Origin of the sequence: Candidatus Methanarcanum hacksteinii, assembly GCF_964305265.1 — an archaeon.
Taxonomy (GTDB): Archaea; Thermoplasmatota; Thermoplasmata; order Methanomassiliicoccales; family Methanomethylophilaceae; genus Methanarcanum; species Methanarcanum hacksteinii.
In genome coordinates this window covers 173015-229050 of sequence record NZ_CAYATA010000003.1, presented here as the reverse complement: position 1 = coordinate 229050, position 56036 = coordinate 173015, and the positions used below count along the sequence as shown (strand labels likewise).

Sequence of the window (56036 nt, the reverse complement as noted above, 5' to 3'; positions counted from 1 at the left end):
AACTTGGGGGACAGGCAGTGAGCATGGCCCGTCTCACCGAGGCTGTGGCCGAATCCGATCTAATCCTCGTGGCGACCGGTGCCCCGCACTATGTGCTGAAATACGAACATGTGTCCAATGCAATGGCGATGCGCCCGGATCGTAAACTTTTGATCATAGATGTATCCGTTCCCAGGAACACGGATCCGAGTGTTACGGATATCCCTAATGTGGAGTTCGATAGCATGGATTCCCTGCGTACGATCGCCATGAGGAATGTCGAACGTAGGAAGAATGAGATCTCCAGAGCTGAGAAGATCATAGCAGAGGAGCTAGCCTGTCTTGCGAACGAGCAGAAGGAGCAGTATGCTAACGATTTGATCCGCAGGCTCAGCATAAAGCTTACTGAGATAAGGGAACATGAACTGGAGACAGCAATGGCCCGTTCCAAGAAGGATTGTAAGGCCGAAGTCCTGGATGATCTTTCCAGGGCACTTTTGAACAAATTCACCGCCGAACTCTACAAGAATATGAGGGAGGCATCCCGCGACGGTCGTACCGATATCTGCGAGGCCGCAGCGGAACTCTTCGGATTGAGGGATGAACAATGATGATATACCCAGATGTACGCCTGAGAAGGCTCAGACAGAGTGAGAGAATGAGGAACCTCGTCGCTGAGACGAGGCTTCATCCGGACCAGTTCGTGCTTCCGATGTTCTTTGACGCGAACATATCCGAGACTAAGACAACGGCATCCATGCCTGGTGTCCCTACGCATCCGTTGAAAGGATATGATGCGATCGCATCAGGCATACAGGACAGTGGAGTGAATTCCGTCCTGGTGTTCGGTATCCCCACCCACAAGGATGCTGTCGGTTCTGGTGCATATGAGAAGGAGGGTGTCGTCCAGAAGGCTATCGAGGGTCTGAAGGAGAATTCGGACCTCATGGTGATCGCTGACCTATGTCTTTGCGAGTACACGGATCACGGCCACTGTGGCGTCCTGGATGCAGATGGATGCGTCGTCAATGATGATACGATCGAACTCTACGGCAAGACTGCTGTCTCCCAGGCGGAGGCAGGTGCCGACATAATCGCTCCCAGCGGCATGATGGATGGGCAGATCGCTGCCATCAGGATGGCGTTAGACGATGCAGGATTCAAGAATGTCCCTATAATGGCATACAGTGCGAAGTTCTACAGTGCATATTATGGTCCGTTCAGAGATGTGGCCGAATCCGCACCAGGAAAGGGTAACCGTGCTGGATATCAGATGCAGTGCGGGAACAGGCTCGAGGCTATGCGTGAGATCGAGATGGATGTCGCCGAAGGCGCAGACATGATCATGGTCAAACCAGCAGGCCCGTACTTGGATATAATTCGTGAGGCAAGGGATAGGTTCGACCTTCCCTTGGCAGCCTATCAGGTGTCTGGAGAATATGCGATGATAAAATCAGCTGCGGCGAACGGATGGATAGATGGAGAGAGGGTCATGATGGAATCCCTCCTCGGAATAAAGCGTGCAGGAGCGGATATGATCATCACATATTTCGCAGAGGAAGCCGCAAGGATGTTGTGATAACATGGATCGCTCACAAGAACTCTACAAAGAATCATCAAAACTATCCCCAGGGGGTGTTTCCAGTCCGGTCAGGGCTTTCAAGCCATACCCCCTGTTCATAAAGGAGGCCAATGGCCCTCGCATAACAGATGCCGATGGTAAGACCTACATCGACCTGTGCATGGCATACGGGCCGCTCATCGCAGGACATGCGAATCCAATTGTGATCAAAGCAGCATCCGAGCAACTCTCAAGGGGAACCGTCTTCGGAGCACCTTCCGAACAGGAGTTAGCGTTGATCGAGAGGATACACTCCGAGGTCCCTTCAGCGGAGATGGTCAGATTGGCCTGCTCCGGGACAGAGGCCACAATGCATGCAATACGCACCGCAAGGGGTTTCACTGGAAAGGATGGGATCGTGAAGATGAACGGAGGTTTCCACGGAGCCCATGATTCCGTCCTCGTGAAGGCGGGAAGCGGATCTGCGGATGGAGTCCCTTCATCCAAAGGTGTCCCTGCTGATATCGCTAAGCATACGCACGTCGTCGAGTACAACGATGCACAGGCTATGTCGGACCTTTTGGAGAAGAGGGACGACATAGCATGCGTCATAATGGAACCTGTTCTCGGTAACGTAGGCCTCGTAATCCCTTCCAAAGGTTATCTTGATGAAGTGAGGAAGATCACATCCGAGAATGATGTCGTATTGATCTTCGATGAGGTCATCATGGGATTCAGGGCATCATCTGGAGGGGCTCAGAAGCTCTACGGTGTAACGCCGGATATGACCACCATGGCCAAGATCATCGGCGGAGGATTCGCCGGTGGTGCGTTCATGGGTAAGGAGGAGATAATGTCCAATGTCGCTCCTCAAGGTCCAGTGTATGCCGCAGGTACTTTCGCAGGTAACCCCGTATCCGCAGCAGCAGGTCTCGCTCAGATAGATCTGATGTGCTCTGATGATAATTATGCTAAGATCCAAAGGAGGACAGAGACACTCGTCTCATCGATAAGGGAATCCATGGAGGATTCCGGCATCTCGGGATGCGTCAATACGCTAGCATCCATGTTCGCAGTGTATTTCGGCCCGGAACAGGTGACTAACGGTACTCAAGCGGAGTCTGCCGATCGCATGATGTTCGACAGGATGTTCAGATACATGCTAGAACATGGCGTATATCTTCCGCCGTCCGCGTTGGAGGTGGATTTCATGTCGTTAGCACATGATGATGAAACCGTATCGAAGTTGTCGGAGGCGTTCAAAGGATTCTTCTCCGAGGTGAAGCGTGGATGAGAATAGGTACGCGCGAGAGTAAGCTCGCTATGCGTCAGACCGAGATTTTCTGCGAAAGGATGGCCGAGGTCGAACCAGGTACCGAATGTGAGATCGTCGGTATGAAGTCATTGGGGGATATCGATCTCAAGTCGCCACTCAATCAGATGTCGGCTACAGGGGCCTTCGTTCGTGAGCTCGATGATGCGATATTGAGAGGAGACATAGATTGTTCCGTCAATTCGCTCAAGGATATACCGATCGATGTCGATAAGGATCTGAGGATAGTGGCCATGTTCCCGAGGGACGCTCCCGAGGATGTCATCCTCCCATGTCCATTGGAGGATCTTCCCAAGGGTGCAAGGGTCGGTACGTCGTCCGTAAGGAGAGTGGAGATGCTCAAGGAGATCCGTCCTGATTTGGAGATCCTATCGCTCAGAGGTAACATCCATACGCGTTTGGATAGATTGGATAAAGGGGATTTCGACGCCATCATCTTGGCCAAGGCAGGTCTCGATCGCATGGGCATAGAGAGGCCGATGGCGATCCTCGACAAGGATAGATTCATTCCAGCGCCCGCACAGGGTGTCATCGCTGTTGAATGCAGGGCTGACGATGATGTCACAACAGCATCTGTGCGTAAATTGGACGATCGCACCACACGTATCGCAGTGAGTGCGGAAAGAGGGATAATGAAATTGATGGGAGCGGGTTGCTCCTCGCCTGTGGGGATACATGCGGAGGTGATCAGATCAGAGGTCCGTATCGTCGCCGTGTCCTATGGGTACTCGGAGACACCTAGGAGAGTGGAGAAAATGCTCCCGATCGATCATACGGTCGATGATCTTCTCGATATCGCGGAATATCTTACAGGAAAGAGGGATACGATATGACAGGAAAGGTTTACCTCGTTGGTGCCGGCCCAGGAGATCCGGGGTTGTTCACGATCAAAGGGCTTGAACTCCTAAGGTCAGCGGATGTGGTGATGTATGATGCATTGGCGAATCCGGAATTGCTCAAAGAATGCAGGCCGGATGCTGAGCTCATAGACGCAGGGAAGAGGGCCAGGGACCATCATCTCAGTCAATGGCAGACTAATCAGATGCTTGTGGAGAAGGCTGCCGAGGGAAAGATCGTCGTGCGTCTGAAAGGAGGGGATCCATTCCTGTTCGGTCGCGGTGCTGAGGAAGCTGAGGAGCTCAGGAAGGCAGGGGCAGAGGTACATGTGGTCCCCGGAGTGTCATCATCCATATCAGTGCCAGAACTCGCAGGAATACCTGTGACACACAGGGATTATGCATCGCTCGTCACATTCATAACAGGTCATGAGAAGGCCGATCGTGAGACTAATAGGATCGATTGGAGGTCATTGGTCTCCGGTCACGGGACATTGGTCATCATGATGGGATTGGGCAATGCTAAACACATATCCGAGGAACTCATCGCAGGCGGCATGTCCGCTGATATGCCTGCAGCAGTCATATCCAAAGGATCCATGCCTGATCAGAAGGTAGTCGTCACAAAGGTCTCCGAGTTAGCTTTATCCATAGCGGATAACTCCATCGAACCTCCCGGAATAATCGTCGTAGGCGAGGTTGCCAAAATGCGCGATATACTGGGGGACATGGCATGACCGTGATAGGGTTTACGAGACCGAAGGACAGGATCAAGGATTCGGTCAAAGAGGCCGAAGATATGGGGTTCACTGTCATGGTGGCTCCGTCATTGGAGATCTTCACAGGGGATGATGAGGAGTTCGATAAGCTCACTTCCTCACTTATCCCCGGATGTATCGTGATCTTCGGTTCGGCGACCGCTGTGGAGCAATGTCAGAAGCGTTACGGGGATTCCTTAAAAGGTATGTTCGATGGCATGCGCATGGTCTCGATCGGCCCTGCTACCACCAAGAAGTTGGAATCGGTAGGACTCAAAGTGGATTCCATTCCTGATGATTACTCTTCATACGGTCTTGTTGACCTGTTGAAGGGTGATGTATTGGGTAAGAGGGTCGTCGTCATCCGCTCGGATAGTGGTTCCGATGTACTTTCGGATGGTCTCATCGAAGCAGGTGCGGACCTTGTCTCCGTTGCTGTTTACAAATTGAAGGAGGTCGGCATGTGTCCGGATATCCTCAACATGTATGTCTCGATAAAGGAGGCTCGTATCGATGCGATGGCATTCACATCGCCAAAATCCGCCAGTTCGTTCATCGGAGGGCTGGAGGAACACTTCGGCAAGGAACAGGGAGATAAGTATCTCAAGCAAGTTCGTATCGCTGCGATCGGCAGACCGACAGCAGAGATGTTGGAATCGCTTGGATTCAAACCCGATATAGTCCCTGCCGAGACCACATTCCATGATATGCTCCAGGCGATAAAGGATGCTTTCTAAACATCTCAGGTCCCCTCGGGGACCATTTTGTTTAAATTGATTTATAAAAAGTGTATTCTAATTACATTTTTTATTAATAAAAAGTGTATTAGGATGACATTAAATATCATTAAAGACGTCATCTCTTCATGCAGAGGAAGATAAGCGCCCTGATGAAGGAATGGAAGGATTCTGATGACAGAAAACCATTGATGATCATGGGCCCTAGACAGGTCGGTAAGACATACTCTGCCATACAGTTCGCTAGAGAGAACTACAGTCATTACGTCCTGTTCAATTTCCAGGAGTCAATCAAGCTCCACAGGATATTCGAAGGGGATCTTGACCCTTATGTGCTTTTGAAGGAACTTTCAGCCTATTCGCAGGAGACGATAAATGAAGATACGCTCATCATTTTCGATGAGATACAGGAATGCAATCGTGCTGTAACATCCTTGAAGTATTTCAGAGAGGATATGCCGGAACAGCCAATAATCACGACTGGAAGTCTTTTAGGGTTGATAACAGGAGATTCTGAACAGAGTGATGGGACCATCGCCAAACGTTCATTCCCTGTCGGGATGGTGAAACAGATCCAAATGCATCCGATGGATCTTGAGGAATATGCATGGGCCACAGGCAGGAAGACACTCTCCGATTCTATCCGTGAGCATTTCAATGATATGTCTGAGATGCCATTGCACGATTCTGCAATGGAGATGTATCGCGAATATCTCGCTGTCGGAGGAATGCCTGAGGTCGTGTCATCATTTGTGGATACGAAGGACCCCAACACGGTCATGATCATGCAAAAGGGACTCAACGACAGCATGATCGGTGATATCTTGAAGCATGCAGGTTCCACAGATGCCGTTGTAAGAACACTCCGTACATGGAATAGCATGACGTCTCAGCTGATGAAGGACAATCTGAAATTCCAATACAACAAGATAATCAAAGGAGGGCGTTCTTCCCAATACTCTACTTCCGTGGATTGGTTGGTGGCTGCCAGAATGGTCAACCGCATAGATATGGTGACCGAACCCACAATCCCATTGTCTGGATTCGTTGATGTTTCTTCATTCAGACTATTCATGGCAGATGTAGGGATGCTCTGTTCCAAGGCCGAGATACCTTTTAAGAGTGTGGTCTCAGGCACGGCAGAGGATAGATTTAGAGGGGTCATGGCAGAGAACTATATTGCGCAATCCCTCGTAGCCAACGATCTGAAAGCATATTATTGGAATCCCGATCAGAATACCGAAGTCGATTTCATCATACAGGACGCTGATGGAGAAGCGGTTCCGATAGAGGTGAAATCAGGGGATCGTACAGATTCTAAGAGTTTGAATAAGTTACGTAAAAGATATTCCCCTAGATCATCCATCAGGATCTCATCCAAGAACTACGGATACGAGGACGGTCTTTACAGCCTGCCATTGTATGCAGCATTCTGTATAGATGGAGGGTGGGCTACAAAGGTCAGAGAAGACGATGATCAGATCACATGTGATTTATGATAGCTCCAGATGAATCATCCATGCATTGTAGCAGTGAATTTATGTCTGTCTTCATCGGCTCAATGTTCTTCCAGATAATTCATGATGTTTCTGAATAGGATACAATATGCGATTGGATCTTCGATCTCACTATTTCCAGGAAAGAGACATTATCCTTCATCATCGTCATGTATACTTTGAATTCAGTGGGATCATCACAATCAAATTCAAATGAAATAGGGGGCGTTATTTACTAAATAAAATGCTGGATGAACAGTGATTCAAATGCCATCGATCCATCATTGGTGCGTTATGCCCATGATCCTATCCAAGACTTCAGGGTCTTCAGTGGTACCTTGAACATTCTTGGGGATGTACGGGCCGTATTTCTCATAATGCTCGATAGCTTTAGCTAGATTAGCGCCCGCTTCGGGCATATCGATCACCATGGTCTCGTAGAATGATTCTAAAGGCATTACAACACCACTGATATGGAGATATGCATTCAATTATATCGACTCGTCGCTATATCAAAAAAATGTGTGAGATAGGGGGCCCGAAGGCCACCATCTCGATCGAGAATCATTTCAACCTGATCTGGATGCCTCCGGCCTTCGGATCGTATTGTGAGACCATCTCCCCTTCCTCAACGAAATCCGAGATGAATGACAATCCTGCCAATTCGATCGTATTGTCAACACAGATGACATTCCCCTTATCAGACGGACGGATGACCATGATCCTTTGATCCGGACTCAAATGTACGAAATATCTCGGCTTTGTGAAGAGGTCCGATTGTATGGAATCTGCACCGACTCTCATGACCGTATACTTCGGAGGAGCATACTCCATGAAGCCCGTCACCTTATCCGACTTATTGGCCTCTTTCTTCTTATTCCGTGTGCTTTCGTCCTTCAATTCCTCGTTCTCAGCCTTCAACGTATTGATTTGAGTCTGCATGGATTCGATGATCCTCTCATTCTCGGCTAATTCCATGCTTTGTTGTGCATTCTTCTCCTCGAGGTCATCGATCATCCGTTTATCCTCTTTGGTGATCTTCTCCTCTGCGGCCTTCACACGCTCATCGATGACAGCCTTGAACTTCTCCTCGAGCATCGGCATCATCTCTTCCTTATGATCGGACCACATGGAGTCTATGATCACATCCCTCTGTTCCTCCATAAGCGAGAATACGAATGATGCATCCACTCTTTCCAACGGTTTGGCAAAGAAATTGGATTTGAGATTAGGGTTGGGTTTCAGTGAGCAGATCCACGTGTCACCAGGGAGAATAGTTCTCTCGAAACTCTTGTCACGGTAGACGGTTATGCCTTTGTATTCACCAGAGACATTCCCTTTGCTGTCATAATCGAATCTTATCACTGCACATTTCCTGTTGGTGAATGGCCCCCAATCATCGTCATCCATGTCGTATTTCTTGTTGTTCTCCATGATGAAATCATAGAAGCTCATCTTCTGATTCGGGTTCATTCTGAAGCCTCCTCTTCGTCGGTGATGATGATCCTAGTGACATCTTCTACCTTGTTGAACATGGTCAGTATCGGTAACGACTCCAATTCGATGTATTTATCTGCGGTGCGTCTCAATTCCTCTGAGGCTGATGTCCTGAATGCAGCTACTTCGACGATCTTACCAGCGGATTGTACATGCTGTATCGCAGGTACGAAATCCCTGTCCCCGCTTATCACAATGGCCACATCATAGTTGTCCTTCAGTGCGTGGACGACCATCTCGCATGCCATGGCGACATCCACTTCTTTCTGTTCCCTTCCTTCGACGGAATTCCTTTCCACCACACGGAATCCGTTGTATCTGAGGTAATCATGGAATTTCCTTGTACGTGCGGCGGAATCCTCATCATCCCCCATCGTACCATCGAATACGTATGCCGCCAGGACGTTACGCTGACCGGCTAGGAGTCTTGCCAAGGAATAGAAATCGGTCTTGAATGGGAATGACTGCGTCATGGCCACAGAGGACACGATGTTCCTGAGGTCGATGAATATCATGACCCTGCTCTCTCTGTTATTGGTTATTATGCTCACGATATCATCTCTTGAATTGACTTATCTTCGAGCGATAATCCTCATCGATGATCCTGTTCCCGTCATCATCGATCATAACCCTATTCACAGAATAGTAGAGATAAGGACTGTAGATAATATCACTGATGATGAAGAAATTCTTGCCTTTCACCGCATCGTATGTGCCTATGGTCTTGTATTCTTCACCGAATTTGGCCATCAATGAAAGTACGTGGTCCTCTCCACAGGATTCAGGATCATCATAGGCTATCATGAACGTTCCATCCTCGCGGAAGCATTTGGTCTTGATACATGCGGACAAATCCTCTGCATGATCCAATTTATGCATAGCTTCCTGATTCTGGTTCATCTCTGCGTAGAGGTCCTCTTTCTTTTTGAGTAATTTCTCCATCGCGGTCTTGTTGCTTTTGATTGCCGAATCGATATCACGTATCGCCTCATTAAACTTAGAAACAACATCTTGGTCGATGTCTTCATTCGATGAAAGTTTCTTCATCATCATATTACGTTCACTCAGCAATGCATCGAGTTTTTCGCGACGATGTAATAATTCACAATCTGTCTTTTCTGCCTCACATTTGGTCATACGCATCAGTTCGAAACGTTTAGTCTCATCTGAAGCGATATCATTGAAATAATTCAGGACATCAGGTGGAATCTGATCCGTTGTACCTTTGTCGTATAATTGCATATATTTGTAAAGGGATGGGCGCGATATCCCTAACGATTCAGCTACGTCTGAAAGTTTTCCTCTTACTCTAAGCATGTGTGCTATGTTCATTTTAACACCGATATCAATATCGAGTGATGTGATATTTAACATTTGTTTTATTTTTACTTTTACAAAACAAATGTGTAAAACACAAAATAAGAAACTCGGAAAAAATCATTGAATTTCAGGCACAAATCAAAGATAAATGAGAGATATCGGGTAAAAATGATTTGAAATTTTGTAAAAATCAGCTTTTACAAATGATGTAAATGTAAAAGCATCACACCTCCCAGATCAATATTCCCATCCTCATCTCGCGGGATAGGTCGATATTGCCATCCTTCGCATGTGAAGCGATGACATCCCTTATCGTATGTTCCATGTCGCCATTCATTCCACGATATTTGGAAACTAGTCTGAGGTATCTGTTCACGCATTCCTCTATCGGGATGATCGATTGATTGCGCTGTGTGAAGAACCTCAATCTCGCATCCTTTCCTATGGATCTCAGATATTCAAATGGATATGTGGTGTCGTATCCCGAATAGGAGTAATCGCAACCTAGTGCCTTCCATACTTCTCCTTCGATCCCGTTGCCTATATTGGCAGATGAGACGTAGATGCAATATCTCTTCGAATGGGCTTCCATCGAGAGAAGGGATTCCGGGTCGTTCATAGGCGGGCACAGCGATGAGAATGCTACATCACATACGACATCTGAAGGTATCGAAAGACAATCCGAAAGCAATGGTTCAATGTTGTTCACGTTTCTTTCAGATGCATTGTCCATCAATCTCTCCAACATCTTCGGACTGCTGTCAGAACCGATCACCTTTGAGACATGCGGTGAGAAACGCAATGCGAAAGAACCTGTCCCGCATCCGATATCCAATATCGTGGAATCCTTGTTCACGATCCCTTCTGACAATAATGCGGATACGATGTCGTCGGAGATTGCGGAGTATTGGGAATCGCTGTATGTGGTTGCGGATTCATTCCACATCCTTTGCATATCTTCATAATCCTTCCCTTCTCCGAAGGAAGGGTGTTTGGCGCGTTCCCTTATCCATTCTGAACAGATGATGTCCTCATTTCCCATTGTGCGGTCATATACATAAGGAATAAAAAATATGTTGTAATTAATAACACGAATAGCAAAATATTATTAATATCATTAGAAACATTTTTTGTACGATGAAATCCAGATCATTATTGGCAATACTGATCGTCGCGATGTTCGTCTCGACCGCTACGGTGGCTGTCGTGACGTTCACTGACGACGATTCTGTTGCGGCATCAAACATCACAAAGGTGAATGTCGATGCAGCGGGCAATGATATAACAAATGTAGTAAAAGAAGGAGGCACAATCACTGTCGGTTCAGGTGCACTAAGGTGGGTGTCCTATGTCGGTATGATGTATGATGTCAAATGTATCGACTACGGAGACATCAATGCCGCATCACAGAACGGGAAAGGCTACAGAGCATTGTTCGACCTTGATAATGTGAACAAAGTCAATTCTGCCGAGATCGTAAAGAAATACGGGAGCGAACCCAACAACCCGCCTTTGGAAAGCGACCTAAAGGATTTTGGAATGGCCATTCACAGTCACAATAATTTCACAACAGCAGATCTTGAGGAATTGGGCAAATGGTCCAATGTGCCGAAGACGATGGTCGTCATAAAGCCGATATATGATAAATTCACGCCTGAGTTGAAATTAGGAATAACTAATCTCGGGATCAAATTCGTTGTTATCAGAGATTGTCTCAATTTCGTGAATGATGATCTTACATTGCATGATGATTTCTTGATGAACCTCGCTATCATGGGAACCACATTCGACAAGATTGCCACTATAAACGAACTCGTTGATCAGATCAATATGCATGTGGGTGCGATAAAGGGAATGATCAAAGGGAAGACTCCTAAGTTCGATTCCGCATACATCGGAGCAGCATCCAATGCTGGTGGCAAATCTCTCACATGGACCGTCGGGGATTATCTCCCATTCAAATTGGCAGGCGTGAAGAATGCATATGCGAAGGGAACAACGGTCTCAGAGGATGCAGGATCAGAGGTCATGTCCAAGACCACTCCTGGAGTCATCTTCATGGATCTTTCCAGTACGACGAAGTTCGTCGGCAGTGACCCTGGGAGCAATGCAGTACTGAAATACGCTGAACTCAAGAACGTTCCCATCTACACCATCCTTCCTTACTTCTGGTTCGGATACAATTTCGACAATGCGATCGCCAATGCGTACTATTTGGTGTATGTGTGCTATGACGGTATCCTTTCATTCGATGATGTCGTGAAGAAGGTCGGTTCCGTATACGGCGCATTCTATCCAGAACTCAAGAAGGAAAAGATGGACATCGGAGGAAAGACCTACAGCGACGGAGATATCATCATGCCATATATGATGACGAAATTCTATTCCGCGAAAGGTACCAAGCTGACCTTGGACGGTAACTGTCTGAAGGTGACCGTAGGGGAAGAAAAGAACACATTCGAGATCACTGAGAGGCCGAAAGGAAATGTCAACTCCAGTGGCAGTGGTGATGACAACTCCATGATCATAATCTCTGTCGCTGTCGTCGCCACCATAGCTATCGGATTGCTTGGTTATGCGTTGTTCAAGAGAAGATGAATGACGATTGACTCACAAAACCACTTATAAACCATTTCAATACGGAACAGTGTCAATGATGAATGAAGGTATAGATGAATACAAGCGTACCAACCATTTTAGATGGGGATTGATACTGTTCCTTATCGTTTCTACATTCATCATCTTCATAATCTCTTTGTACATCGGGCCTACCGATGTCACAATTGGGAAGATCTTCAAGAACATCTTCTCAGCCGATGGTTCGTGGGAAGGTTATGTCATACATGATATCAGACTCAAAAGGTCAATAGCTGCGATATTGGCAGGCATAGGTCTCGGAGTATCGGGCGCTGTCATGCAGTGTGTATTGAAGAATCCCTTGGGTTCCCCATACACACTAGGTATATCGAATTCGGCAGCCTTCGGTGCCGCTCTAGGCATAATGGTGCTTGGAGGTGGGATCGTCACGGGACAATCCGTATCGAGCTACATCATTGAGAATCCATACATAGTGACGATATCGGCATTCATGTTCTCATTGTTGGCGACAGGTGCGATCATCCTCTCCATGAGAATATTCAATGCTAGTCCCGAGACAATGCTGCTCACAGGTATGGCCCTAAGTGCGATATTCTCTGCAGGGATAGCATTCCTACAATATCAGGCGAATGAATTGGCATTGAGCGCGATAGTATTCTGGCAGTTCGGCGATCTCGAGAAGATATCATGGGACAACATGTGGTTCGTTGCAACCATTGTAATGATAGCATTCGCATATCTTTATCTCAAACGTTGGGATCTGAATGCGATGGATCTCGGGGATGACATCGCTCACGGCCTGGGCATCAATGTCTCTCGCGTACGCATACTCGTTCTGTTATTATCTGCAGTTATGACATCCATCATCGTATCCTTTGTCGGGATCATAGGATTCATAGGTCTTCTTGCACCGCATCTGTCAAGGAAATTGGTCAGTAATGACAAATGTCTTCTCATCCCCACATCCGCAATAATCGGAGCGTTGGTGCTGTTGATAGCATTGATGTTATCTGAGAACGCATTCGGCTTCACAGTCCCCATCGGTATCGTGACATCATTCATCGGCGGTCCGTTGTTCCTTTGGATACTCTATGGAAGATATTCGAAGAAAGGAGGTATCGCATGAGCGGGAAACTGCTTACTGTGGAGAACATCAGATGTTCCTACGGCGAGAAGGAGGTATTGAAGGGCGTCACATTCGATGCCGAAGAGAATTCTGTTGTATCGATACTCGGACCTAACGGTGTAGGGAAGACCACATTGCTGAAATGCATATGCAACATAATCAAACCTTCATCAGGAAATGTCACGATCAGCGGATATAATGTCAAGGAACTTCGTATGAGGGAGCTGGCGAAGCATATCGCATATGTTCCCCAATATGTGGAGAGGAGCAACATAAGGGTGTTCGATTCCGTACTTATCGGAAGACGTCCTTACATAGAATGGAGCACGACGAAGAATGATCTCGAACTCACATGGTCAGCACTCGAATCATTGAAGATAGGCGATCTCGCATCAAGATTCGTGGATGAGATCAGCGGGGGCGAATATCAGAAGGTACAGATCGCAAGAGCAATCGTTCAGGAACCTGAATTGTTGATCCTTGATGAGCCCACTAACAACTTGGACATCTCGAATCAGCACATAACCATGCATACGATCATAAATGCTGTGCGTTCAAGAGGGATGTGCACTCTCATGACGATGCATGACATCAATCTCGCGGTGCATTATTCGGACAAGTTCATCTTCGTTAAGGATGGGGCGGTGATATCGCAGGGCGGCCCCGAGATAATAACTGAAGAATTGATCGAAGAGGTCTACGGCGTGAGATCGGATGTTATCATCCATAAGGGAAAACCGTTCGTCATACCTCATCCGTTGCCTGTGGATATGATGCATATCCACCATCAGCACGGTGGAGAGATGCACAGCCATGATGTGAGCGATGAATGAATTCAATTGCTCAATTCAGACAATCTTATCCTGATCCTTTCAACAGCATCGATTGCCGTTGATGAATGTCTTACAGCATCTTCCATCGGGCACATGCCTGTACCTTGACGGTTTATGATGATCTCCACTTCTTCGTCATGATACACCTTGATACCGCTTTTGGACAGGACATCGATCGCGCCTGTGGTCATCACAGGAGCATACACCTCATCCACATCCAATAGTGTGTATATCATAGCGGACGCTTTACCAACGACCTTGTCCGCGGCGGAATATCCTTTGAAGGATTCTTTGGTATCCAACAACGAGAGCAGAGGCTTCACTCCTCTCTCGGTGAATGTCATCACATGATCACCATTGCATATGACGCATGTGTATCCTCCTTCGATGAGGATGGATCTCGCTTTCTCGGTGTTGTCGTTCATGGTATCTCTATCAGATTCATCTCATGGAGTTCATCTCATCTATGGCATCCTTCATCCCGGGTACTCCAAGGTTTATCGCTCTCATGAGATGTTTCTCAGCTCTTTCGATCTCTCCAGATTCCATCATCGATGAGGCCAATGATTGATGGAGCTTGATCAGCAATTCAGGATCGCTCAGTCTGTTCCTGTTGTTGAGTTCTTCCAGTATCACAAGGGCACTCTCATGGTCGTTCCACATCTTCTCCAATTCATGTTTCGCTTCCATGATGTCTCCTCTGTATACGTACGCGAACACGAGTTGTATGGGATCTTCGATGCGGGATGCATCACAGAGTTGTTCTCCCATCAAGATGGATTCCGAATAGGCATCGATCGCATTATCATCCAATCCCATGCCTGTATCGGCTTGACCTATGAGGTTCTGTATCTCCATCTTCCTGTTCATGGACCAGATGTCGGAAGCATCCTTCATGAGCTCCAACGCCTTCTGTGTGAAGGGGACGGACATCTCGAAACGATCGCAGTCGATGAGATCCTCAGCACATCCTTGACACATCATGATGAGACCTTTCCAATCATAGTGACGTATCTCTCCATGTATCTCATCCAATCTGGAGATTATCATAGAATAATCGGACACCATCATCTCCTCATTATCATCAAAGATCATCTGTCCGCGATTTTCATACATCTTGACGAATGTCCCGATGTCCACATCCTTCATCCCTTTGGAGAGTTCTATGGCCTCCTCTGCATCCGTCATCGATGCGGTGTACGAACCGAGGAGCATCAGGATGGTACTTCTGTTCACGAGTGCTTCCAGTAATTCATCATCCGTACCGTTGACCTCCAATGCGGAGATCTTGTCATTGTATTCCTTCAATGCCTGTTCCAAATGTTCGTCGGAAGCTCTCATCACCAACCGAACTGATCGAGATATGATAATCTTTCCGACACTATCTGTCCAAAAAGATAGGATGCGGATATCCCTCGTTCGTTCGAACTTGTCAGGATATGATACTCGGATGATGTGATGTGAGAACTATAAACCCATGTTTAGATGGAAATCCAATAGACATTATATAGATTGGACAAATCCAACGATATCGATGACAAGACAAAACCGTGTTTTGGCGATACATGACATTTCATGTTTTGGCAAATGTTCATTGACCGTTGCATTACCGATAATCTCAGCCACTGGTGCTGAGTGTGCTGTAATCCCTACAGCGGTGCTGTCAACACACACAGGCGGATTTACAGGGTTCACATACCGTGACCTCACTGAGGACATCACATCAATAGTCGATCACTGGAAGACGTTCGATCTAGGTTTTGATGCCATATACACTGGTTTCTTGGGTTCATTCGAGCAGATAGATATCATCTCGGAGACATTCGATAGATTGGAAGGTCTTAGGATAGTCGACCCTGTGATGGCGGATGAGGGGGTGCTGTATCCCGTATTCGATTCTAACTTCCCCAAGGGTATGCGTAAGCTCTGTGAGAAGGCGGACATCATCCTGCCCAACATAACCGAAGCATGCTTGATGCTTGAGGAAGAATATGTCGAGGGACCGTACACACCTGAATACATCGAGGGACTGATGGAAAGGCTGTCTGGAATCGGTGCGAAGAAGGTCGTCCTCACAGGAGTCTACTTCGATGAGAATAAACTCGGAGCGGCGACATACGATGCAGAGACAGGAGAGAGGTCATACTACTTCTCCGACAGGGTCCCCGGATACTTCCACGGTACGGGAGATGTATTCGGTTCCGCTTTCGTCGGCTCATATATGAACGGATGTCCTTTGGCGGATTCCGTGAGGATCGCTGTAGATTTCACTGTTGGAAGCATAAAGAGGACATACGCCGCAAAGACGGATGTCAGATACGGTGTCAACTTCGAACAGGGACTCCTTCAGCTGATAAAGGACATCTCCGAGAAGAACGAATCGATATCTGATTCCGAATGAGTCCAAAATATCGCCCCTTCCATGAGAATACCATGATCGCGTACTCTGGACACAGTGCATATGTCGGAAATGATTATTTCATGAACGACCATATCATGGAAGGGGGAATCTGATGTTCATACCGGCAACTCCGAAGGAGATGAAGGAACTCGGTTGGGATTCGTTGGACATAATCATCGTATCCGGCGATACCTATATCGATTCATCTTACAACGGAGCCGCTATCATCGGACATTGGTTGATGAAACACGGATTCAAAGTGGGGATGATCGCACAACCCCGTATCGATTCCGATGAAGACATAGGGAGATTGGGCGAACCGGATCTTTTCTGGTCGGTCACGGCCGGTTGCGTGGATTCGATGGTCGCCAATTATACACCTACGAATAAATTCCGTAAAGATGACGATTTCACTCCTGGTGGAGTGAACGATAGGCGCCCCGATAGGGCATGCATCGCTTACACTAATCTCATCAAGAAATATCATAAGGGTAAGCCGATAGTCCTTGGCGGTGTGGAAGCGAGCCTCAGGCGTTTCGTACACTATGATTTCTGGTCCGATAAGCTCAGGAGATCGATATTACTCGATTCCAAGGCGGACATCATAACATATGGCATGGCGGAATTGTCGAATCTACGCCTAGCACAGCATATGAGGAACGGTCTTGATTGGAGGGACATCCGCGGCATCTGCTACATGTCCAACGAGATCCCCGATGGATTCTTCGAAGCACCGTCATATGAGGATTGCATCGCATCGAACGATTCATTCATCAGGGCATTCAAACTCTTCTATCGCAACAACGATCCCATCACAGCGAAGGGTGTAGCGCAGGGACACGGCAATCGTTTCCTCATACAGAATCCTCCCTCGGAGACATTATCCTCCGAACAGTTGGATGAGATATACGAGATGGATTTCGAAAATGCCGTACATCCATTCTATCTTAAGGATGGGCAGGTCAAGGCCATGGAGACCATCAGGAATTCTGTCACGATCCTAAGGGGTTGCTACGGTGAATGTAATTTCTGTGCCATCGCATTGATGCAAGGCAGGACAGTGACATCGAGAAGCGAGGATTCCATCATCAGAGAGGTCAAGAGGATCTCATCGAAGAAAGGTTTCAATGGATACATCAATGATGTCGGCGGACCGACAGCCAATATGTATGGGATAGAATGTCCTAAGAAGCTGAGATCAGGAGCATGTCAGAATAAGAGGTGTCTCTATCCTTCTCCATGCAAGGAACTTCCCATAGATCATTCGAGATATGAGGTGTTGCTCGATAAGATAAGGAAGATGCCCGGTATCAAGAAGGTATCGATCGCATCAGGGATACGCTACGACATGATTGTAGCGGATAAGGTCCATGGCGATGATTTCTTAAGACATCTGTGCGAACACCACATCTCAGGTCAGATGAAGATCGCACCAGAGCACGTGTGCGATGACGTCCTCAGATATATGGGAAAACCCGGAAGGAATATACTCCTCGAATTCAAAAGAAGATTCGATAGGATAAATGATGAATTGGGAAAAGATCAATTCCTCACATACTACCTTATCGCAGCCCATCCTGGATGTCACGAGAGGCATATGGAGGAATTGTCATCATTCTGCAGGAATTATCTAAAAACAAACCCTGAACAGGTTCAGATATTCACACCCACTCCTTCCACCATATCTACGCTCATGTATCATACGAGGAGGAATTGGGAGAATACGAACAATATAAAAGCTGAGCATTCCATGCAGATGAAGCAGAAACAGAAGGACATAGTCCTCAATTCTCCGCATCAAAGAAGATGAATCCATGGTCAACAAGGACATAGAAGACATGAAATCAAGGGCCAAGGAGGGAGATATCGCGGCACAGGTCGAACTCGGTATTTCCTATCTTTACGGTTATGGCGTGGATATCGATTACGTTGAAGCGTTCATCTACCTGCAGGATGCAGCGATAAAGAACGATGGAGAGGCCCAATTGCATCTCGGTAAGATGTATGAGAACGGATGGGGGATAAAGGAGGACCTTTGGACCGCATACAGCCTCTACAGGCGTTCATACAAGGTCCATACCGAGGGTTCAAGGAAAGCTATCTCAAATGTGATCGACAAATTGGCCGATGCGATCCCTATCACGGGGCATCTCTCGATAGCGAACGATTTCACGATTACGGCTTGTTGTGAGAGACTTCGTGAATACATAAGGATGGGCAAGATCATCCCCTTCGAGGATGATGACGAGTCCAATCTCTATCTTTCCAACACGAACAGGACCATACTTCTGAAGGAATGTCCGTTCTGTGGCGAATGTGTCGAACATACGCATTGAACCAGTTACACTTCTATAAGGCCCATCCACAGACTTCATATCAGCGGATGCTGGCTCTTTGATAATCCATAGTCTTCATTAAAAATTGGGGAAGGAATCCCCCATTAGAATGTATCCTTGTTTATGGAAGGAGCCTCTGCATATCCCTGGGGAACAGGATGCCTTCCCTTACGTTCGGCAGGTCCAACATCTTCGTCAGGAGCCTGTCGATACCGATACCCCAACCGCCGTGCGGGGGCATACCGTATTTGAACGCATCGGTGTAGAAGGTGAAATCATCGGGGTTGAGGCCGAGCTTCTCGATCCTTGCAACGAGCCTGTCGAATCTGTGTTCCCTCTGTCCACCGGATGAGATCTCCTGTCCTTTGTAGTCGAGATCGAATGAATATGAATAGGGTGTACCATCCTTCTCCATGATGTAGAATGGTTTCTCAGCTTCAGGATATTCTGCGATGAAGTAGAGATCCTTGCCTTTCTCGGCCATGTACTCTCCGATGATCTTCTCTCCCTCAGTACCGAGGTCATCACCATCTTTGAGATCAAGTCCCGCATCGTTGACGATCTTGAGACATTCTTCGTATTTGAGTATCGGATATGGGGTGGGTTGGATATTGATCTCCTTTCCAAGGATCTCCAACTGTTTGGCGCCCCTCTCTTTGAGTCCTTTGAGAACGTAATCGATGACCGTCTCGATCATGTGCATGACATCCTCTTGATCATTGATCCATGTGAATTCACCATCGAATGAGATGAATTCTGTCACATGACGGTTGGTATTGGATTTCTCCGCACGGAATGCTGGGCCGAGTTCGAACACTCTGTCCAATCCTGTGGACATCAGCATCTGTTTGTAGAGCTGAGGGGATTGGGCGAGGTATGCCTTCTTTCCGAAATACTCTATCTGGAAGAGTGTAGCTCCTCCCTCTGCACCCGATCCAACGATCTTTGGTGTGTAGACCTGTGTGAAACCATTCTCTTCCATGGCTTCCACGATCAGCCTGACCATCAGGGATTTGAGCTCAAATATGGCCCTTATCTCAGGTTTTCTGAGATCCATGAACCTGTTGTTGAGACGTGTATCCATCTCTACGTTCACTTTGTCTATGACTCCCATGGGGAGTGGCGTGGATGCTTCCGAATAGACCTCCACTGCGGACGGTATGATCTCCAACCCGAGTTCGGTCTGATTGCTCTCTTTGACCTCTCCGGTGACCGCTACGACGGATTCCCTCGAGATTGTCGTGAGTGTCTTGAACAATTCCGGTTCGATCTTCTTCTTCGGGAGCGTGAGTTGGATGACCCCATATCTATCCCTGAGTGCTATGAATGATATGCCTCCGAGATTCCTGGTGTCCTGAATCCAACCTCTGACGGTGACCTCTCCGTCACCGACCTTCACTGTGCTTGAGTCCCTTATAAGAGCTGCCATATTATCTGTACGCGCGATTGATGGACAGGGTATTAATATTATCGTAGCGAAAGACACGATGGATCGATTGCCATATTTTCCATCATGTGTACAAAAATGGATGTGTCAGATGATTCTATGGTAATCTACATCATTCATTCGACATCCAACATCTTCAGAATACCGTCCATGACCATGAACCGTACATTGTGTCCTGCGAACGACATCCCGTACTCTTTCCCATCATCCTGATAAGATGGCCTAGGGTCCTGTTGCAGACAACCTATCAATTCATCCCTTTGTGCATCGGTGAATATGGATAACATCTCATCATCGTATTCCACTTTCAGTGAATGTTCTAGAACATTGTCTGAAAAACCGGATACGGCATCCTCATGACAATCCGAGAATCTGATGTAGGGTTTGATGTCATAGATCGGTGTTCCGTCCATCATATCTACGCCTTCGACGACCAAGATGTCGCCGAACTCATCATCATGTTCTATGGACAATAGTTTCACTGATGACAGCCCTAACGAATTCGGTCTGAACGGAGATCTGGAAGCGAATACGCCGACCCTTACGTTCCCACCCAATCTTGGGGGACGTACAGTCGGCGACCAACCTTCTCTATGATTCTCGGAGAAATCGAAGATCAACCAAAGATGGGAGAATCCTTCTATCCCTCTCAAGGCCTCAGGATCCCTGTATCTCTTTTCGAACACTATCTTCCCGACACTATCCACAAGATTACTTTGACGCGGTATCCCGAACTTCTCATCGAAATTCGTCCTGATGTGGGCGATCGGTTCGATCTCCATGATATCATCTCTCGAAGTACATCAGGAATAATTCATCCGCTGTCAATATGCGGATCGTACCATCGATCATCAGATTGGCGGATTCCAATCTTTTGGAATCTATATTACCATCCCAGATGAAAAAGTTGGATTCGGATACTTTGCGTGTCAACTTCCCGCCATGATGGTTGATGAAATCCGCGATGCGGAAACCGATCTCTATCCTTTGATCCTCGAAGGATTCGGCCATGGAGAATACCTTCCCTTCAAGTTCCTTGCTTCCAGACGGCATCTTCCCATCGTAATACTTCTGAAGACGTTCCTGTTTGAATTTCAGTAACGTGGAATGGTATACTACCTCCGAATCTACAACGGCACCCTTCCCGCACATCTCTAACAACCCCTCGATCGAGAGATTCTCTTCCTTGCAGATGTATTGCAGGATGCGGATGCATGTCTTTGCATCCACGTTGGATTCCTTGCTGTCATACGGTATGCCGAACAGTTTCGCGATGTTTGACAGGCCATATGATGGAATATCTGCATAGTTCCTCACTATCGAATGGATGTCGAATACCTTGCATGGTATGGGCTCCAGATTGTTCCTGCGATCCATGCAGCATAGGTATCTGAATGTCACCTCGGGGGAATGCGCGACGTAGATCGTGTCCTCCTTCTGAAGGGCGCTCTCGATCTGTGATCTGACGACCTTGTATCTTGGAGCATTTTTGAATTTGGAATAATCCGTGCGACAGAATTTCTTCGATCTCCCCGTCGGTTTAGAAGCGTTGATGAATATCTGCTTCGATAATTCTATGTTGAACGATTCATTTGCAACGGCATAGCCGAATGTGCACATCTCGCAGTATAATCCGATATCACGTGAGCATTCTGAATCGAAGGCAACGATCTTCATCTCTGTCGCTATCTGTAACATCCGTTAAATAGACTTTCATTAAATATTCGCCAGTCGGTATCAGGATATATGGTGGATTGCAGGATAACGGCGGTGAGAAAGACCGAATATCGTGATCTCATGGAGTTGTATGAGAATCCAATCGAACATGCATGTGACGTATGTGTCGGCGATGTTTGGACGACCAATGGCTGCGAAAGACCGGATGGGTTCTGCGAGAGCGCATGGGAATCGATATTCCCATTCGTCAAGGTGTTATCTGAAGGCGGAGGTAATTTCTTCGATGGATGGATGAAGGATGAGCATTCCGCGATGATCTCATGCAATGATGGATTCAGGCCCGTATCATTCTATATAGAGGCGATCAATGGATCTGAGGAATGATCTGAGAGATATTAGCAATCAAGAATACGAATAGAAAAGGTAAAGGGATCGAAGGGGAACGCCCTTCGATCGTTCTGATATCAAGCGATCTTCGTACCTGCGCTGGGTCCGGCACTCTCGTCCCAGACCTCTTTCACATCAAAGGTCCATGCTGCGAAACACGGGAGTTTCATCTCTGCCAATTTCGCTTTCAATCCCTCGAATACGGGTCCGCTGTCCTCGCGTTTTGCATTCTCAAGGATGAGTTCGAATGATTTCGGACCTGCGGTGATGAGGATCGATGCTTTACCGTTGGCTGCGAGATTCTCCTTAGTCCTCTTCATGAGGACTTCGCCTACGGCGACCTTGGATTCGCCGATGATTCCGATGCTGCCGCACACGATCGCATGGGGTTGTCCGGATACTGAGACGGATTCTATGATCTTGACAGCTTCCGGCACGATATCGATTACACATTTTGGAATTGCTACCATTCATTCCACCTTAGTCATCGTATCTGATTGTAGGATATTTAACCGATAAGGAACAAGTTTGTAACCATATCATGCGAGCAGGAGATGCATCTTCAGAATCGGTTATCTACTGCGCCATACATCACGGCCCATGGACGAGAGAGTGAAGATTATCGACCGTATGGGTGGAGAGCACATAGTCCCCTCCAATGAGAGGTTCTTGGATCCGTTGGATGGTTGCTGCCATATCACTGGTAGGCCTTGTGACTACAAGAACTGCAACAAATGCAAACACGCGAAGAGAAGCGATAATTCATTGGATAAGATCCTAAGATCCTGTCAGTGAAGCATCTTCTCTACGATCTCGATGACATCGATACAATACTTGGGGCAATCCTTGTAGATGCCCGTGGGCCTTGTCAACATCAGATCCTCCAACGTATGTACCTTCTGACCTAGGAGTTCGGGACAGTTCACGTCAGCATTCCTTATTTTGAATTCCTTCACGAGCTCATCCCTCATTTTGAATAATGCATCCTTCTTGGAGAGGTCTCCTGGAGCATCATTCCCGAATGCGAGTCCTAGGGCCATCATGCCACCGGAAACGGCGCCGCATACGCCATCCTGCGCCATGCCGATCCCGAAGCAACCTGCGATGCGATATGCATCCTCTTTCTTCAACCCGAATCTCTCAGCGAATTCGCCGAAGACTATCTGTGAACAATCGAACCCCATATCGAATAATCTATCCACATCCTTCTCACTCAGCATTCGGTATCACCCTCTCCTTCTTTCCTTCATTCAACCACCGTGTCATGGTGGACTTAGCATTATCATAGTTGAGGTCTGCAAGGTCATTCGTCGCCCATCCGTCCTCCAATCTAGTACATTCGAGGTTGTACTTATCGGTGAATCTCTTGATGTTCTCATCGAAATGTTCCTGGTCACCGTTACCAGTCTGTACGCGCATGACAGTCGTGTATCCTGCTAAATCCAGTATTATCTTCATGATGTCATCATTCTTCACATCCAACCCATTGAACAATTCCATCGACATCAGGAAACCCTCGAAATTGCTTGCCATCGCGGGTGTGAAGTAGAATCTTCCGGGATATTTGCGGAGAAGCTTGAGGTATCTCTCAGTACCGCCTACGGGGATGCATATGCAGTCGTCACAGATCGTCCCATCCTTGTTCCTGAAGATGCACACAGGCGTGGGAACCATCTCATATGCCCAATCGCAGATCGTATCCAATCCTCTCCCGCATCTTCCATAGTAGAGTAATATGGTATCTACAGCAGAGTGTATCTTCACGATCTGGTTCATCACTTCCATTCTGAGCATGTCGATATCCTCATGAAGGCCCATGAACATGGTCCATATGATCACTGTGTACCCGTCATGGTCATAATCCCCATTCAGTACTGTATGCTCATCGATCATCGTGTATGGTACGTTATGTTGCTTCAGCTTGGGGATTATCGTGGTGTTGTATGCACCCTTGACGAGATAGATCCTCTTATCTTCGTGATCATTCTTGAGATTGTATATCGCCTCATCCTCCAACATCGGACATACGACCATCCCAAGCCTACCTTCAGTCATGGATGTGTAATCACAACCAGTGATTATTAATCGAGCAGTATCACTGACGATACTGAGTGTACTGGTTTTATATCGTCATCCTTCGGTTATGGTCCTATGATGGACAGGGAAAGTATCTGTGAGGTAATCGACGCATATCTCACATCATTCGGGAACAGTTGGAATCTTCAGATACTCTATGAATTGTATAACGGACCGAAGAGGTTCAATGAATTGAAGAGGTCATTGACGCCTATCACGCAGACGGTCCTTTCCAGACACCTCAAGTCATTGGAGGATTCCAAGTTGATTACGAGGGAGAATGTGGATGATATCGCATATTATGCGATATCGAAGGAAGGATATCTTGTCGTGCCTTCGATGATCTCCACATACCAATGGTTGATCGATTATCATCCCGACCTTAGGGATTGATCCATTCTGATCATCAAACCTCACCTAATGTTTATTGATCTGGTGATTTAGGATTAGCCTTGATAAGGAAAAGAATCATCAAGGATGAAATCGTATTTAGGAGAACAAATGTCGGAGTGACGAGACTGATGAGATACGATCATGTGACCACAGGAATATTCATCGAAAGACCGAACAGATTCATCGCCATGGTCGAGATCAACGGCATCATAACTAAATGTCACGTGAAGAACACCGGGCGTTGCAAAGAACTATTGGTGAAAGGTTCGACCGTTGTACTTCAAGAATCCAACGATCCCGATCGTAAGACGAGATATGACGTCATCGCTGTGTACAAAGGCGAACTTCTGATCAACATGGACAGTCAGATACCGAATGCTGTTGTGGAGGAATCCATTTCCAAACTTGGTCTGATAGAAGGTCTGAGAACAATAAGGAGAGAGGTCACCCATGGGGATTCACGTTTCGATATCTATGCGGAAGGGGAGAGGGAATGTTTCATCGAGGTCAAAGGTGTGACCTTGGAGAACGACGGTATAGCGATGTTCCCTGATGCACCCACAGAAAGGGGATTGAAACACGTCGAAGGTCTCATCAGATGTGTTGAGGAAGGATATGATGCATACATCATATTCGTCATACAGATGAAGGGTGTGAAGTACTTCACACCCAATTATGAGACACATCCCGAATTCGGATATGCTCTGAAGAAGGCATCCGAGAATGGCGTAAGGATCCTTGCGTATGATTGTAATGTAACGGAATCATCGATAGTATTGAACGAACCTGTCGAGATCAGATTGAATCCTTCCCCGACGTTATGATCTTCCTTATGACGTTCTGCGTATCCTCTGCTTTCATCCTAGAGTTGATGAGGAATACTTTGCATTTGGACAGATATTCTCTGTAGAATTCCGTTCTAAGGGCGATCTTCCTTTCGTCTCTTATCATCTGATGGGGATTGCAAAAATCATTGCTCACGATGTAATCCATCGCTTCATCCAATGTAAGTTCTCTGCTTATCACGTCATCCCAATCGTCCCTCTTCAGGAATATGATGTATCTCATGAATGTGCTGTCGGTGACGGAATCGTTGCCGGTGACCCATCTCACATTGGCGATGCCACGGCCTTTGTTATCGAACTTAGTTGTTTCTACAAGAGGTTTGAACTCTTCCCACACATCTCCGATATCGGCATCGATGTAACAGTTCTTCTCGGAGCCTCTTATCATCGGCCTTCCTTTCGTCAACCTGACGAAATACCAATCGTCGGTTATCAGGTGAGCATTATCCATCCTCAGCAATCCCCATGATTGCGTGGTTTTTCCCGTTTTTGAGGGAGCTATCAATGTCACGCCTACGCCATCTATATCCAATGCTGCCCCATGTACGGAATATATCTTGTGCGAATCCTCCAGGATATCCGAGGCCATGGCCAACGCTATGCTCTTGATCCATCCGTAATAATCGAAGTTGTACAGGAATACGGTGGATGTTACCCTGTTGTAGAGTACTCTGAGATCCCCTTGATCATCCTTGAGACAGAATATCCTGGCATGGGTGCGGATCTCATCATTCATCGGACGGAAATTATCCCTCCACATGTCGATGATCTCCCTGTCCTCAGAATGTACCTTTACACATATCCCCGATATGTCTGCTTTAGCGGTATTGAATCTGAGGTTCTTGCATGATCTGTAGATCTCTCCTGCTTCCTCTATGCCTATGAGTGTGACCTGGTATCCCATGCGTGGAATATCAGCTACGTGGATTTAATCCTTTGAGGAAGAAGTAGTGACGTTTCAGGTAAGATCGTCGATGATAACTCTGTAGGGGAACATGTTCTTCAGGCCCCATTCGGCTATGGCCCTCATAACAGGTAGGAGGGTCTCCCCTCTCGGTGTCAAGGAATATTCGACCTTCAAAGATGTGTCGGTATCGACATCTCTTTTGACGATATTATCATTCTCGAGTTCTCTGAGTTGTTTCGTCAATATCCTGGATGATACGCCATCGATCCTCTTCAATAATTGATTGAAACGCATAGGGCCGTTGTTGGCAAGGAGACATATGATGACCGTCTTCCACCTTCCTTCGAAAACGGACATCGCAGCATCTATGGCGCAGTCATATCTTGGTCCATCCATGATTACAGATATGTAATTAGATATTAAAATGTAATCAAGTAATCAAATGTAATTTATACTCAAAATAATATGATGGAGTAGATGCATAGGGAAAGCTATGCACCATGGGGTGTATCATATGACATCTACAGTGGTCATTCTCGGTTCACCGAGAAAAGGGAATTCTGAAGCAATCGCAGAGGCGATCGCCAACGAGGCCAAAGCAAAGGGCAATGAGATCAAGACATTCAAACTGAATCAGCTCAAGGCTAGAGGCTGTCAGAGCTGTTACGGCTGTAAGAAGGCAGGCAAGTGCGTCGTGAAGGACGATATGATCGAAGTACTCGACGCCGTAAGGGAAGCGGATTCGATAATCCTTGCAACACCGGATTACTTCTCGCAGTCTACAGCACAGTACAGGATGTTCGAGGACAGATGTTTCAGTTTCCTCGGCGGGGATTTCATTCCTAACATAGCAGCAGGCAAGAAGGTGGCGATCGTTGTGACATGCGGTTCAGGACTCGACGGTGCCAACAGGATCGCAGATGCCATCGAAGGCGAATGGACCAACTTCTTCAAAGGAAATGTGGTCGGAAAGATCGTACGTGGCGGCCTGATGGAACCGACGGCAGCATCCGAGAACAAAGAGATAATGGATGAGGCCAAGGCATTGGGTCAAAAACTTTGATAAAATAAATCGGGGGTTCAATGCCCCCTTTTATGAATTTTTAGGATGATCCTTTATCGATCATTCTCTCATACCGGCTCCACCGCCGATGAGCATACCTGCGGATAGAATCGCTGCAGCGATCATACACGTCAATGCATCTACTGAACCTGATCCGAAGATCAGCTCTCCTGCCCATTTCACAACGAATGCGATAATGAGGAAGAAAATCAGGCCGATGATGACCATGATCACAAGGCTGATTAGTAACTTCACGATACCTATCACCAGGTCACTTGCTGACATTCTTTATCACCTCAGTATATAAATTGGTTATTTACATTTATATACTTAACTATTAGGAATGTGGAAGATATCACTAATTGTTACGATATTTGCATCAATCGTCAGAAATCAATTTTTATCCGATGACCGTTCTGTCGGAGTATAACGGATGGTCGCGATCCAAATGACAGATTATATGTTGCCCATACTGATAGTGTACGTCGTTCTGAATGTGGTATCATTCATGTTGTACAACATCGACAAATACAAAGCGAAACACAACAAGTGGAGGATAACCGAGAACACTCTCTTGATATCGGGATTGATCGCTCCTTTCGGTGCGGTCATCGGTATGCATTATGCACATCACAAGACGCAGAAGGTCAAGTTCAAATTGAACTATATTTTTCTCGCAATACACGTGATATTGATCGCATGCATCATCTTGCTATAGGATTCAATCCCAGCCGTGTATCTTCCTCACGTTCGTTTCCATTCCCGGAGTACCGAGGAGGACGACACGGCTGTCCGCTTTCTCCTTTATTATCTCCATGCCGACCTTGGAACCGAGTTCCTGTGAGAATTGTCTTATCTCATCGAATGAGGGCATATTGTCCATCGAGAGCCTCATCCTCGAACCGCCAACGAATACATATCCCTTCGGTTCTATCAGATCCGGTCTTGCGATGGAATCCAATCTTGCATAATCGTCAACCCAACCGAAGTTAAGGTCCTTGACAAGAGTGTGTCTTACCACCGTTCTGGTGTCGAGCGATGGCAGGCATTCCAAGGTTTCCATTATCCTTTGCCACCCATCACTTATCTTCGGCCTGCAGACCTTCTTGTATATCTCCTCATTCGGAGCTGCCACGGTGACGTATAGCTGCATAGGAAGCTCGTCCAATTCCATGAGTCTTTCGGGATATGTACCGTTGGTGACAAGGAATGTCGTCATCTTGCGCCTATGACATTCTTTCAGGAAATCTGAGAGATATGGATACGTTATCGGTTCTCCGGCAAGCGATATCGCTACCTGATTCGGTTCGTTGGCCTCCTTGAACATCTGTTTCGAGACCCTTGAGTCGCCGTTGAAACCTGATATCAATAACCTCTGCTGTGCGATCAGATTGTCTAACATCTCCTTAGGTTCTGCCCAATCCTTGACCTTGAAATCCTTCTCCTGAACTCTCCAGCAGAATTGACACATGTGAGAGCATTCGTTTATGGCAGGCGTCATCTGAAGGCACCTGTGGCTATCGATTCCATAGAAATCATGTTTGTAGCACGTCCTCTGTCTGATCATCGATTCCTTCATCCAATGGCAGAGTTTGACTGCTGCGTGGTCATTGTACAATCTGTATTGTTGTTTGATCAGTAAATTACGATAACTCTCATCCATACGATCACTCAGAATTCGAACAGGCTCTTCTGTCCCTTCTTGGGTTGAGGTTTCTCTTCTTTAGGCACGTCCTCAGCTTTCTCTTCGGAGTCATGGCCCTTCGGATGTATTCTCTTCTCTTTCATTGACATCGCTTCATTGAGTGCATCCTTCACTTCCGTAGAATCCACTTTGGAATTCAGAAGGAATGCAAGGTCATCTGCATCAAGGTCCGCATCCCTGACCAACATCGCTCTCAACTCAGGGTCCTTCTCCAGCATCAATCTCAATGGCGGCAAGACATCCAACGCCACTCTCTTCGTCGATGTGTGCAGATGGTCGGCCAATTTCTGACATACGACGTCCTTCGTCTGGCGTATGCCTTTCGATCTTGATAGTTTTGTGAGATATGCAGGATTCTTGAACCAATCGCTACTCTTCTTATTGGTCATCCTCGCAACACATACTCCCGATGTCATCATATCCAATGCATAGGACCACATGCCGTAGTATTGGCGTCTGTTCACCCTCCCAAGGAAGATGTCCGCCTTCGAGAGTTTACCATACCCTCTGTAAAGATCTCCGCGATCGATGTATTGGCGGGGGAGATTCTCATCCACCCAAAGCATGACCATGTTGGGGTCCTCATCGATATCACGGACCATCTCTCTGGATTTTATCGCATCCGCATTCCAGAATATCACTTTCATGAGGTCATACATGTTCTTCTTCACGATACGGCCCGATAATTCTTCGGTATCCTCTACGGTAACCTTGGATTTTCCGAGAGCTAAGGATTCCAGATCCCTCACGGCTGCACGTATGTCCCCGTTGGAGTTCTTCGCTATATTCTCCAAAGCACCATCTGTGATGTCTACCTTCTCTGATATGCATATCCTCTTCAGTGCCTTCACTATCGTTCTCGTCGGAGGATTCTTGAACGTCAATTGTAATGTATCGGTCTTGATGGCAGATGATTTTCTACTCAATCCATAAAAATCATTCACTATCAATATCACAGGCTGCTTCGTCTGTTTGATCAACTCTGCGATAACAGGTACGGCTCCGCGATCTGCATTGCCGAAGAGACTATCGGCCTCATCCAATATTATGAGTTTCCTTCCCCCATCCTTCGTGTTGAGGTATTCGCCGCTATCGGAGAATGTATTGGAGTATGCGCCTCTCAGTGCTACGGACCTTATGGCCTCGCCGGTACGTTGGTCAGAGGCATTCATCTCGATCAATCCCCAACCGTACTCGTTCGCTAGCGCTTCGGCACAAGTGGTCTTACCGACACCCGGTGTGCCTATCAGCACAACAGCCCTCTTCTTCGGTATGCCCTTATCCCATGACTCGGCCCATGCCCTCAGATCGCTCACAGGACCAGGATTCCCTAGTACATCTTTCAATGACCTTGGCCTGTACTTCTCTGTCCAATCCAGCGACATGTTCTCACTCTATACCATTCAGTTTACGTTCTATATCTGATATCTCGTTGTCGGCTTCCCAATTCGCATTGAGATTGAACAGAGGTATCGATTTCTTATGCATCTTCGCCTCTTCGAGCTTTTTCTGCAATTCAGCATACTCGCCCTCTCTCCCCTTCCACAGTTCCTTCAATGCCTTGGATTGTACCTTGGAGAATTCGGATGAGAGTTGATTCTCGAGTTCAGTATATCTTTTGGATGTTTCCGAGAGGATCTCCTTCACGCCATAGTCCTCGTATTCGGTGATGAAATCCTCGTATTGTTTACATACGCGGTCGATGAGATCGTAGCATACTTCGCAGACACGTTTCCTCCTGTCGAAGTCCATGGATGGCAAGGAATCATAGATGTCGGTCATTATCTCGTTGAATACGATCAGATTATCCATTATCCTCTCGACCTCGAAGTTGAATCCTTCGATATCGAATCTTTCCCTTGTTGGTATCTTGAGCATAGCACATGCATTAGCTCTGTCGTAGGCCATGATCAATGATTCATCCGTCTCTGAGGATCTGTCATACGCTTTGACGTTATTGACGACATCACGTTCGATGCTGGAACCGCATTTGTTACAATATCCGAACACCTTTCCATCACGGAATGTGCATAGGTTCCCGCATTTAGGACATTTGACCGACACCTGAGACATACCTGACCCAATGACGACATAGCTTATTAATCTCTGTCCTTGGGAAGTATCATCTGCGATACTGTCCCTTTAATACTCCAGAAGTCATGTGCGTACGCATGAGGATTACGCTTGTGCAATCGAGGGGATTGATGAACGATCCCACTGTCAACTTCTTCAAGGCCAGGATGAGGATCAACAATGTCGAATCGGACATATTCGTCCTGCCGGAAATGTTCTGCTCCGGATACACGGGAAAGAAGGAGGAGATGACCGTCGATGTGTTGGATACTAAGATAGTTTCGAAGCTTTCTGAGCTCTCTGTGAACAGAGGGTGTGCGATCATCGTAGGCTGTCCGAGGGAGATCGACGGTAAGATCTACGATTGTGCATTGCACATAACCGGGAGGGATATCAACACCTATAAGAAGATGATCCTCAGCAATGATGGTGCGTTCGATGAGAAAGAATACTTCTCCACAGGCAACCAGCCGATGATCATCGATCACATGGGAACGAAGATCGGTATCTCCGTAGGATACGATCTCCTCTCCACAGAATTATACAAATACTATGCGGAGAACGACGTAGATCTTCTGATATGTATCTCCGCATTCACCGAATCGCAGATGAACAGATTCGACAGCATAGTGAGGTCAAGGGCCTCAGAGAATTCGTTGCCTGTCATCCTCTGCAACATGGTTGGTCCGGATTGCGGTGTGAATCTCATAGGCAGGAGCAAATTCATCGGACCTGATGGAAATATCATCGAAGGATGCACAGAGAGCAGTGACGTCAGGGTGTTGGAAGTCGATACCGAGATGCTTAAGGAAGCGAAGAAGAACAGGATGATCCTGCCTGATCTGGTATTCGGTGAATGCATCAGGGTCAAGAGCGAATCCGGTAACGGGGAGCACAAGAAGACCTGCGCTTACACCGGAGCTATTTTGGAATAATCCTTATATCATCCCTCTGAGTGAGCGGGCTCAGAGGGAATCATGATAGATAGCATATTCGAGATATTGATGCTACTATGTTTTGCGACCGCATGGCCTTTTTCCATAATTAAACAATTAAGAACGAAGAGGACTGAAGGTAAGAGCATCCTGTTCTCCTACATCGTGTTGGCAGGATATCTCTTCGGATTCATCAACAAGATCGTCATGGACGAGATCAACTATGTGATATACTTCTACATATTGGATTTCGCTCTCGTCCTGTTCGATGTCATACTCTATTACAGATACCGCCCCAAGGACAACGTCATGCCGATAACGGCATGAATGATGGATGACGGGGCCTTGAGGCCCCATCCTCATTCAGAACAGTTTGAAGACGAGATCGGAGTATCCGACAGCATCGTCCAACGGCAATCCTGCCATGATCGATGCCTGTGCATACATGATCTTGATGAGATCCTTCGCCTTCTCCTTGTCATTCAGGAAGGCATCATTCAATGCGTTGAACGCAGGGTGCGAGGCGTTGAGTTCAAGGACACGCTGTGCCTTCATCTTCTCATCCTCGGAACCGGGCATCTCCGCGAAGTATTTCTCCATCTCGAGTGTGATGTGACCTTCGCTTGTAAGAAGTACTGCATGATTCTTCAGTTTGTGAGATATCCTTACGGATGAGACCTTTCCGTCGAGTGCCTCTTTTGCGAAATCGAGAAGGCCCTTATATTCCTCCTCCTTCTGCTCAGCATCCTTCTTCTCTTCCTCGGTCTCGAGTCCAAGGTCATCGGATGTAACATTGCACATCCTCTTCTCCCTGTACTCTGCGAGTGTCTTCATCACGAACTCATCCACATCCTCGGTGAGTACGAGGATATCGTATCCTTTGTCACGCACCTGTTCGGTCTGAGGCATGTTCTTAGCCTGTTGGATGGATTCTCCTGTGACGTAGTAGATGTTGGATTGTCCCTCAGGCATCGCATCAACGTATTGGTCGAGTGAGATCAGTTCATCCTTTTCGGATGATGTGAACATCAGAAGATCCTGGAGGAACTCCCTGTTCCTTCCGTAGTCCTCTACGACACCATATTTCAACTGACGTCCGAAGCTCTTGTAGAACTCCCTGTATGTCTCGGGTTCATCCTTCATTATGCGGAGCAATTCGGCTTTCACTTTCTTCTTGAGATTCTCTCCGATCGCTTTGAGCTGACTGTCATGCTGAAGTACTTCCCTCGAGATGTTCAATGAGAAGTCCTGTGAGTCCACGACACCCTTCACGAAACGGAAGCAGAATGGGAGCAGATCAGCACACTTGTCCATGATGAGCACACCATTGGAATACAGCTGGAGTCCCGGTTCGTAATCCCTTGAATAGAAGTCGTATGGTGCCCTCTTGGGGATGAACAGCATCGCTTTGTATGACACCAATCCTTCGGCATTCACACGGATGACGGAGATGGGATCCTCAAAGTCATGGAATTTGGTCTTGTAGAATTCCTTGCATTTCTCATCAGTTGCGGATTTCTTGTTCTTCTGCCAGATGGGTACCATGCTGTTGATGACCTTGTCGACCTCTTTTGTGACGTATTCCCTCTTCGGATTACCTTTCTCATCCTTCTCTCCGGTCTCTTTCCATTCTCCTTCCTCCACCATCATGTGGATAGGCCAACGGACGTAATCCGAATACATGGTGATGAGTTCTTGTATCCTGTAGGATTCGAGGAATTCGCTGTACTCCTCATCCTTCTCATCGGGCTTGATGTGCATGATCACATCTGTACCGTAGCTGTCCTTCTCGCATTCGGTGATGGAATATCCATCGGCGCCGGAGCTCTCCCACCTGTATGCGACATCGCTGCCGACAGGTCTCGATACAACGGTGACCTTATCGGATACCATGAATGCGCTGTAGAATCCGACACCGAACTGACCGATGATGGAATCAGCACCTTTCTTGTCCCCATTCTCATTCTTGAAATCCAATGAGCCGCTGTGGGCGATGACACCGAGATTCTTCTCCATCTCGTCCTGTGTCATACCGATACCGTTGTCCTTGACGGTGATCGTCCTTGCATCCTTGTCTATGACGACATCGATCCTGAAATCCTTCTTCGAGAGTCCAAGGGATTCATCGGTCATCGCTTTGAAGTTCATCTTGTCGATAGCATCTGATGCGTTAGAGATGATCTCACGGAGGAAGATCTCCTTGTGAGTGTAGATGGAATTCACCATCAGATCCAAAATACGTTTCGATTCCGTTTTGAATTGTTTCTTTGCCATATTGGAACCACTCCTTCAGTCTGATGGATATGCTAAGTGTTAAAACTTCTATATAAAAGTAATTAGTGATATAGAACATACATTTGTTCTATAAATTACATAAAGAATAAATTAAGTAATATTTTAGACAAAATGAGCATTCATAATATGGATGACATGGTATTTTGTCTAATAAATAACAAAATGTAATAGTTTTTGTCCAAAAAAACAACATTTATTAAATACCGTGTCGTTCAGACATCATCGGTCAGGTACATGTCACGTCAAAATCGACAGACATGCAGCCTGTGATCCGAACAACAGTTCGGATTGAAAGTGTGATATAATGAGCTGGTTGAAAGACATACAACAGACGATCACGGACGCCCTAGAACCGGTGGACGTGTTCGTCAACAATTATCTTGATGTCTACATTTGGTACGTCGGATTCGTCTTCATCATCGCTGGTGCGTTACTGTTCCTATGGAAGTTCAAAGGCATACAGTTCACGAACATCAAGGATCAGGTGAAGTACATCAACCCGATGGCCAACATCGATAAGGGTAAAAGGGACAAGAATAGCATGATCTCCTCATTCCAGGCATTCTGTGTCGGAATGGGGGCACGTGTCGGCGTAGGAAATATCACAGGTGTGACATCCGCCATCATCATGGGTGGTGCAGGAGCCATCTTCTGGATGTGGATCTTCGCATTATTGGGTGCGGCCACATCATTCGTAGAATGTACGTTAGGACAGATCTTCAAGGAGAAGAAGTCCGACGGTAACTTCCACGGAGGTCCGGCATATTACATCAAGAAAGGATTGAAGAACCGCAAGTTCGCATTGTTCATCGCATTTTGGATCATCGTCACATACGGTGTGGGATTCATCGCGAACCAGGCTGCGAACTCAGCATCCGCATTCACGAGGATGGATGCATTGTCGGGCATAGATGGTATAACGATCATCCTCGGATTGATATTCGCAGCAATGACCGCATTCCTCATCTTCGGAGGTGTGAAGAAGGTCGCGATGGCATCGGAGATCATAGTTCCCATCATGGTATTGATCTGGTTGATCATAGGGTTCATAGCGATCATAATCGGCTGGGAGCAGATCGGATGGGCTGTCACGCAGATATTCGAGAATGCTTTCAACTTCAAACAGATATTCGCAGGATTCGCCGGCAGTTGTATCATGTGGGGTCTGAAGAGAGGTGTCTTCTCCAACGAGGCCGGTATAGGTTCCGTTCCCAACGTAGCATCATCGGCCGATGTACCTCACCCGATCAGACAGGGACTCATTCAGTCCATCGGTGTGTTCGTCGATACGATCATCGTTTGTTCGGTCACGGCATTCATGGTGCTCTGCTGTCTTCCTTCAGAGTTCATGACCAACGGTATCAATATGACGAACGGTTGGGATGGCGTATGGATGAACGGCGACAGGAAGAGCGGTTGGGCGATGGATACAGTTCAGGCAGCGATGTCAAACGCATTCGGCGGGGATTGGATCCTTTGGGTGCTTGCATTGTTCATGTTCGTATTCGCATTCAGCAGTCTCATCGCATACTACTCCATGTCCGAGGCCAACCTGAGATTCATCAAGGATGATCATAAGTTGGTCCAATGGCTGCGCATAGTGATCACATGTGTCGTGTTCTTCGCGTGCATCATACCGATCGATCTCGTTTGGGATATCTGTGACGTGTTCATGGCGGTCATGGGTATCTGTAACATCGGTGCCCTGTTCATGCTCTATAAGTACGTCAAGGTCGCATGGGACGATTGGAAGAAACAGAAGAGCGAAGGGATCGAGGAGCCTGTGTTCGATATCAATAATCTGGACCAGCAGGGACTTGATTTCACCAACGTCACCGAATGGGGCGCAAAACAATGAGGTTCGAGGGATCGATTCCCTCCACCTCCCTTTATTTTTGTTCAACGGTCACCGATATGTACGTCACCCATCTCTTCTACGATGGAATCGAGCATACGTATGAGTGATTCGCGACTGTCCGTCATCGTTGCTAACTTAAGACGATGTTCACGGCAACCGTGGCATCCTGCAATGAATTTCGGTGCATAGCATCTCATCTTTCTGATGAGTGTATCTTCATCCATGTTCCTTGAGAGGGATTCCATGAGTTGGATGCACCATTCCGCTTGTTGTCTTACAGTGGGGTTTGGGAGTCTCTCTCCTGTTCTGAAGTATCTGTCGACCTGAGTTACGAGGAATGGATTTCCGACGCCTCCGCGTGCGATCATCACAGCATCTGCACCTGATATGTTCATTGCAGAGATCGCATCATCGAGGGAATAGATGTTCCCGGAGATCACCAGTGGAACGGACATCCTTTTGCGCAATCCTTCTGCATATTCATAATGGGGTTTGCCTGCATATCCTTCCTTCTTTGTGCGTACGTGGAGGGATATCATATCGACTTCGGCGGATTGCAGTTCGTCGATCACATCCATGAAGTTCATCTCTGTATCGCTCCAACCGAGACGTATCTTGGCGGTGACGGGGATGTCAATCCTCGATCTCACTTTTCTGATGATCTCTCCGCATCTCTTCGGATCTCTCATCAGATACGATCCCGCATCGTTGCGGACGACCTTTGATACGGGGCATCCCATGTTGATGTCGATCAATGCGACATCGGGATTGTTGTCGGCGATGATGCCTGCGGCTTCTGACAATTCATTCGGATCGTTACCGAAGAGTTGTACTCCCGTCAAGCCGTTGTCATTGAGTTCTATATATTCGGCGGTACGCCTTCCGCCATGGATGATCCCTATGTCGGATGCCATCTCCGTGAAGGACAGCGATGCGCCGAACGGTTGCATGAAGTCCCTGTATCCTTTGGATGTGAAACCTGACATCGGTGCGAGTATCGCGGTGCCTTCGATAGCAAGATCGCCAATTTTCCAAACCACGAGGTGGAAATACGATTCGATTATAATTATGCGATGTAGAAGGAAATCGTCGAAGACGGACTACGATTTTCAAAATAAAATGCGAATTACGAGAATTTGTTATCATTTTTAGGGTAATTATTAGTTATTATTTCCTTATTAGGTAATTAATTTTATTATAATAAATATATAGAATATATAATTATTAATTAAATTACTATTATATTAAAATTCTATATTTTTCTCTAAACGCGACTTAAAAAAGTATGTAGAATGAAATAATGAATATATACTACAAAAAGATAAGATATCTTTCGATAGTAATTTTTCGTCACGTTGACGAACGCTATATAGACAAATCGGCAAATATAGAGAGGAGTGTGAGAGGGCATGAGGGAGAACATGTCGAAACAGTCATCGAAGAGAGACGTAACTGTCGTTTTCGATCTGCATCGCGTACTTAGGAAGAGATCACCTAGAGCTATGCTGTTCTCTATTTTTGCTGTTGCTTTGTTATTAATCGGACCTCTATCACTCGTAATTGCGGGCATTGGAGAGAGCTCGGCGGATGGCGGGTATGTTGGAAATAAGATAGTTATTACATACTATCCATACAAGGAAGATGAAAAGCCAACAAATATCGATGGTTCACTCAATGGTTCGCCCGATGATTCTAGTAATTATGGCTCCATTTTGTTTTAGAAAGTAGATAACTTTACAGAAACTTGATTGAATTCATTATAGATAAGAGAAAGCCTCTGTTCGAACGAGATGACGTAGTCATCGAGTGAGAACAGAGGCTTTCTCTAAAGATCGACGCCTCAGGAACAGATGGCGTCGGCGTATCCTCGATGTCCCGTCGATAGCTCACGCTATCGCATCGCGATGATGTTGTGCACGATCAATTGACGAAGAGCTTCATCGGATCGGATTCTGGAAGATCCGTCTTGTAATAGACCTCATCCGGCGTTCTAAGGCCTAACGCATGGTGAGGCCTGATGCTGTTGTAGAAATCCATGTAATCGTACAGGATGACACGTTTCTCTTCGATATCGTCGGTCTTATCGATATCCGTCTCACGACGGATATTCCCGTGCCAGCGTTCGACCTTCCCTTGGGTCGTGGGTCTCCTTATCCCTCCCATGCGATGGTCTATCCCGTATTCGTCACAGAACTCATCGAACCTCGAATTGCCGCCATGTGTGGAGTACCACTGGGTGCCGTGGTCCGAGAGGATGATCTTCGGCGTTCCATTTCCATGATGGCCTCTTTGATTATGCGTAAGACATCATCCGTGGTCCATGAATAGCTGATGTTCTTCGAGAGGATCTTCCTGGAATGGTCATCGATGACTGAAAGTAGGTGTGTTCCAGCTCCGAGATCGACGTAGTCGATCTGCCACATCTCATTGGGGAATGAGGCGCAGAAACGCTTGCGGGCTTGCCCCTTCTTCTTCGTGATATTGTCGAATCCGCATCTTCTCAACGTCTTCCTCACCGTCGGTGCGGAAGCATCGACGTTGGCGATCCTTCCTATCTTCTCCGCGCCGAGGAAACCGTACTTCTTCCTCGTCTTGACGACGGCCTTCTCGATCTCATCGCATTTCGGCGTAGCTCCAGGTCTCGGCCCTGGCCTCTTTGAGGCCAGGAGGCTCTTGAAACCTTTCTTGAAGCCGTATTCCTCCTTGGTGATGGTCATTATCCTTCCGCCTCTGGGGCCATGTCTGATGACCTTTCTTGCAGATTTTACGACCACGAGCAGCAGATTGCAGATGTTCGCTATGGCTTGATGACTCATGCCGAATCTCGCCCCTATAGCCCTGTAGGACTCCCCTTTGATGCGATATTGACAGATTTTGACCTTTTTCGCCTGTCTTTCATCCTCAAGCTTTTTTAGTCTCTTCGCTGTACGCTTATCTGGATTCTTTCTGGTCATTCCAATTTCCTGTAAAGAATCCACTTCTTACCAACTTTTCGTAGAAAACAGAAAACATACACTCACTTTGTTCGCGTCTGTTTTCTGTTTTCTTTTTGTCAAGTTAATTGTTTTCTAAAACACTGAGTATTTGAACAGATTAACCATCAACGAAGCCAGGGACTATTTCGCATTCGGGTCGATCCCAGATGGAAAAATCAGTATAGGCAATTACGAAATGGAGCGTGTAATGTACTGTAAACCTGGTCAAGCGAAATTAGATTTGAGTTGGATAGATTTCAATTCGGATTGGACTCAACCGCTTAATTGAATGTGGTATGACATAATGGACATTTCTTCTTTCAAGTAGTCTCATCCCGCTATCTACTGATGGGCTTTATCGTCTCTCAATATTAGGGTAAATGAGGTATTTTGAACCCTCCTTTCTGTGCATTTTGGTTCACGTTTGAGTTTTCGGGTAGTGAACTTTAACGTGAACCATTTTCGACACGATTTTAGACCTACTCAAAAAGTTGTATACGGGTTTTCAGGGGTTTTTCACCGATCTTTTACCTGTTTTTACCATGTCATTGACTTCGATTCCGAGATACTGGACAACAACGGTTCAGGTCCGTTGGTAAAAATCGGGGCAATAATGGAAACAGGGGATACACAGTCGAAAAATGCCTTTGGTTCAAATCCCGAAACGACCTACCAAAAAGGTCATTGAATTTTAGCCAGACATAGAATGAGTGGGCCCCCCCGGATTTGAACCGGAGTCTATGCCTCCCGAAGGCACAAGTATACCAAGCTAACCCAAGGGCCCGTGAGCCTCCCTAATATGTCATTGGTATAAAAGGTTTCTACAGTCGCTTTCCTTCTGGCTAGGGTGCTCAGGACATCATGTTCCTGAGCACTGTCTGAAGGATTCCGCCGTTCTTTATGTAATCCACCTCAGCTGGTACGTCCACCCTGCAGACCGTCCAGAATTCGAGTTTCTTACCATCCCTGTAAGCGGTGACCTTGACATCGCATTTGGGTTCGAGACCCTCTACCTCTATGTCGAACACCTCTTTACCTGTGAGTCCAAGTGATTCGAGGTTCTGTCCGTCACGGAATTGCAACGGAATTATTCCCATTCCGACGAGATTGGATCTGTGGATCCTTTCGAAGGATTCTGCGATCACAGCCCTTACACCAAGGAGGTACGGGCCCTTAGCTGCCCAATCCCTTGAGCTTCCCGTTCCGTATTCCTTGCCTGCGAGGACGATGAGTGGTGTCCTATCCTCGATGTATCTCCTGGATGTCTCGAAGATCGTATCGATCTTGTTCTCAGGTACGTACAGTGACCAACTGCCTTCCGTTCCGGGTGCGAGCCTGTTCTTCAATCTGATGTTGGCGAAGGTACCTCTTACCATCACCTCGTGGTTAGCTCTTCTTGAACCGTATGAATTGAAATCCTTGGGTTCGACTCCCAACGATATCAGATATTTCCCTGCATCAGATGTTGCGGAGAATGAACCTGCGGGCGAGATGTGGTCTGTGGTGATAGAATCTCCCAACGATGCGAGTGCATGCGATCTCTCGATGTTCTTTATCGCGGGTTCTTCGGACATGTCGTCGAAGAACGGAGGGTTCCTGATGTATGTGCTTCCCTCGTCCCATTCGAACAATGCTCCTTCGGGTGCCTCGATCGCTTTCCATCTATCCGAACCTTCGAATATGTTACTATATTGTTCGATGAACGTCTCCCTTGTGACGAATCTGTCCATGACCTCTTTGATCTCTTTATCCGAGGGCCAAATGTCCTTGAGGAACACATCCTTGCCTTCGAATTGACCCAAGGGTTCCGCACCCAGGTCTATGTCCACACGGCCTGCGATGGAGAATGCAACGACGAGTGGCGGTGATGCGAGATAGTTCGCTTTCACACTCGCATGGATACGTCCTTCGAAGTTCCTGTTGCTCGAAGCTATGGCAGCTGCAACGAGGTCGTTATCCTGTATCTTCTTCACGATCGCGGGATCCAACGGGCCACTGTTGCCGATGCATGTCATACATCCGTATCCTGTAACGTTGTATCCGAGTTCCTCGAGGTATCCGAGGAGTCCGGAGTCCTTCAGGTATTGTGTGACGACTCTCGAACCAGGCGAGAGTGATGTCTTCACGTACTCCTTCGGTCTCAATCCGAGTTCGTATGCCTTCTTCGCGACGAGTCCGGCAGCGATCATCACCGATGGGTTGGCGGTGTTCGTGCATGACGTGATGGATGCTATCGCAAGGAATCCGTCCTTGAGCCCATCTGCTTCCTTCTGTTCCTTCACTCCGAGTTCGTCCAATGTCGCACGGAATGCGGTCTTCATGTTACAGAGAGGTATCCTGTCCTGCGGTCTCTTGTGTCCTGCGAGCGAGGGATATACATCAGCGAGATCGAGCTCCAACATCTCGGTGTATTCAGCTTCGCCTTCATACCAGAGTGTCTGTTCCTTCGCGTATTTGACCACGGTGTCGATGTGCTTCTCATCCCTTCCTGAGAGTCTGAGGTAGTCGATGGTCTTCTGATCAATCGGGAAGAATCCCATTGTCGCACCGTATTCCGGACCCATGTTAGCTATGGTCGCCCTGTCGGCAAGTTCGAGGTTCTGGTATCCCTCACCACAGAATTCAACGAATTTACCTACGACACCAACTCTCCTCAACATCTCCACGATAGTGAGGACGAGGTCGGTCGCTGTCACTCCTTCCCTAAGTTTCCCTGTGAGTCTGAATCCGATGACGTCGGGTAATTTCATGTAACAGGGCTGTCCGAGCATGACAGCCTCAGCTTCAATGCCTCCGACGCCCCATCCTACGACTCCCAATCCATCTATCTGCGTGGTGTGTGAATCGGTACCGAAGCACGAATCGGGATATGCGGTCAAGACACCATCCTTCTTCACACAGTGAATCAGAGGTGAGAGGTATTCGAGGTTGACCTGGTGGCAGATGCCCTTTCCCGGGGGTACTGCGCGGAAGTTGTCGAATGAGCTCTGTGCCCATTTGAAGAGAGCGTATCTCTCCTTGTTCCTTTGGAAATCCAACTCCTCATTCTTCATCTCCGCATCGGGTGTACCCGCATAGTCGACTTGGATCGAGTGATCGATGACAAGATCGACAGGAACGAGGGGATTGATTCTCTTAGGATCGCCGCCCATCTTAGCGACGGCAGCCCTCATGGATGCGAGATCTACGACCGCAGCACCTCCTGTGAGGTCCTGGAGAAGCACACGTGCCGGAATGTAAGGGATCTCATCATCCACATTCTTCTTGGAGTTCCATGATGCTATCGTTGCGACATCATCGTCCGTTATGAGTTTCCCATCCTTTTGTCTGAGTAAGGATTCTACGAGGACCTTTATCGAATACGGCATCTTCTTCAGATCCTTTATCAGGCCTTGTGATTCCAATTCCCTCAGGCTATAGTACGTCACATTTCCTTCTTCCGTATCGATCGTCTTTCTGCAATCCTTAATCTTGACCATGGGATCAAACCTCTTTATTCGGTGATGGATGTTTTATTTATAATGATTAAGGGAGCTATCGGAAGAAATGACGTCATACAATGATGTCATTGATATCACGATAGGGAATTTTATACAAGTCCGCTAATACGGTGTGCATGAGGTGTTGTTCTTCTTCGAATTGTCAACATCATATCTGTCCGATCCAGGTCTTGATCATCGTTTTCGGTATCGTTGTGTCGGTATGGGGGATGATGGGTATTGGATTCGATCTGTCGTCCATGGATAAGGGTGCGAAATCGGAATTGATTGGTTATCTTTTGATCCTTGCATCATCATTGATGCTCGCCCTGTATGCGACAGTAGGTTACAAGAAGAAAGGTCCGATACACCTCGCTGGATGTGCTGGTATCTTCATCCTCAGCATAATCGCACACCCTATCCTCGGAGGGGATATAACGTTCACAAGGATGATTTTGATAGCCTTATCGATAATCTCCATCATAGCATTCGTGGCAACGATGTTCCTTAGAGGGGAGGATGATGTCCATATAGTATCGATGGTCATGGTCGTGGTCGTCACGATATCATCAATATGTATGATATTCATCGAGGATACCCCTAACGAACTTCTCAATGTGATGAGTGCGATAGTCCCTATCGCGATATCGGTTTCACTTGCATTGTTCTATCACGATAACAGTCATATGATATCCGGTTGAGCGTAGCACAGGGTGTAGCCCTGTTCTACACTATAATTACGACATTTGACGAAATAATTATTCGTCAATAATATATAACGCAATATTGTTCTCGTTTCATGGAAGGTGCGCTCAGAGAGAAGATGGCAGGAGAGATCGCCCTGTCATCCGAACCCGGAAAGGCAATCAGGAAATGGAGAGAGGAATTCGGCATAAGCCAACATCAACTCGCTGATGCCATCGGGATGTCGCATTCCGTAGTGAGTGATTATGAGTCCGGGAGAAGGAAATCTCCCGGAGTTCAGATGGTCAGGAAGATGATCGATGCTTTCATCGAGATCGATGTGGCAGCGGGATCCCCGACCATCAGGAAATATCAGCCCGATGACAGACCGGATTGTATCATAGACATGGGCGAGTTCCCAGAAGGGATCGAACTCAGCAAGTTCATGAAAACGATCATTGGAAAGAACATTGGGTATGACGGTATACAGAAGAAGATCTACGGATACACCGTCGTCGATTCGTTGAAGGCGATAATATCCTTGAATTCCTCTGATTACATGAAGATCTACGGATGGAGCATAGAGAGGGCACTGATCTTTACGGATGTACATTTCGGACGTTCACCGATGGTGGCGATCAGAGCACATCCGCTTACACCTGCTGCAGTCGTGTACATAAGGCCCGACAACAGCGATCCTTTGGCCATCAAATTGGCACAATTGGAGAAGGTTCCGTTGATAGAGACGAGCTTGGGTGTTAATGATGTCATATCGAAGATGAAGATGATGGCGGAGAGGGTATGATGGAAGCAGGAATAGTGAGTTATGGGGCATATGTGCCCAGGAACAGGATACTTCCCGAGGAGATCGGGAAAGTCTGGGGCGTGGATGGCAAGTCCATGGGAAAAGGATTGTACATTAATCAAAAGTCAGTCCCTTCGCCTGATGAGGATGTTGTCACTATCGCAACAGAGGCCGCAAGGAACATGATGGCAAGGGTACCGTTCGTGGACCCTAAGGACATAGGCGCAGTGTACGTTGGTTCGGAATCGCACCCGTATGCTGTAAAACCGACATCGACCATAGTCGCTGAGGCGATAGAGGCTACGCCTGCGATGACCGCTGCGGACCTCGAGTTCGCATGTAAGGCAGGTACAGCAGGTATCCAAATGAGCCTTGGTCTCGTCCTTTCAGGGATGATGAAGTACGCTGTGGCGATCGGTGCGGACACATCACAGGGCGCACCCGGGGATGCATTGGAGTATTCCGCATCCGCAGGCGGAGCAGCATATCTCATAGGTACGGAGGATGTGATCGCGAAGATCAACAAGACATTGAGTTTCACCACCGATACTCCGGACTTCTGGAGGAGGGAAGGTCAACCTTACCCCAAGCACGGAGGCAGATTCACAGGAGAACCTGCATATTTCAGGCATATAACATCAGCTGCCAAGATGATGTTCGATGCAATGGGCACCAAAGCGGAGGATTATGATTATGCAGTATTCCACCAGCCCAACGGAAAGTTCCCCACAAGGGTGGCTGCACAGCTCGGATTCACAGAGGAGCAGATCGAGAGAGGATTGTTGACGCCTAGCATAGGCAACACATACAGCGGGGCTGTTCCGTTAGGACTCTCGGCGATACTTGACGTAGCCAAACCAGGGGACAGGATTTTCGTCGTCTCATACGGTTCTGGAGCAGGAAGCGATGCGTTCGATATCACTGTGACCGATGAGATTAGTAAATTCAAGAGGGAGAACGCGCCCACGATGGACAAGATCCTCGAGGATGTCGTTTACCTCGATTATGCACAGTATGCCAAGTACAAAGGCAAGATCACACTGCCGGAGTGATAGGATGAGGGAAGTAGCAGTAATAGGGGTCGGAGTCACCAAATTCGGAGAACTCTGGAACAAATCATTCAGATCGATCGGAATCGAAGCAGGATTGAAAGCGATCGAGGATGCAGGTCTTGCAGGGAATGAGATCGATGGTATGTACATAGGGAACATGTCCGCGGGACGTTTCATCAACCAACAGCACGTGGATGCGCTCATAGCCGATTATTCCGGTATGGCATCCAACCACGTCCCATGTACGCGTGTCGAAGCAGGAGAGGCATCTGGAGGCGTGGCATTCAGAGAAGGTGTCATGGCTGTCGCGTCAGGACTTCAGGATTATGTCGTGGTCGCAGGTGCGGAGAAGATGACCGATCTCGATGATGCATCGATCAACAGCATCCTCGACACAACATCCGATTCTGAATGGGAAGCAGGGATGGGAATAACATTCGCATCTCTCTATGCGATGATGGCGAAGAGGATGATTAATGACGGTCTCGCTACGAGAGAGGAGATCGCATCCATGGCAGTGAACGGTCATGCACATGGTGCGTTAAATCCCAACGCACAGTTCAGGAAAGCCGTCAAACTTGAGACAGTGCTCAGGTCTGGAAGTGTTGCTGAACCTCTCGGTGTATTCGATTGTGCACCTATCTCTGATGGTGCGGCAGCTGTCGTACTCTGTCCTCTTGAGAAGGCAAAGGAGCACACCGATGCATACGCAAAGGTGTCCGCAGTGGTACAGAAGAGCGATACGCTCGCACTCTTCCAGAGGGATACGATCACATCGTTCGGTGCAACGGTCGCAGCCGCAAAGGATGCATACGCATATGCAGGGATCAAACCCGAGGACATATCTGTAGCAGAAATTCATGACAACTACACAGTGGCAGGCATAATGGCCCTTGAGGACCTCGGATTCTTCGGAAGGGGAAAAGCCGGTAAGGCCGTTCTCGAGGGAAAGGTTACTTACGGTAACGGAGGTAACCTTGTGGTCAACACATCAGGCGGTCTCAAGGCACGCGGTCACCCGTTGGGTGCGACAGGTGTGGCCCAGATCGCTGAGATCGTCGATCAGCTCAGAGGTAAGGCCGATGGAAGACAGGTCAAGGATGCCAAATACGGGCTCGCACAGAGCGTCGGAGGTACTGGTTCCACTGTCACCGTTTCAATATTGGAGGCGATCTGATGTCATCCGTAGCTAAAGAGTGGAGGGAGATTCCGGGAAGGTACAACCTTGAGGGTACCAAATGCCCCATTTGCGGAAAGGCATACTTCCCGAGCAGATCATTGTGTCCTCATTGCAGGAGGCAATCCCTCGGAAAGATGGAGCCGTACAAGGTCTGCAGGGAAGGAGAGGTGTACACCTTCTCGGTCATCCATGAGGCGCCTGATTGCAACAACATGCAGAAACCATACGTCGTAGCCATGGTCAGGACGAATGATGGATTGATGATATCATCACAGTTGGTCGATGTGAACATCGAGGATGTGAAGATAGGTATGCCCGTACGTGCTGTACTCCGTAAATTGGATGCGGATGGGGATTCGGGTGTCATCCATTACGGTTTCAAGTTCGTGCCGATCAAATGAACCAACAACGGTCGGACATTGAATGTCCGACCAAAACACCTTTAATATTTTGCTAAGTCGATCAATGCGACGCGTTCTAATGCGAGATCCTCGCATGGTATCCCCATTTCATTGATGAGACCTAGTCTCTCAGCTTTCTCCGGCGTACCTTCGATCAATGAATCATCCCTTGTCATTCCGATTTCATCTAACTTAGGATCAGGGATATCGATCAGTAATGCGACATAATCCATACGGCCTTCCTTCGGCTTCATCCTGGATAGCGCCTTCGAGATCTGCCTTTCTGATGCGGCATAGATTATCGTCTCTGTGAGGATGGTCTTCGAACGGTTCATCCCATGTTCGAATGCCCTTACGGCGTGTTCTGCAGCCGATTCGATCATATCGCGACCATAGACATAATCGGGATCGAGGAGTACGACCTCTCCGCCCATCGATGTGAAATGTTCTACGATCGTCTCGAATGATGCATTTCCTCTCATCCCGATGACACTGAAGTCCATGTCCTCGAATTCTAAATCAATGATATAAACATCGGCATATGATAGCACATAGGATGCACGTCAATCATTGAGAAATGATGTCAATGATCCCATCAGATACTGTATCCATATGTAGCAAAGGAAACCCTCTCATTAAGTTCTTGCAGACACCTTTAATATGGAATAGACATTCCAATCCTCGGTAACACGTGATCATCATGAGCGAATGGGTAAGGATTCACGCGCCAGCGACGACATCGAACATCGGAGCAGGGTTCGACATATTCGGATTGGCACTCGACGAGCCGTTTGATACGATTGAAGGAAGGAAGATCGATTCTGGTATCAGTATCACTGAGATCTCAGGACCTGGGAGCGAAGGCATCCCTACAGATCCGACCAAGAATTCCGTAGGTATTGCAGCTACTGAGGTGTTGAAGAGGACAGGTTCCGACTTCGGTATCGAGATAAGAATCAAGAAAGGTATCAGGCCGTGCAGCGGTATCGGTTCATCAGGAGCATCCGCTGCGGGAGGTGCATATCTCGCCCATGTGCTCACAGGGGAGAAGCTCACGCCGACAGAGGTCGTATTGTGCGCAGCACATGCAGAGGATGTGACATCCGGAGGCTTCCATGCGGATAACGTCGCACCATGTATCCTTGGCGGATTCACGATGATAAGGTCCTATGAACCCTTCGAGGTGATATCGATAAGGCCTCCAGATGATCTCGGTATCGTCATCGCGATGCCCGATGTGCTCGTACCCACGAAGGAATCAAGGCAGGTATTGCCGACACAGGTTTCCGTGAAGGATCTCGTCTTCCATGTAGGTAACGCTTCATGTCTCGTTCACGGTATGGAGGTCGGAGATGTCGATCTTATTGGACGCAGCATCAAGGATGCGGTATTCGAACCTGCAAGGGCTGGTCTTGTCCCCCATCTCAAAGAAGCGGAGAAGGCAGCACTCAGTGCTGGTGCTAAGGCTTCATTCCTTGGAGGATCTGGTCCGTGTATAATCTCATTCTTCAAGAAATCGGAGATGGATGGGAAGAACATCGCTGATGCAGTGAAGAGCGTTTATGATCAGAACAATATGCATTGCGACACCTGGGTGACCACCTGGGGCGAAGGATGTAGGAGAGAGTAATATGAGTAATCACAAAGTGGTATGTTGGGATTGCGGATGTGATGTTGATGACCCGTTCACCAACATCTGCCCGAGATGTGGTGGCCTCTTGACCGTCAAGATGGATCTCGAGAAGGTGAAGGAGAAGAAACCTACCGATCTTGCGAAGGAACCGATCGGTGTATGGAGATACGCTGATTTCCTTCCTGTGGACAAGAAACATGCAGTATCCATCAAAGAGGGCGGAACGCCTCTCTATTCGACCAAGGCATTGGGTGCAGAGATCGGTATCCCCGATCTGTTCGTCAAATACGAGGGTGCGAACCCTACAGGTTCATTCAAGGACAGGGGTATGACCGTTGGGGTATCCCATGCTGTAGAGCTAGGTGTCCCTACTGTCGGTTGCGCATCGACCGGAAATACTTCCGCATCACTCGCAGCATACGCCGCGAAAGCAGGACTGAAATGTGCTGTCTTCCTCCCATCTGGAAAGGTCGCGGCAGGTAAACTCGCACAGGCCATGTTCTTCGGAGCGAAGGTCCTTTCGATCGATGGTAACTTCGATGATGCACTCGCGTTGGCAAGGAAGATGGCAGAAGAGAGGAAGATCTACCTCCTGAACAGTATCAACCCATTCAGGCCTGAGGGTCAGAAATCAGTATTGTTCGAGATAATGGATCAGCTCCAGTATGATGTTCCTGACAGGATCATCCTTCCTGTTGGAAATGCAGCGAACATATGGGCCATCTACAAGGCCATCACCGAACTGAAAGAGGTCGGTTGGATCGACAAGATGCCGATGCTCACAGGAATACAGGCAGAAGGTGCATCACCAATCGCATCAGCATTCGCTGCCAAGACGAATGATTTCGTCGCAGAGGAGAATCCCGAGACGATCGCTACGGCCATAAGGATTGGAAACCCAATCAGCGGAAGGAAGGCTCTCAAAGCCATCTATGACACTGGAGGATATTCGACCACAGTGACGGATGCGGAGATCATCGCAGCACAGAAACTCCTTGGAAGGAGAGAGGGTGTTTGTGTTGAGCCTGCATCTGCAGCTTCCGTAGCAGGTGCTAAGAAGTTGCGTGAGATGGGAATCATCGACAGGGATGAGAAGGTTGTTTGTATCTGTACGGGTAACGGTCTGAAGGACCCCGACACGATCATCAACAACTGTGAGCCTATAATCAAATGTGCGAACAGTGTCGAAGCTGTTGAGAATATTCTCAATTGAAATCGAAGAGACTCGACTGCTTCGGCCCGGCCGTAGCGGTCAACTCTTCATCTTCTTCTATCGATGTCGGAGCGGATGTGTATACATCATCTTTCTGTCCGACCTCTTCTTTGAGTTTATGCGCCAATGCGTTGCCTATACTAGGTATCGCGGCCAGGGCATTGACATCTATCCTCGCGATATCGTCTCTTGTCTTCACCATGTGATCATACAATGATCTGGCTCTTGCTCTTCCAACACCCCTCATCGATACGAGTTCTATCAGTTCGGATCTTATGCCGTATCTAACTCTTGTCAACATCTCGCGGAGTCTTTTGACGACACTCGGTTTGAACAGAACAGCGATCTCGCTCATCGCATACAGCAACCAATCCATCATATCGACCCTCGACCTTATGTCTCCAGGCCCTATTCCGAATGAATCCGTAATCACGTCCTCGCTCATCTCTCCGATCCAATCTTGGATGAGGCAAGCCGTTTTCAAATCGCTCAGGAAATATTCGTAGGAATAATCCATGTCATCGGGTACATCAACAAGCATATCATCCTCGAATTCCCTGATGGTGGCAGCAAGGAAATCTTGATCCTTTTTCTTCGGATATAGACCAAGGACATCCGGTGTCGATGCCACAGCATGCAATATCGGAAGATCGAGCGTATCCTCATCCATCTTCTCCACAGCATCTCTCAGGATGACTGCTGATTTCGGATCGATGTATAGATCCGAGACCCTCTTTCCGAATGGTAGTGCTAGGATATCATCATCCCTTCTCTCGACCATCTTATTCTCACAAAGGAAATCGACTATGTTCTCTACTGCGGATTCTATTCCGTACAGCGAGGATTCACTTCCATAGAACGTATCCCTCATGAATTCAACGATATCGTCAATGTTGGATACATCGCCTGTAGCTATCAATCCAAGTATATGATTCCTCAACACGGTCTCGTTACCGAGTTTAGACATTATCGCTTCCGTATCGCACATCACATAGTTGTCCATGAGATTCTCGTAATCATCATATGATTTGGCGATCAGTATCGCTTCGCCGTACGGATCGTATCCCGGTCTTCCTGCACGTCCGCACATCTGTTTTATCTCCATGACGGAGATAGGCGTGTTACCGGAGTTCGCTTCGAAACGTTTCGTATCCCTGACGATGACGCGTCTTGCAGGCAGATTGATGCCTGCTGCCAATGTCGGTGTCGCTACGATGCATTTGATGTTCCCGTTACGGAAGTTCTCCTCAACGTAACGTCTCTGTTTGAAGGTGAGGCCGGCATTGTGGAATGCCATGCCATCCTTGATGCATTCGGACAGTTTTCTTCCGAGGGATGTTGTATCGGAATCTCCCTCAATCGTCGAGATCTCTTCATTCGAGAGTTCTCTTTTCGCGTACTTTCTCATCTTCGGAGAGTATTTCACCGCCAATGATTCCGTGGAACGTCTCGCATTGACGAATATGATGCATTGCCCTCCATTCTGTATGCTCTGCTCTAGCAATGCCCATATCTCGTCCTTGCCCGCCTCTATATCGAATGAACGACCGTCCTCGAACGTCACTTCGTCGTCGTAATAGACTCCTTCATGCAGAGGTATCGGACGCCAATCCATCTTCACGAGTTCGGCATCCAACCACATGGCTAGGTCGTTAGCGTTGGTGATGGTTGCGGATAATGCTATTATCTGAACATCATTGCGTTTTCTCTTGATCTTGGTCAATGTGACCTCAAGGGTCGGACCCCTGGAAGGGTCATGGATCAGATGGATCTCATCCGCGATGACCAATCCGATCTCATCGATTATGCTGCTCCCATGTCTGATGAGGGAATCCGCCTTCTCCGATGTAGCTACGATGAAATCTGCATCCTTCAGCCATCTATCGTCAGAATCCAGATCGCCGATGCTCAATGATGTCTTGAATCCAAGATGTGCGAAGCGATCCATATCATCCTTCTTCTCGGATGCAAGGGCCTTGAGCGGTACGATGTACAGTACTTTCTTCTTCTTTTCGAGTATGGTCTTCAGAGCGGCGGTGTATCCTATCAACGATTTTCCGCTGGCCGTGGGCACAGCTACGACTAGATTCCTCCCTTCCAGTGCGATAGGTATGGCCTTTTCCTGCGGAGGGTGTAGTGTGTGATATCCGCATTCCTCCAGAGCGGTTATCGCCTCATCTGGAAGATCCAACTCATTGACTCTCATATATCGGCCGCCGATCAGCGAATGAAGTTCGTGAGTGTCGTAGGTTCCCTTTCTGGTTTGACGATACCGTTCTTCTTGCCGAGGTCGATGCATTTCAGCAACCAGGCCATGTTCCTGCCCAATGTGCGCATGGTCTGCATCCCTTCCACATCCTGTACGACCTCTTCTTTGTTACCGCCATGTACCTGGTTCCAATATTGTGATGTCACGATTGGCATATCATTGATGGCGAAGTACTTGTTCAAACGGTCGAAAGCCGCACTCGCTCCTCCTCTCCTGCACGAAACTACGCATGCCGCTGGTTTGCCTCTGAGCATCGCACCGTATGCGTAGAACAGTCTGTCCATGAATGCCTGTAGCTGTCCCGATGGGCCGGCGTAGTAAACAGGTGAACCGAAAATGAATCCATCATAGAGTTCCAATCTGGAACCGATATCATGGACGGGATCGTTATCGATTATGCAACGTCCTGTCTTCTTGCATGATTTGCATGCGCTGCAACCAGCTATCGTCCTGTTGCCGATGGTTATGATCTCAGTCCCTATGCCTTCCGCTTCGAGTGCGTCAGCGACCTCTTTCAATGCGGTGTATGTGCATTCCTTCCTCGGGCTTCCATTGATCAACAATACCTTCATGTTCTGACCATAAGTGTCGCGTGTTTATTACGTCTTTCCACGGAAGTATGGAAGTATTTAGGATGACGAACCCAAAATATCGTTATATAACGAACCATAGATTACATGGCATGAAGGACAGGTACGACATCGTGGTAGTAGGTGCTGGTCCAGCAGGTTCGATGGCCGCTAAACATGCAGCACTCGTTGGAGCGGACGTTCTTCTCATAGAGAAGAAGGCTGAGATCGGAGCCCCGCTCAGGTGTGCCGAGGGTGTTTCAAAGAGGAGGCTCAAAGAGGTCTGTATCGAACCTGATCCTATGTGGATCTCTTCTGAGATACGCGGGACAATCATGCGTACCGTTGGTGGGAGTTACCTCAAGGTGGATGAGAGTTGGAAGGATGGGGAGGTAGGTTACGTACTGAATCGTCATCTCTTTGATAAATTCGTAGCAGAACAAGCTGCCGAGGCTGGTGCGGATGTTGTAGTACGTGCTGCGTGCACAGGCGTGATACGCGACAACAGTGGTAAGATTTCTGGTGTAAGGGTAACTCACATGGGCGAAACGAAGGAGATAGGTTGCGATTGCATAGTGGCTGCTGATGGTTTCGAATCCCAGGTGGCTAGATGGGCAGGCATCGATACCTCACTATCTCTCAACGACATCGATTCCTGCATACAATACACCATGGTCGATGTCGATATCGTACAGGATTACTGCGAATTCATTCTTGGTTCAGTATCACCTGGAGGATACGTTTGGATATTCCCCAAAGGAAAGCATTCTGCTAACGTAGGACTGGGCATCCAAGGTACCAAGATAGAGCCTGGAAGAGGTCCGAAATATTACCTTGACAGATTCATAGAATCGGATCCTAGATTGAAGAACGGATCCGTAGTCAATATCGCCGCAGGCATGGTGTCCTTGTGTCCCGGCCTTGAATCCGCTGCGGAGGATGGGATAGTCCTTGTCGGAGATGCTGCTAGAGTCATAGATCCAATGACAGGCGGAGGTATCTATCATGCACTTATGACAGGTATGCATGCTGGAGAGACCTTGGCCGAATGCTATCTGAAGAAAGATTATTCCAAAGAGTCGTTCAAACCTTATGAGGAGGTTTGGCGTGGAAAGATCATGAAAGAGCTCCAAAGGAACTGGAAGATAAAGGAGAAATTCGTCGATATGGATGACAGAACGATCGATGAATTGATCGAGGTCGCATCACATGCGGAAATGGAGAAGGTCAGGGTGGATGACATGGTGAAAGTGGTGAAGGAACGTTGCCCTGATATCGTTTCGCTCTACAAGTGAAGTGTTCCGAGAACAGAAGCGACAATAACTGCAAGTATCGAGTATTTGGCAATTCTTTCGGAACACTTCGTATCTACGCGCCCCGATGCAGATATCAGAAGCATCACATCAGCAATGGATATGGATGCATATAGTATGCTCGATGATCTTATCATCAACGGGATCGATGATATTATCACAGCAACTACGTAGGACAGGCGTGCGACAACGGATGAACGTTCAACACCGATGCGCATTGGTAAGGTCTTTCTATCAGCTGAATCTCCGTCCTTGTCCATTATGTCCTTTTGTATCTCTCTGCCCAATGTTATCATGAATACCGTGGCAGAAAGCACAGAACACGCAGATATGTTATGCACCATAGCCCCTCCAAGTATGAAGGATGCGCCAGTGAGTGCTGCTATCGTTATATTTCCGATGAAGCCTTTCTTCTTCAATATCATCTCATAGGCGGTTATCGCTACACATGCTACACCGACTATCATAATCACAAGAGGATCCATCGAGATGACGGATGATGCTAGTGCGAGGGCGAGACATATCAGCCCAAAATGGAATGCGGAGGTCGACGAGATCTTCCCACATGGTACGGGCCTATCCGGATGCGCTATCCTATCTACCTCACCATCAACGCTGTCATTGATGGAATTGCCACCAGCGATGTAGAACACGACTGCAATCGACACGATGATCACTTCCATCATGTGATCCGCAATGTTTGTTCCAGATGCGACGAATGCAGCAGCTATCAGGCCGATGAGGCCCACAATGATGTCAGCTGGACGTGTGAGTTCGATATAGGGATTCAATATTCTACTGTATCGAGACCTGATTGAAGTACTTTGGTCATTCGCATCACTGATCCTTCCCTCATTGTCATATACATCCAACATAGCAATCATGACGATTCCGTTTCAGTCAATTATATAAGGTATGAGATAATCGCTGTAGATGCAGAAGTCGGATTAGACAGCTGCCTTTTGACAGAATTCTATTCTGGAAGGTATAATACATGTCTGAACAACAAGTTCTCAAAACAGGAACCACTACCATCGGTGTAAAGTACAAGGACGGAGTAATTCTCGCTTCAGATCAGAGAGCGACGATGAGCAACATGATCGCACATTCTGATGTTCAGAAGGTCCACAAGATCGCTGACAACCTCGGATTGACGATCGCTGGAGTCGTAGGTGACGCACAGCTCATGGTCAGATTCATCCAGAGCGAGGTGGCCCTCTATTCGATGAGGAAGGGTGCTCCGATGTCCGTCAATGCAGCGGCTACACTCGTAGCTAACGTTATCCGTAATGGATTCTACGTCGGACACATCATCGGCGGTTACGACAACACAGGCGGTCACATCTACAGCATAGATGGTGCTGGAGGATATATCGAGGACAACGTCATGTCCGTTGGTTCAGGATCGGTGTTCGCACTCGGTTCGCTTGAGACGACATACAAACCCGATCTCTCAGAGGATGAGGCAAGGGACATCGTCATAATGGCATTGCATGCAGCGATGAACAGAGACTCTGCATCCGGTGACGGAATGCTCATCGCAGTCATCAACAAGGACGGATTCAAGTGGATCCCTAAGGATGAGATCAAGGCTCGTGCCGTCGAACTCGGGATCAACTATCCCGTAAGATGATCCCTCCTACCAAACCCCTTATTCTCAAACCCATTCTTTCCAATTAATCTCAAGGACCCATTTACATGAGCGTTGATAGACAATTCGCTAATCTCAAAGAGGAGATAAGACGCATAATCCCGAAAAATCTGGACATAACGGCTATCGAGGTCGAAGGACCTACGATCGTGATATACTCTAAAGACTTTGATAAATTCTCTGAGAACGCCAACATAACCAAGATGTTGGCCACCGAGCTCAAGAAGAGATTCGACATCCGCCCTGACCCTAAGTCATTGGAGAACTCGGATGATGTCGAAGAGAAGATCAGAGCTATGATACCTGAGGAAGCGGAGATAACCGGTCTTTACTTCGATTA

The 56036-nt window shown here is 47.5% G+C and carries 61 protein-coding genes and 1 tRNA gene (2 of these 62 running past the window's edge); 33 read left to right on the top strand and 29 right to left on the bottom strand.

Annotation, left to right across the window (positions count from 1 at the left end; translation table 11 throughout):
- The 7 genes from hemA to ACI2NF_RS05895 form a co-directional block, all read left to right on the top strand.
- Positions 1–590: the 3' portion of a glutamyl-tRNA reductase gene (hemA, locus tag ACI2NF_RS05925; RefSeq protein ID WP_400146142.1), read on the top strand. Its footprint begins 652 nt before the window's first position; the window shows 590 of its 1242 coding nt (coding positions 653–1242); the start codon falls outside the window, past its left edge; its stop codon occupies positions 588–590.
- Positions 590–1558: a porphobilinogen synthase gene (gene hemB, locus ACI2NF_RS05920; RefSeq protein ID WP_400146153.1), complete on the top strand. Its 969-nt coding sequence runs from the start codon at positions 590–592 to the stop codon at positions 1556–1558. Before hemA ends, hemB begins: the two co-directional genes overlap by 1 nt.
- 4 nt (positions 1559–1562) lie before the next feature.
- Positions 1563–2834: a glutamate-1-semialdehyde 2,1-aminomutase gene (locus tag ACI2NF_RS05915; protein ID WP_177971158.1), complete on the top strand. Its 1272-nt coding sequence runs from the start codon at positions 1563–1565 to the stop codon at positions 2832–2834.
- Positions 2831–3706, top strand: coding sequence for a hydroxymethylbilane synthase (gene hemC / locus ACI2NF_RS05910; RefSeq protein WP_400146145.1), 876 nt, complete (start codon positions 2831–2833; stop codon positions 3704–3706). The genes ACI2NF_RS05915 and hemC overlap by 4 nt, the downstream gene beginning before the upstream one ends.
- Positions 3703–4446: a uroporphyrinogen-III C-methyltransferase gene (gene cobA, locus ACI2NF_RS05905; protein ID WP_400211219.1), complete on the top strand. Its 744-nt coding sequence runs from the start codon at positions 3703–3705 to the stop codon at positions 4444–4446. Before hemC ends, cobA begins: the two co-directional genes overlap by 4 nt.
- Positions 4443–5204 carry a uroporphyrinogen-III synthase gene (locus ACI2NF_RS05900; RefSeq protein WP_400209938.1) on the top strand — a complete coding sequence of 254 codons (762 nt, stop codon included), beginning with the start codon at positions 4443–4445 and terminating at the stop codon, positions 5202–5204. The genes cobA and ACI2NF_RS05900 overlap by 4 nt, the downstream gene beginning before the upstream one ends.
- 128 nt (positions 5205–5332) lie before the next feature.
- Positions 5333–6703: an ATP-binding protein gene (locus ACI2NF_RS05895; RefSeq protein WP_400211218.1), complete on the top strand. Its 1371-nt coding sequence runs from the start codon at positions 5333–5335 to the stop codon at positions 6701–6703.
- Positions 6704–6981: 278 nt separating this feature from the next.
- Here ACI2NF_RS05895 and ACI2NF_RS05890 read toward each other — a convergent pair whose 3' ends face one another.
- From ACI2NF_RS05890 to ACI2NF_RS05870, 5 genes are all read right to left on the bottom strand, one after another.
- The gene (locus ACI2NF_RS05890) at positions 6982–7158 is read right to left on the bottom strand and encodes a hypothetical protein (protein WP_400149800.1); all 177 of its coding nucleotides are present in this window, start codon (positions 7156–7158) and stop codon (positions 6982–6984) included.
- A gap of 106 nt (positions 7159–7264) precedes the next feature.
- Positions 7265–8173, bottom strand: coding sequence for a hypothetical protein (locus tag ACI2NF_RS05885; protein WP_400153302.1), 909 nt, complete (start codon positions 8171–8173; stop codon positions 7265–7267).
- Positions 8170–8748 carry a LabA-like NYN domain-containing protein gene (locus tag ACI2NF_RS05880; RefSeq protein ID WP_177971146.1) on the bottom strand — a complete coding sequence of 193 codons (579 nt, stop codon included), beginning with the start codon at positions 8746–8748 and terminating at the stop codon, positions 8170–8172. The genes ACI2NF_RS05885 and ACI2NF_RS05880 overlap by 4 nt, the downstream gene beginning before the upstream one ends.
- Positions 8749–8752: 4 nt before the next feature.
- Entirely contained in the window at positions 8753–9529 is a 777-nt protein-coding gene (locus tag ACI2NF_RS05875) for a hypothetical protein (RefSeq protein ID WP_400153303.1), read from the bottom strand.
- 211 nt (positions 9530–9740) lie between these two features.
- Positions 9741–10559 (bottom strand): class I SAM-dependent methyltransferase, encoded by an 819-nt coding sequence (locus ACI2NF_RS05870; RefSeq protein ID WP_400152242.1) that lies wholly within the window; start codon positions 10557–10559, stop codon positions 9741–9743.
- Positions 10560–10654: 95 nt separating this feature from the next.
- On the opposite strand from ACI2NF_RS05870, the gene ACI2NF_RS05865 reads away from it, so the two are divergent.
- Genes ACI2NF_RS05865 through ACI2NF_RS05855 form a run of 3 tightly spaced genes read left to right on the top strand, consistent with a single transcriptional unit; the run spans position 10655 to position 14074 of the window.
- Positions 10655–12115, top strand: coding sequence for a hypothetical protein (locus ACI2NF_RS05865; RefSeq protein ID WP_400211217.1), 1461 nt, complete (start codon positions 10655–10657; stop codon positions 12113–12115).
- A 58-nt stretch (positions 12116–12173) separates the two neighbouring features.
- A complete protein-coding gene (locus tag ACI2NF_RS05860; RefSeq protein WP_400151793.1) occupies positions 12174–13241 on the top strand; it encodes a FecCD family ABC transporter permease in 1068 nt (355 codons plus the stop codon).
- The gene (locus ACI2NF_RS05855) at positions 13238–14074 is read left to right on the top strand and encodes an ABC transporter ATP-binding protein (RefSeq protein WP_400147450.1); all 837 of its coding nucleotides are present in this window, start codon (positions 13238–13240) and stop codon (positions 14072–14074) included. The genes ACI2NF_RS05860 and ACI2NF_RS05855 overlap by 4 nt, the downstream gene beginning before the upstream one ends.
- A 2-nt stretch (positions 14075–14076) precedes the next feature.
- On the opposite strand, the gene ACI2NF_RS05850 is transcribed toward ACI2NF_RS05855, so the two are convergent.
- Positions 14077–14499 (bottom strand): DUF1893 domain-containing protein, encoded by a 423-nt coding sequence (locus ACI2NF_RS05850; protein ID WP_400150136.1) that lies wholly within the window; start codon positions 14497–14499, stop codon positions 14077–14079.
- Positions 14500–14515: 16 nt separating this feature from the next.
- Positions 14516–15415: a hypothetical protein gene (locus ACI2NF_RS05845; RefSeq protein WP_400150134.1), complete on the bottom strand. Its 900-nt coding sequence runs from the start codon at positions 15413–15415 to the stop codon at positions 14516–14518.
- Between the two features lie 193 nt (positions 15416–15608).
- On the opposite strand from ACI2NF_RS05845, the gene ACI2NF_RS05840 reads away from it, so the two are divergent.
- The 3 genes from ACI2NF_RS05840 to ACI2NF_RS05830 all read left to right on the top strand — a co-directional run bounded on the left by ACI2NF_RS05840 (position 15609) and on the right by ACI2NF_RS05830 (position 18811).
- Positions 15609–16475, top strand: coding sequence for a pyridoxamine kinase (locus ACI2NF_RS05840; protein WP_400211216.1), 867 nt, complete (start codon positions 15609–15611; stop codon positions 16473–16475).
- 109 nt (positions 16476–16584) lie between these two features.
- Positions 16585–18285: a YgiQ family radical SAM protein gene (locus ACI2NF_RS05835; RefSeq protein WP_400152674.1), complete on the top strand. Its 1701-nt coding sequence runs from the start codon at positions 16585–16587 to the stop codon at positions 18283–18285.
- 4 nt (positions 18286–18289) lie between these two features.
- The gene (locus ACI2NF_RS05830) at positions 18290–18811 is read left to right on the top strand and encodes a tetratricopeptide repeat protein (RefSeq protein ID WP_400152238.1); all 522 of its coding nucleotides are present in this window, start codon (positions 18290–18292) and stop codon (positions 18809–18811) included.
- A 121-nt stretch (positions 18812–18932) separates the two neighbouring features.
- Here the strand turns inward: ACI2NF_RS05830 and aspS are convergent, their stop codons facing one another.
- From aspS to ACI2NF_RS05815, 3 genes are all read right to left on the bottom strand, one after another.
- Positions 18933–20240, bottom strand: coding sequence for an aspartate--tRNA(Asn) ligase (gene aspS / locus ACI2NF_RS05825; RefSeq protein ID WP_400151079.1), 1308 nt, complete (start codon positions 20238–20240; stop codon positions 18933–18935).
- Between the two features lie 134 nt (positions 20241–20374).
- Positions 20375–21040, bottom strand: coding sequence for a tRNA (N6-threonylcarbamoyladenosine(37)-N6)-methyltransferase TrmO (tsaA, locus tag ACI2NF_RS05820; protein ID WP_400211215.1), 666 nt, complete (start codon positions 21038–21040; stop codon positions 20375–20377).
- 4 nt (positions 21041–21044) lie between these two features.
- A complete protein-coding gene (locus ACI2NF_RS05815) occupies positions 21045–21956 on the bottom strand; it encodes a hypothetical protein (protein WP_400211214.1) in 912 nt (303 codons plus the stop codon).
- A gap of 48 nt (positions 21957–22004) precedes the next feature.
- On the opposite strand from ACI2NF_RS05815, the gene ACI2NF_RS05810 reads away from it, so the two are divergent.
- Positions 22005–22319, top strand: a complete 315-nt coding sequence (locus ACI2NF_RS05810) for a TIGR04076 family protein (RefSeq protein ID WP_400211213.1) — start codon at positions 22005–22007, stop codon at positions 22317–22319.
- A gap of 80 nt (positions 22320–22399) precedes the next feature.
- Here ACI2NF_RS05810 and ACI2NF_RS05805 read toward each other — a convergent pair whose 3' ends face one another.
- Positions 22400–22792 (bottom strand): hypothetical protein, encoded by a 393-nt coding sequence (locus ACI2NF_RS05805; RefSeq protein ID WP_400147472.1) that lies wholly within the window; start codon positions 22790–22792, stop codon positions 22400–22402.
- A gap of 130 nt (positions 22793–22922) precedes the next feature.
- On the opposite strand from ACI2NF_RS05805, the gene ACI2NF_RS05800 reads away from it, so the two are divergent.
- Positions 22923–23117, top strand: coding sequence for a hypothetical protein (locus tag ACI2NF_RS05800; RefSeq protein ID WP_400147475.1), 195 nt, complete (start codon positions 22923–22925; stop codon positions 23115–23117).
- Here the strand turns inward: ACI2NF_RS05800 and ACI2NF_RS05795 are convergent.
- Both ACI2NF_RS05795 and ACI2NF_RS05790 read right to left on the bottom strand, forming a co-directional pair.
- Positions 23111–23542 (bottom strand): C-GCAxxG-C-C family protein, encoded by a 432-nt coding sequence (locus ACI2NF_RS05795; protein ID WP_400147478.1) that lies wholly within the window; start codon positions 23540–23542, stop codon positions 23111–23113. The genes ACI2NF_RS05800 and ACI2NF_RS05795 overlap by 7 nt on opposite strands.
- Positions 23532–24377, bottom strand: coding sequence for a DUF1638 domain-containing protein (locus ACI2NF_RS05790; RefSeq protein ID WP_400147480.1), 846 nt, complete (start codon positions 24375–24377; stop codon positions 23532–23534). The genes ACI2NF_RS05795 and ACI2NF_RS05790 overlap by 11 nt, the downstream gene beginning before the upstream one ends.
- A gap of 96 nt (positions 24378–24473) precedes the next feature.
- Here ACI2NF_RS05790 and ACI2NF_RS05785 point away from each other — a divergent pair, with 96 nt between their 5' ends.
- The gene (locus tag ACI2NF_RS05785; protein WP_400149220.1) at positions 24474–24791 is read left to right on the top strand and encodes a winged helix-turn-helix transcriptional regulator; all 318 of its coding nucleotides are present in this window, start codon (positions 24474–24476) and stop codon (positions 24789–24791) included.
- A gap of 128 nt (positions 24792–24919) precedes the next feature.
- Positions 24920–25615 carry a DNA/RNA nuclease SfsA gene (gene sfsA, locus ACI2NF_RS05780; protein ID WP_400211212.1) on the top strand — a complete coding sequence of 232 codons (696 nt, stop codon included), beginning with the start codon at positions 24920–24922 and terminating at the stop codon, positions 25613–25615.
- On the opposite strand, the gene ACI2NF_RS05775 is transcribed toward sfsA, so the two are convergent.
- Positions 25587–26540, bottom strand: coding sequence for an HPr kinase/phosphorylase (locus ACI2NF_RS05775; RefSeq protein ID WP_400211211.1), 954 nt, complete (start codon positions 26538–26540; stop codon positions 25587–25589). The genes sfsA and ACI2NF_RS05775 overlap by 29 nt on opposite strands.
- Positions 26541–26594: 54 nt before the next feature.
- Positions 26595–26939: a winged helix-turn-helix transcriptional regulator gene (locus ACI2NF_RS05770; protein WP_400151089.1), complete on the bottom strand. Its 345-nt coding sequence runs from the start codon at positions 26937–26939 to the stop codon at positions 26595–26597.
- A gap of 118 nt (positions 26940–27057) precedes the next feature.
- Between ACI2NF_RS05770 and ACI2NF_RS05765 the strand changes: the two genes are divergently transcribed.
- Positions 27058–27606: a flavodoxin family protein gene (locus ACI2NF_RS05765; RefSeq protein ID WP_400148628.1), complete on the top strand. Its 549-nt coding sequence runs from the start codon at positions 27058–27060 to the stop codon at positions 27604–27606.
- Between the two features lie 60 nt (positions 27607–27666).
- Here ACI2NF_RS05765 and ACI2NF_RS05760 read toward each other — a convergent pair whose 3' ends face one another.
- Positions 27667–27891 carry a hypothetical protein gene (locus tag ACI2NF_RS05760; protein WP_400148630.1) on the bottom strand — a complete coding sequence of 75 codons (225 nt, stop codon included), beginning with the start codon at positions 27889–27891 and terminating at the stop codon, positions 27667–27669.
- A 148-nt stretch (positions 27892–28039) separates the two neighbouring features.
- On the opposite strand from ACI2NF_RS05760, the gene ACI2NF_RS05755 reads away from it, so the two are divergent.
- A complete protein-coding gene (locus ACI2NF_RS05755) occupies positions 28040–28324 on the top strand; it encodes a DUF1294 domain-containing protein (protein ID WP_400149212.1) in 285 nt (94 codons plus the stop codon).
- Positions 28325–28327: 3 nt separating this feature from the next.
- Here the strand turns inward: ACI2NF_RS05755 and twy1 are convergent, their stop codons facing one another.
- The 3 genes from twy1 to ACI2NF_RS05740 are packed head-to-tail and all read right to left on the bottom strand — an operon-like array spanning position 28328 to position 31384.
- On the bottom strand, positions 28328–29269 hold the full coding sequence (gene twy1 / locus ACI2NF_RS05750; RefSeq protein ID WP_400148407.1) for a 4-demethylwyosine synthase TYW1: 942 nt from the start codon (positions 29267–29269) through the stop codon (positions 28328–28330).
- 8 nt (positions 29270–29277) lie between these two features.
- Positions 29278–30696, bottom strand: coding sequence for a replication factor C large subunit (locus ACI2NF_RS05745; protein WP_400211210.1), 1419 nt, complete (start codon positions 30694–30696; stop codon positions 29278–29280).
- A gap of 4 nt (positions 30697–30700) precedes the next feature.
- Positions 30701–31384 (bottom strand): hypothetical protein, encoded by a 684-nt coding sequence (locus ACI2NF_RS05740; protein ID WP_400211209.1) that lies wholly within the window; start codon positions 31382–31384, stop codon positions 30701–30703.
- Positions 31385–31482: 98 nt separating this feature from the next.
- On the opposite strand from ACI2NF_RS05740, the gene ACI2NF_RS05735 reads away from it, so the two are divergent.
- Together ACI2NF_RS05735 and ACI2NF_RS05730 are read left to right on the top strand one after the other, a co-directional pair.
- A complete protein-coding gene (locus tag ACI2NF_RS05735) occupies positions 31483–32319 on the top strand; it encodes a carbon-nitrogen hydrolase family protein (RefSeq protein WP_400211208.1) in 837 nt (278 codons plus the stop codon).
- 42 nt (positions 32320–32361) lie between these two features.
- Positions 32362–32646, top strand: a complete 285-nt coding sequence (locus tag ACI2NF_RS05730; protein ID WP_400148399.1) for a hypothetical protein — start codon at positions 32362–32364, stop codon at positions 32644–32646.
- 36 nt (positions 32647–32682) lie between these two features.
- On the opposite strand, the gene htpG is transcribed toward ACI2NF_RS05730, so the two are convergent.
- Positions 32683–34593: a molecular chaperone HtpG gene (gene htpG / locus ACI2NF_RS05725; protein WP_400148397.1), complete on the bottom strand. Its 1911-nt coding sequence runs from the start codon at positions 34591–34593 to the stop codon at positions 32683–32685.
- Positions 34594–34918: 325 nt separating this feature from the next.
- Between htpG and ACI2NF_RS05720 the strand changes: the two genes are divergently transcribed.
- Entirely contained in the window at positions 34919–36472 is a 1554-nt protein-coding gene (locus ACI2NF_RS05720; RefSeq protein WP_400148625.1) for an alanine/glycine:cation symporter family protein, read from the top strand.
- Between the two features lie 41 nt (positions 36473–36513).
- Here the strand turns inward: ACI2NF_RS05720 and ACI2NF_RS05715 are convergent, their stop codons facing one another.
- The gene (locus ACI2NF_RS05715) at positions 36514–37512 is read right to left on the bottom strand and encodes a tRNA dihydrouridine synthase (protein ID WP_400148626.1); all 999 of its coding nucleotides are present in this window, start codon (positions 37510–37512) and stop codon (positions 36514–36516) included.
- 369 nt (positions 37513–37881) lie between these two features.
- Here ACI2NF_RS05715 and ACI2NF_RS05710 point away from each other — a divergent pair, with 369 nt between their 5' ends.
- Positions 37882–38193 carry a hypothetical protein gene (locus tag ACI2NF_RS05710; protein WP_400211207.1) on the top strand — a complete coding sequence of 104 codons (312 nt, stop codon included), beginning with the start codon at positions 37882–37884 and terminating at the stop codon, positions 38191–38193.
- Between the two features lie 199 nt (positions 38194–38392).
- Here the strand turns inward: ACI2NF_RS05710 and ACI2NF_RS05705 are convergent, their stop codons facing one another.
- From ACI2NF_RS05705 to acnA, 4 genes are all read right to left on the bottom strand, one after another.
- Complete coding sequence (locus ACI2NF_RS05705) at positions 38393–38635, bottom strand: integrase core domain-containing protein (protein ID WP_400210580.1); 243 nt, start codon at positions 38633–38635, stop codon at positions 38393–38395.
- An 8-nt stretch (positions 38636–38643) separates the two neighbouring features.
- On the bottom strand, positions 38644–39426 hold the full coding sequence (locus tag ACI2NF_RS05700; RefSeq protein ID WP_400210578.1) for a hypothetical protein: 783 nt from the start codon (positions 39424–39426) through the stop codon (positions 38644–38646).
- A 732-nt stretch (positions 39427–40158) separates the two neighbouring features.
- Positions 40159–40231: transfer RNA gene (locus ACI2NF_RS05695), tRNA-Pro, on the bottom strand.
- Between the two features lie 67 nt (positions 40232–40298).
- Positions 40299–42926 (bottom strand): aconitate hydratase AcnA, encoded by a 2628-nt coding sequence (gene acnA / locus ACI2NF_RS05690; protein ID WP_400146364.1) that lies wholly within the window; start codon positions 42924–42926, stop codon positions 40299–40301.
- Positions 42927–43063: 137 nt separating this feature from the next.
- Between acnA and ACI2NF_RS05685 the strand changes: the two genes are divergently transcribed.
- The 5 genes from ACI2NF_RS05685 to ACI2NF_RS05665 all read left to right on the top strand — a co-directional run bounded on the left by ACI2NF_RS05685 (position 43064) and on the right by ACI2NF_RS05665 (position 47048).
- Entirely contained in the window at positions 43064–43627 is a 564-nt protein-coding gene (locus ACI2NF_RS05685; protein WP_400152228.1) for a hypothetical protein, read from the top strand.
- A 98-nt stretch (positions 43628–43725) separates the two neighbouring features.
- Positions 43726–44415 (top strand): helix-turn-helix domain-containing protein, encoded by a 690-nt coding sequence (locus ACI2NF_RS05680; RefSeq protein WP_400146367.1) that lies wholly within the window; start codon positions 43726–43728, stop codon positions 44413–44415.
- The gene (locus ACI2NF_RS05675; protein ID WP_400148875.1) at positions 44415–45467 is read left to right on the top strand and encodes a hydroxymethylglutaryl-CoA synthase; all 1053 of its coding nucleotides are present in this window, start codon (positions 44415–44417) and stop codon (positions 45465–45467) included. The genes ACI2NF_RS05680 and ACI2NF_RS05675 overlap by 1 nt, the downstream gene beginning before the upstream one ends.
- 4 nt (positions 45468–45471) lie before the next feature.
- Entirely contained in the window at positions 45472–46644 is a 1173-nt protein-coding gene (locus ACI2NF_RS05670) for a thiolase domain-containing protein (protein ID WP_400206540.1), read from the top strand.
- Positions 46644–47048: a Zn-ribbon domain-containing OB-fold protein gene (locus ACI2NF_RS05665; protein WP_400148856.1), complete on the top strand. Its 405-nt coding sequence runs from the start codon at positions 46644–46646 to the stop codon at positions 47046–47048. Before ACI2NF_RS05670 ends, ACI2NF_RS05665 begins: the two co-directional genes overlap by 1 nt.
- A 41-nt stretch (positions 47049–47089) precedes the next feature.
- On the opposite strand, the gene cgi121 is transcribed toward ACI2NF_RS05665, so the two are convergent.
- Entirely contained in the window at positions 47090–47551 is a 462-nt protein-coding gene (gene cgi121, locus ACI2NF_RS05660; RefSeq protein ID WP_400211206.1) for a KEOPS complex subunit Cgi121, read from the bottom strand.
- Positions 47552–47748: 197 nt separating this feature from the next.
- Between cgi121 and ACI2NF_RS05655 the strand changes: the two genes are divergently transcribed.
- Positions 47749–48678 (top strand): homoserine kinase, encoded by a 930-nt coding sequence (locus ACI2NF_RS05655; protein ID WP_400146375.1) that lies wholly within the window; start codon positions 47749–47751, stop codon positions 48676–48678.
- A gap of 1 nt (position 48679) precedes the next feature.
- Positions 48680–49894: a threonine synthase gene (gene thrC / locus ACI2NF_RS05650; RefSeq protein ID WP_400146377.1), complete on the top strand. Its 1215-nt coding sequence runs from the start codon at positions 48680–48682 to the stop codon at positions 49892–49894.
- Here the strand turns inward: thrC and ACI2NF_RS05645 are convergent.
- On the bottom strand, positions 49887–52100 hold the full coding sequence (locus ACI2NF_RS05645) for a DEAD/DEAH box helicase (protein WP_400211205.1): 2214 nt from the start codon (positions 52098–52100) through the stop codon (positions 49887–49889). The genes thrC and ACI2NF_RS05645 overlap by 8 nt on opposite strands.
- A 14-nt stretch (positions 52101–52114) precedes the next feature.
- Positions 52115–52735 carry a flavodoxin family protein gene (locus ACI2NF_RS05640; protein WP_400146381.1) on the bottom strand — a complete coding sequence of 207 codons (621 nt, stop codon included), beginning with the start codon at positions 52733–52735 and terminating at the stop codon, positions 52115–52117.
- 110 nt (positions 52736–52845) lie between these two features.
- Between ACI2NF_RS05640 and ACI2NF_RS05635 the strand changes: the two genes are divergently transcribed.
- Complete coding sequence (locus ACI2NF_RS05635; protein ID WP_400146383.1) at positions 52846–54027, top strand: geranylgeranyl reductase family protein; 1182 nt, start codon at positions 52846–52848, stop codon at positions 54025–54027.
- Here ACI2NF_RS05635 and ACI2NF_RS05630 read toward each other — a convergent pair.
- On the bottom strand, positions 54018–54929 hold the full coding sequence (locus ACI2NF_RS05630) for a geranylgeranylglycerol-phosphate geranylgeranyltransferase (RefSeq protein ID WP_400204742.1): 912 nt from the start codon (positions 54927–54929) through the stop codon (positions 54018–54020). The genes ACI2NF_RS05635 and ACI2NF_RS05630 overlap by 10 nt on opposite strands.
- Before the next feature lie 110 nt (positions 54930–55039).
- Here ACI2NF_RS05630 and ACI2NF_RS05625 point away from each other — a divergent pair, with 110 nt between their 5' ends.
- Positions 55040–55678, top strand: coding sequence for a proteasome subunit beta (locus ACI2NF_RS05625; protein WP_400146387.1), 639 nt, complete (start codon positions 55040–55042; stop codon positions 55676–55678).
- A gap of 65 nt (positions 55679–55743) precedes the next feature.
- On the top strand, positions 55744–56036 hold the 5' end (the start) of the coding sequence (locus ACI2NF_RS05620; RefSeq protein ID WP_400196246.1) for a beta-CASP ribonuclease aCPSF1. Its footprint extends 1618 nt past the window's final position; 293 of the gene's 1911 nt are visible here — the first part of the coding sequence; its start codon is at positions 55744–55746; the stop codon falls past the right edge of the window.

Excerpts from the sequence above, each read along its gene's own strand:
- ACI2NF_RS05890 (WP_400149800.1), bottom strand. The coding sequence starts at position 7,158 with ATGCCTTTAGAATCATTCTACGAGACCATGGTGATCGATATGCCCGAA.
- acnA (WP_400146364.1), bottom strand. The coding sequence starts at position 42,926 with ATGGTCAAGATTAAGGATTGCAGAAAGACGATCGATACGGAAGAAGGA.
- ACI2NF_RS05760 (WP_400148630.1), bottom strand. The coding sequence starts at position 27,891 with ATGTCAGCAAGTGACCTGGTGATAGGTATCGTGAAGTTACTAATCAGC.
- hemB (WP_400146153.1), top strand. The coding sequence starts at position 590 with ATGATATACCCAGATGTACGCCTGAGAAGGCTCAGACAGAGTGAGAGA.
- ACI2NF_RS05735 (WP_400211208.1), top strand. The coding sequence starts at position 31,483 with ATGAGGATTACGCTTGTGCAATCGAGGGGATTGATGAACGATCCCACT.
- ACI2NF_RS05765 (WP_400148628.1), top strand. The coding sequence starts at position 27,058 with ATGACATCTACAGTGGTCATTCTCGGTTCACCGAGAAAAGGGAATTCT.
- cgi121 (WP_400211206.1), bottom strand. The coding sequence starts at position 47,551 with ATGGACTTCAGTGTCATCGGGATGAGAGGAAATGCATCATTCGAGACG.
- ACI2NF_RS05655 (WP_400146375.1), top strand. The coding sequence starts at position 47,749 with ATGAGCGAATGGGTAAGGATTCACGCGCCAGCGACGACATCGAACATC.
- ACI2NF_RS05810 (WP_400211213.1), top strand. The coding sequence starts at position 22,005 with ATGGTGGATTGCAGGATAACGGCGGTGAGAAAGACCGAATATCGTGAT.
- tsaA (WP_400211215.1), bottom strand. The coding sequence starts at position 21,040 with ATGGAGATCGAACCGATCGCCCACATCAGGACGAATTTCGATGAGAAG.
- ACI2NF_RS05770 (WP_400151089.1), bottom strand. The coding sequence starts at position 26,939 with ATGGATGGACCAAGATATGACTGCGCCATAGATGCTGCGATGTCCGTT.
- ACI2NF_RS05785 (WP_400149220.1), top strand. The coding sequence starts at position 24,474 with ATGATGGACAGGGAAAGTATCTGTGAGGTAATCGACGCATATCTCACA.
- ACI2NF_RS05645 (WP_400211205.1), bottom strand. The coding sequence starts at position 52,100 with ATGAGAGTCAATGAGTTGGATCTTCCAGATGAGGCGATAACCGCTCTG.
- ACI2NF_RS05700 (WP_400210578.1), bottom strand. The coding sequence starts at position 39,426 with ATGACCAGAAAGAATCCAGATAAGCGTACAGCGAAGAGACTAAAAAAG.
- ACI2NF_RS05915 (WP_177971158.1), top strand. The coding sequence starts at position 1,563 with ATGGATCGCTCACAAGAACTCTACAAAGAATCATCAAAACTATCCCCA.
- cobA (WP_400211219.1), top strand. The coding sequence starts at position 3,703 with ATGACAGGAAAGGTTTACCTCGTTGGTGCCGGCCCAGGAGATCCGGGG.
- ACI2NF_RS05730 (WP_400148399.1), top strand. The coding sequence starts at position 32,362 with ATGATAGATAGCATATTCGAGATATTGATGCTACTATGTTTTGCGACC.
- twy1 (WP_400148407.1), bottom strand. The coding sequence starts at position 29,269 with ATGGATGAGAGTTATCGTAATTTACTGATCAAACAACAATACAGATTG.
- htpG (WP_400148397.1), bottom strand. The coding sequence starts at position 34,593 with ATGGCAAAGAAACAATTCAAAACGGAATCGAAACGTATTTTGGATCTG.
- ACI2NF_RS05625 (WP_400146387.1), top strand. The coding sequence starts at position 55,040 with ATGTCTGAACAACAAGTTCTCAAAACAGGAACCACTACCATCGGTGTA.
- ACI2NF_RS05635 (WP_400146383.1), top strand. The coding sequence starts at position 52,846 with ATGAAGGACAGGTACGACATCGTGGTAGTAGGTGCTGGTCCAGCAGGT.
- ACI2NF_RS05670 (WP_400206540.1), top strand. The coding sequence starts at position 45,472 with ATGAGGGAAGTAGCAGTAATAGGGGTCGGAGTCACCAAATTCGGAGAA.
- ACI2NF_RS05790 (WP_400147480.1), bottom strand. The coding sequence starts at position 24,377 with ATGACTGAAGGTAGGCTTGGGATGGTCGTATGTCCGATGTTGGAGGAT.
- ACI2NF_RS05900 (WP_400209938.1), top strand. The coding sequence starts at position 4,443 with ATGACCGTGATAGGGTTTACGAGACCGAAGGACAGGATCAAGGATTCG.
- ACI2NF_RS05775 (WP_400211211.1), bottom strand. The coding sequence starts at position 26,540 with ATGGGATACCAGGTCACACTCATAGGCATAGAGGAAGCAGGAGAGATC.
- ACI2NF_RS05745 (WP_400211210.1), bottom strand. The coding sequence starts at position 30,696 with ATGTCGCTGGATTGGACAGAGAAGTACAGGCCAAGGTCATTGAAAGAT.
- ACI2NF_RS05740 (WP_400211209.1), bottom strand. The coding sequence starts at position 31,384 with ATGTCTCAGGTGTCGGTCAAATGTCCTAAATGCGGGAACCTATGCACA.
- ACI2NF_RS05675 (WP_400148875.1), top strand. The coding sequence starts at position 44,415 with ATGGAAGCAGGAATAGTGAGTTATGGGGCATATGTGCCCAGGAACAGG.
- ACI2NF_RS05840 (WP_400211216.1), top strand. The coding sequence starts at position 15,609 with ATGACAAGACAAAACCGTGTTTTGGCGATACATGACATTTCATGTTTT.
- ACI2NF_RS05640 (WP_400146381.1), bottom strand. The coding sequence starts at position 52,735 with ATGAAGGTATTGTTGATCAATGGAAGCCCGAGGAAGGAATGCACATAC.
- hemC (WP_400146145.1), top strand. The coding sequence starts at position 2,831 with ATGAGAATAGGTACGCGCGAGAGTAAGCTCGCTATGCGTCAGACCGAG.
- ACI2NF_RS05705 (WP_400210580.1), bottom strand. The coding sequence starts at position 38,635 with ATGGGAGGGATAAGGAGACCCACGACCCAAGGGAAGGTCGAACGCTGG.
- ACI2NF_RS05870 (WP_400152242.1), bottom strand. The coding sequence starts at position 10,559 with ATGGGAAATGAGGACATCATCTGTTCAGAATGGATAAGGGAACGCGCC.
- ACI2NF_RS05875 (WP_400153303.1), bottom strand. The coding sequence starts at position 9,529 with ATGAACATAGCACACATGCTTAGAGTAAGAGGAAAACTTTCAGACGTA.
- ACI2NF_RS05850 (WP_400150136.1), bottom strand. The coding sequence starts at position 14,499 with ATGAACGACAACACCGAGAAAGCGAGATCCATCCTCATCGAAGGAGGA.
- aspS (WP_400151079.1), bottom strand. The coding sequence starts at position 20,240 with ATGGCAGCTCTTATAAGGGACTCAAGCACAGTGAAGGTCGGTGACGGA.
- ACI2NF_RS05885 (WP_400153302.1), bottom strand. The coding sequence starts at position 8,173 with ATGAACCCGAATCAGAAGATGAGCTTCTATGATTTCATCATGGAGAAC.
- ACI2NF_RS05815 (WP_400211214.1), bottom strand. The coding sequence starts at position 21,956 with ATGTTACAGATAGCGACAGAGATGAAGATCGTTGCCTTCGATTCAGAA.
- ACI2NF_RS05800 (WP_400147475.1), top strand. The coding sequence starts at position 22,923 with ATGGACGAGAGAGTGAAGATTATCGACCGTATGGGTGGAGAGCACATA.
- ACI2NF_RS05895 (WP_400211218.1), top strand. The coding sequence starts at position 5,333 with ATGCAGAGGAAGATAAGCGCCCTGATGAAGGAATGGAAGGATTCTGAT.
- ACI2NF_RS05710 (WP_400211207.1), top strand. The coding sequence starts at position 37,882 with ATGAGGGAGAACATGTCGAAACAGTCATCGAAGAGAGACGTAACTGTC.
- sfsA (WP_400211212.1), top strand. The coding sequence starts at position 24,920 with ATGAGATACGATCATGTGACCACAGGAATATTCATCGAAAGACCGAAC.
- ACI2NF_RS05845 (WP_400150134.1), bottom strand. The coding sequence starts at position 15,415 with ATGAGAGCTTCCGACGAACATTTGGAACAGGCATTGAAGGAATACAAT.
- ACI2NF_RS05755 (WP_400149212.1), top strand. The coding sequence starts at position 28,040 with ATGGTCGCGATCCAAATGACAGATTATATGTTGCCCATACTGATAGTG.
- ACI2NF_RS05680 (WP_400146367.1), top strand. The coding sequence starts at position 43,726 with ATGGAAGGTGCGCTCAGAGAGAAGATGGCAGGAGAGATCGCCCTGTCA.
- ACI2NF_RS05805 (WP_400147472.1), bottom strand. The coding sequence starts at position 22,792 with ATGGTAGCAATTCCAAAATGTGTAATCGATATCGTGCCGGAAGCTGTC.
- ACI2NF_RS05795 (WP_400147478.1), bottom strand. The coding sequence starts at position 23,542 with ATGCTGAGTGAGAAGGATGTGGATAGATTATTCGATATGGGGTTCGAT.
- ACI2NF_RS05720 (WP_400148625.1), top strand. The coding sequence starts at position 34,919 with ATGAGCTGGTTGAAAGACATACAACAGACGATCACGGACGCCCTAGAA.
- ACI2NF_RS05865 (WP_400211217.1), top strand. The coding sequence starts at position 10,655 with ATGAAATCCAGATCATTATTGGCAATACTGATCGTCGCGATGTTCGTC.
- thrC (WP_400146377.1), top strand. The coding sequence starts at position 48,680 with ATGAGTAATCACAAAGTGGTATGTTGGGATTGCGGATGTGATGTTGAT.
- ACI2NF_RS05685 (WP_400152228.1), top strand. The coding sequence starts at position 43,064 with ATGAGGTGTTGTTCTTCTTCGAATTGTCAACATCATATCTGTCCGATC.
- ACI2NF_RS05665 (WP_400148856.1), top strand. The coding sequence starts at position 46,644 with ATGTCATCCGTAGCTAAAGAGTGGAGGGAGATTCCGGGAAGGTACAAC.
- ACI2NF_RS05855 (WP_400147450.1), top strand. The coding sequence starts at position 13,238 with ATGAGCGGGAAACTGCTTACTGTGGAGAACATCAGATGTTCCTACGGC.
- ACI2NF_RS05830 (WP_400152238.1), top strand. The coding sequence starts at position 18,290 with ATGGTCAACAAGGACATAGAAGACATGAAATCAAGGGCCAAGGAGGGA.
- ACI2NF_RS05860 (WP_400151793.1), top strand. The coding sequence starts at position 12,174 with ATGAATGAAGGTATAGATGAATACAAGCGTACCAACCATTTTAGATGG.
- ACI2NF_RS05630 (WP_400204742.1), bottom strand. The coding sequence starts at position 54,929 with ATGATTGCTATGTTGGATGTATATGACAATGAGGGAAGGATCAGTGAT.